Here is a 57,671-nt window from a genome sequence, read left to right on the forward strand (position 1 = left end):
TACGAGATCACCGCAATCGTGATATGAGTCGTTTTCGTTGCGGATCCGCCAAACGGGGCGGAAGGATGGTTTCATGCCGTCGCAACACGAAGGGCAAGCGCGGGATGCCGATACGGCTCACGCCGAGCACGCTGTGACAAGCGCAGTCGGCGCCGCCTCCGCGCGGCGGTTTCCGATCGTCGGGATCGGTGCGTCCGCCGGGGGTCTCGACGCCTTCAAGGCCTTTCTGGCGCCGCTGCCGGCCGATACCGGCATGGCTTTCATCCTCGTCCAGCATCTCGACCCGCTACATGCCAGCCTGATGGGCGACCTGCTCGCCAGCCATACCCGCATGCCGGTGACGCAGGCCACCGAGGGCACCGTGGTCGAGCCGGACCGCATCTATCTTATCCCGCCGGGCGTCTCGCTCGCCATCGAGGGCGGCAGGCTGCGGCTGACCGAGCCGACCGAACGCCACGGCGCGCGCATGGCCTTCGATTTCTTCCTGCGCTCGCTGGCCGCCGACTGCGGCGAACGCGCCATCGCCGTCGTGCTGTCCGGCACCGGCTCGGACGGCACCGAGGGCATCAAGGCGATCAAGGCCAAGGGCGGCTTCGCCATCGTCCAGGATCCGGCCGACGCCGCCTTCGACGGCATGCCCAAAAGCGCCATCAAGACGCGGCAGGTCGATCTGATCCTGCCGGTGGCGGAGATCCCGGCCGCGCTGGTGGTGCAGGCGGCGCGCGCCAACCTGCGCTCGACCAACGCCAAGACCGGGGAAAAGGCCAGCGGCGACAAGCAGTTCATGGAAATCCTCGAACTGGTGCGGGAGAAGACCGGCCAGGATTTCTCGCTCTACAAGACCGGCACGCTGACCCGGCGCATCGAGCGGCGCATGTCGCTCGCCAGCATCACCGACGCCGCCGCCTATGTCGAGATGCTGCGGGGCGATCCGGGCGAATTGGACAGCCTCGCTCAGGATCTGCTGATCAACGTCACGCAATTCTTCCGCGATGCGACCGCCTTCGAAGTGCTCGCCGCCAACATTATCCCCGAGATGATCGCCGCCCAGCCGCTCGACCGGCCCTTGCGCATCTGGGTGCCCGGCTGCTCGACCGGCGAGGAAGTCTATTCGCTGACCATCCTGTTCCTGGAGGCGATCGGCAAATCCAAGCGCAACGTCAAGCTCCAAGTCTTTGCCTCCGACGTCGATGCGCATTCCGTCGCCTTCGCGCGCGCCGGCGTCTATGGCCGCGAGACCGAGCAGCAGATCAGCCCGGAGCGGCTGGCGCGTTTCTTCTCGCGCGAGGGCGACGGCTTCCGCGCCGTGCGCGACCTGCGCGAGGCCGTGGTCTTCACCGTGCAGGACCTGCTCGCCGACCCGCCCTTCTCGCGGCTCGACATGATCTCCTGCCGCAATGTGCTCATCTACCTGCGCGCCGATGCGCAGGAGCAGATCCTGTCGCTGTTCCACTTCGCCTTGCGCGTCGACGGCGTGCTGTTCCTCGGCCGCTCCGAGACGGTCGGCAAGTTCTCCGACCGCTTCGAGGCGATCAGCAAGAAGCAGCGCATCTACCGCCACATCACCGACAGCCGCCCCGGCGAGGTCGAATTCCCGCCGAGCGGCCCAGCCAGGGAACGCCCAGGGCCGCCGGCCGCCCTCACCATCCGCAAGATGGTGCACCGGACCAATTTCGAGGATCTGGCCTCAAAGCTGCTGCTGAACGCCTTCGCGCCGCCCGCCGTGCTGGTCGACAAGAAATATGAGGCGCTGTTCTATTCCGGCGCCGTCGACCGCTTCCTGCATGTCGTGCCCGGCGAGGCCAATCGCAGCATTCTGGTGATGGCGCGCGACGGCCTCAGGCCAAAGCTGCGCGCCGCGCTCGAAGGCGCCCGCGAGACCAAGCAACTGACCTGGAAGCTGGGCGCGCAGGTGCGCCGCGACGGCGCTGCCTTCGGCGTGAAGATCGCCGTCCAGCCGGTTCCGGCGGAAGGCGTGTTTCTGGTCAGCTTCATCGAGGAGCCCGAGCGCGCGGCCCCGGCCTCCGACGTCCTGCAGGCGCCCGAGGACGCGACCCGCGTCATGCAGCTCGAGCAGGAGCTCGACGAGACCCGCAAGGAGCTCAACGCCGCCATCCGCGACCTGGAAATCTCCAACGAAGACCTGCGCGCCGCCAATGAGGAGGCGCTGTCGACCAATGAGGAGTTCCAGTCCACCAACGAGGAGCTGGAGACCTCCAAGGAGGAATTGCAGTCGCTGAACGAGGAGCTGACCGCCCTCAACGCGCAATTGCAGGAGACGCTGGAGCAGCAGCGCGCCACCGCCGCCGACATGCAGAACATCCTGAACTCGTCGGACGTGGCGACGCTGTTCCTGGATGCCGGCCTCAACATCCGCTTCTTCACGCCGGCGGCGCGCTCGCTGTTCGGCGTCATCAGCGCCGATATCGGCCGCCCGCTCGACGATCTCGCCCAGCGCTTCGACGACGACGCCCTCCTGGCCGACGCCCGCACCGTCTTCGCCAAGGCCGAGCCGATCCGGCGCGAAATCGAAAGCCATGACGGCAATTGGTATATCCGCTCGATCCTGCCCTACCGCATCAACGGCAATGAGGTCGAGGGCGTCGTCATCACCTTCGCCGGCATTTCCGAGATGAAGGCGGCCGAGCAGAAGATCGAGGCGGCCAAGGCCTATGCCGAGGCGATCATCGCCACCATCAAGCAGCCGCTCGTGGTGCTCGACGAGAATCTGCGCATCCTGTCCGCCAGCGCCTCCTTCTTCTCCGTGTTCGGCAATGCCGCGTCCAGCGTCGGCAAGCCATTGACGCTGGGCGGGCAACTGGACCCGGAGGTGCTGGCCGCCTTCGTCGCCCCGGTCAAGATCGGCCAGCACGCTGACGATTTGGAGCTGACGCTGCAACTGCCCAACCTCGGCACCCGCACCATGCGGCTCAGCGCGCGCGAGATCGTCACCAGCGTATCCGACCAGCGGCGTCTGCTGATCTCCATCGACGACGTCACCGACGACAAGGTCAAGGCCGAAGCCCTCGCCGCCGCCAGGGACGAAGCCGAGCGCGCCAATCTGGCCAAATCGCGCTTCCTCGCGGCGGCCAGCCACGATCTGCGCCAGCCCTTGCAGACCATGAACCTGCTGCAGGGGATGCTCGCCGACGGCGTCTCCGACCCGGTCACCTCGAAGCTGATCGACCGGCTCGACAACACCGTCGTGGCGATGTCGAGCCTGCTGGACAAGCTGCTGAACGTGAACCAGCTCGAAGCCGGCGTCGTGCAGCCGCGCTTCACCGATTTCGCCATCAACGACCTGCTCGGCCAGTTGCAGACCGAATTCGAGCTTCACACGCTAAGCCATGGCCTCGACCTGCGCGTCGTGCCGTGCAGCCTGACGGTGCACAGCGATCCGCGCCTGCTCGGCCAGATCCTGCGCAATTTGCTGTCAAACGCCACCAAATACACCAGCGAAGGCAGGGTGCTGATCGGCTGCCGCCGGCGCGGCGCCGATCTGAGCATCGAGGTCTGGGATACCGGCGTTGGCATTCCCGAGACCGAGCTGGGCGCGATCTTCAAGGAATTCCACCAGCTCGACAATCGCGTCGCCAAGCGCTCCAAGGGGCTCGGGCTCGGCCTGTCGATCGTGCAGCGCCTCGCCGATCTGCTCGATGCGCCGGTCAGCGTTCAATCACGCGTCGGACATGGCTCGGTGTTCCGGGTCAAGGTGCCAGTGGTGCCGGGTTCGGCGAGCGCCGGCATGGCGCCGCCGCTGCTCCTGGAACGGGCCAGCCCCGCCCCAGCCGAGCCGGCGCCGGCGCCGGCGGTGATTTCGGAGCGTGCCCATACCATCCTGGTCGTCGAGGACGATGCCGAGGTCCGCAATACGCTGAAACTGCTGCTCGACAGCCGGGGCTGCACCACCTATGCCGCCTATGACGGTGAGCAGGCGCTCGCCATCGCCGCCGAGCGCGGCATGAATCTCGACCTCATCGTCGCCGATTATAATCTGCCCGGCCCCAACGGCCTCGAAGTCGTCGCCCAGATCGAGGAGGCGGCGGGCCGCAAGATCCCCGCCATCCTGCTGACCGGCGACATTTCCGCCGCGACGCTCCTGGACATCGCCGGCAAGGGCCTCGTGCATCTCTACAAGCCGGCCGATGCGCGGACGCTGATCCGCCATATCAACGGCATGCTGGGCGGCCGCAAATCGATGGCGCCGACGATCTTCGTCGTCGACGACGACCGCCAGCTCTGCGAGAGCATCGGCGAGATGCTGGAGACGCATGGCTACCGCGCCGAGACCTACCCGGACGGCGCCGCCTTCCTGGCCTCCTATTCGCCCGACCAGGGCGGCTGCCTGATCGCCGACGTCAGGATGCCCGGCATCGGCGGCCTGCAATTGATCGAGCGGCTGGCCGGCATGAAGCCGGCTCTGCCCGTCATCATGATTACCGGCTATGGCGACGTGTCGATGGCGGTGACGGCGATGAAGGCGGGGGCTTTCGATTTCATCGAAAAGCCGATCCAGCAGAGCGAATTGCTCGCCAGCATCGAGCGGGCCCTGCGCTTCTCGCATGAGGGGTCGCGCGTCTCGACCGAGCGTGTCGTCGCCGCCTCCAAGATCGGCAGCCTGACCGCGCGGCAGCGGCAGATCCTCGACATGGTGCTCGCCGGCGCGCCGAGCAAGAAGATCGCCCAGCAGCTCAACATCAGCCAGCGCACGGTCGACAACCACCGCGCCGCGATCATGCGCAAGTTCGGCGCGCGCTCGGTGTTCGCCCTGTTCCGCGTGGCGCTGGCGGCGGGCGAAGTGGAATAATGGCTCGGCGCGCAATGCCAGCGGTACGATCCGGCCTCTCCTCCCCTCTACTGTCATCCCCCCGAAAGCGGGGATGACAGTGACGCCTACTCCGCCGCCGCCCTGAATGTCTGCGGCGTGTCCTTCAGCATCCGCTTGATCTCCGGCACGCAGGAGCCGCAATTGGTGCCCGCGCGCAGCACCAGCCCGACCGCCTCGGCGCTGTCGGCGCCTTGGGCGATGGCCGCCGCGATCCGCGCCGCGCGCACCTGGAAGCAGACGCAGACGATGCCGCCCTCCCGGTTGACCGCGCCGCTCGCCGGACGCCCGGCGAGGATGGCGCGGCGATCCTCCGGCGTCAGCCGCTGTTTCGACAGCAGCGAGGTCAGCCATTCGCCCGGCGGCTCAGCCGGCTCCGGCGCGACATGGATGGCGGCGATCAGCCGCCCGTCATCGAGGCGCGCCGCGCGGAAAATGCCGAGCCCCGCGTCCTCGAACTCCGCCAAGTCCCCCTGCCCCGCCAGCCCGCGCGCCCATGCGGCCAGTCCCTCCTCCGGCGCCTCCAGCGCGAAACCCGTCAAGAATCCCCCCGCGACCCGCGATGCCGACCAATAGGCGCAGCCATCGGGCCGCAGCATCTCCCGCGACAGGCAATAGCCCCAATGCGACGCCGCCAGCGGCCGGATGTGCGCCGGCGTCGCCTTGGATTCCGGCTGCCCCGACACCGGATCGGTGAGCGGCTGCACCAGCGCGCAGACCCTCGCCGCGCCGCTATTTTCCGCCGACCAATGCATCGGCGCGAACAACGATCCCGGCCGCTGCCCCTCAGCCAGCACCACCCGCAGCGCCACAGCGCCATAGGCCGTCTTCACTTCGGCAAGGCCGCCGCCCGCTAGCCCGAACCGCGCCGCATCCTCGGGATGGATCTCGACGAACGGCTCGGCAATGTGCTGCGACAGGCGCGCGGATTTGCCGGTGCGCGTCATGGTGTGCCACTGGTCGCGGATGCGGCCGGTGTTCAGCACCAGCGGCCAGTCCGCCGACACCGCCGCCGCCAGCCCCGCGCCGCCCGCCGCCACGAACTGCGCCTTGCCGTCCGGCGTGAAGAAGCGGCCATCGGCGAACAGCCGCCGCGTCGGCGCGCCGCCGCGTGGATGCGGCCACTGAAACGGGCGCATCTGCTCGCATTCGGCCTTGGTCATGCATTCGCGCGCGGAAATGTCGAAAGCGCGCTGGCCGTCATTCTCGAAACCCGACAGCGCCGCGTGCTCGCGGAAAATATCGGCCGGGCCGGCATAGGCGAAATCGCCGCCCCAGCCCAGATGCGCGGCGGCCTCGGCGAGGATGCGCCAGTCTGGCCGCGCCTCGCCGGGCAGCGGCAGGAAGGCGCGCTGGCGCGAAATCCGCCGCTCCGAATTGGTGACGGTGCCGTCCTTCTCGCCCCAGGCGGCGGCGGGCAGGCGGATATGGGCAAGCGCCGCCGTGTCGGTCGAGGCGACGTTTTCCGAGATCACGAACAGCTCGAGTTTTGTAAGCGCCGCCCGCGCGCCATCGGCGTCGGGCAGGCTGACGGCGGGATTGGTGCCCATCACCCAGAGCGCCTTGATCTGCCCACGCTGGATCGCCTCGAACATCTGCACCGCCTTCAGCCCCGGCCCGGCGACGAGGTTCGGGGCGTTCCAGAAGCGGCGCACGCGGCTCCGCTCGGCTTCGGAGAAGTCCATATGGGCGGCGAGCATGTTGGCCATGCCGCCCACCTCGCGGCCGCCCATCGCATTGGGCTGGCCGGTCAAGGAGAGCGGGCCGCAGCCGGTCTTGCCGATCCGGCCGGTCGCCAGATGGCAATTGAGGATGGCGTTGACCTTGTCCGTCCCTTGCGCCGACTGGTTGACGCCCTGGCTGTAGCAGGAGACGACGCGCGGCGTCTCCGCCCACCAGCGGTAGAAGCGCTCGATCTCGGCGGCGTCCAGGCCGGTCGCCGCGCTGACGTCACCCGACTGCGCGCGCGCCTCGGCCAGCGCGGTTTCGAACCCGTTCGTATGCGCCTCGATGAACTCCGCGTCGAGCGCACCGTGGTCCGCCAGCCAGACCAGCAGCCCGTTCCACAAGGCGATGTCGGAGCCGGGGGCGATGGAGAGCTGCAGATCCGAGCCCTCGGTGGTCGCCGTGGCGCGCGGGTCGATATTGACGACGCGGGCGCTACGCTCGCGCGCCTTCTGGATGCGCTGATAGAGGATGGGGTGGCACCAGGCGGCGTTCGATCCCGCCAGCACGATCAGATCGGCCACGTCCAAATCCTCATAGCATTGCGGCACCACATCCGCGCCGAAAGCCCGCTTGTGCCCCGCGACGGAGGACGCCATGCACAGCCGCGAATTGGTGTCGACATGCGGCGTGCCGATAAAGCCCTTGGCCAGCTTGTTGGCGACGTAATAGTCCTCGGTCAGCAACTGGCCGGAGAGGTAGAAGGCGATCGCTTCCGGCCCATGCTCCGCCGCGATGCGGCGGAAACCTGCCGCCAATTCCGCGAGCGCCGCGTCCCAGCCGACGCGCGCGCCGCCGATTTCCGGGTGGAGCAGCCGCCCCTCCAGATCGATGGTTTCGCCGAGGGCGGCGCCCTTGACGCAGAGCCGCCCGTAATTGGCCGGATGGGTGACGTCGCCCAGAATGACCGCATTGCCGAGCCCGTCGGGCTTGGCCATCACGCCGCAGCCGACGCCGCAATAGGGACAGGTCGTCTTCACCGGCTTTGTCTCATGGAGCCGCATCAATAGACATCCTGCTGATAGCGACCATCCGCCTTGAGCTTGCCGACAAAAGCCCTGGCCGCCGTCTCGCTCATGCCGCCATGCACGGCGACGGACTCGGCCAGCGCGTTTTCCACATCCTTGGCCATGCGCTTGGCATCGCCGCAGACATAGACATGCGCCCCCTCGCCGAGCCACGCCCAGAGTTTGGCGCCCGCTTCGCGCATCTTGTCCTGCACATAGACCTTGCGCTCGCCGTCGCGCGACCAGGCGGTCGACAGATGCGTCAGCACCCCGTCGACGGCGAATTGGTGGATTTCCTCGCGGTAGAAGAAGTCGCAATGCTCGCGCTGATGGCCGAAGAACAGCCAGTTCCTGCCCGGCGCGGCGGTCGCCTTGCGGTGCCAGAGGAAGGAGCGGAAGGGGGCGATGCCGGTGCCCGGCCCGACCATGATGATCGGCGTCGCGGGATCGGCGGGCAGGCCGAAGCCGTGCGCCTTCTGAATGTAGACTTTGACGCGTGCGCCGGGCGTCAGCCGGTCGGCCAGGAAGGTCGAGGCGACGCCGAGGCGGCCGCGCTCGCCGATGGCATAGCGGACGGCGTCGACAGTCAGCGCGAGCTTGCCGGGCGTCGCCGCCGGGGAAGACGAGATGGAATAGAGGCGCGGTTGAAGCGGCTCGAGGCTTTCCAGGAAGGCTTCCGGGTCGGGATGGACGGGCGCGAATTTCTCCAGCGCCGCCAGCACGTCGAGCGTCGCGGCATCGCCGTCCGGGTCGCCGCCTTGGGCCAGAAGCTTCGCCTTGCGCCTCCGCTCGCCGCCGGTGACGTAGCCCATCAGCTCGAACAGCATGTCGGGGGCGAGGCCGAGCGAATAATCCTCGATCAGCGCGGCGCGCAGCGTTTTGCCGCCGACCGGGAAATCGGCGGGCGCGCGCATGGCGGCGAGCACCGCGTCCGCGAGGGCGGGGTCGTTCTGGGCGAACAGGCCAAAGCTGTCGCCGGGCGCGTAGTCGAGGCCGCAGCCATCGAGGTCGAATTCGACGTGCCGCGCGTCCTTCTCGGAGGTCTCGCCGGTGAGCCGCCGGGCGCCGAGGAAGGTGGCCTCGACGGGGGCTTCACGCGAATAGCCCGGGATCGCGGCGGGTTTCGGCGTTTCCGCCACGACTGCCGCCGGAGCCACACCCCCTGCCTCGGCCAGCAGCGTTTTCAGCATCCGGCTGGTTTCCTTGCCGCCGGGGACGCAGAGATTCTGCCGGGCCTCCTCGCCCTTGAACAGCTTCTCCGCATAGCTCTCGCAGAGATAGCCGCATTGGCCGCAATCCTGCTGCGCCATCGCGGCGAAAAGCTTTCTCGGCAAGGGGCGGTTCTCCGCGAGGGTCATACGCTCGGGCAAAGGCATGGCGGGATCGTGCCAGGGCGCGCCGTCATCGGCCTCGGCTGGTGCGGGGGTAGTTTGCGGCGTCTCAAAGGACAGCAGCCCGGCGAAGAAGCCGTTCAGCCATGCCCGCTGCGCATCCGAAAAGGGCGCCGTCGGCGGGATCAGCGGGGCATCTTGCGGCGGCACGAAGGCTTGCGGCGCTTGGATGGTCATTCAGCGGCCTCCACCGCGTCGAAGAGGGCATTTAGTGCCTCCGGCTCGTGGCGGCGGGTGAAAGCCTGGAAGGATTCCCCGGCGCCCGCGCGTCCGGCCATATAGCCGCGCAGCATTTTTTCGACGAGGCGCGGGCAATCTTCTGCCTTCACATCGTGGAAGACCTCGCGGCCGATCATGGCATCCGGTCCGAAGCCGCCGCCGACCAGCACATGGAAGCCCTCGACGGTGTCGTCGCTGCCTTCCAGCGGCACGCGCGTGGCGAGCAGTCCGATGTCGCCGATATAATGCTGGGCGCAGGAATGGTGGCAGCCGGTCAGGTGGATGTTGACGGGCGCATCCATCGCGACGCGCGGCTCGACCCAATCCGCGATGGCCATTGCCGTGCCTTTGGTGTCGGAGGCGGCGAATTTGCAGCCCTTATTGCCGGTGCAGGCGATAAGCCCGGCGCGCACGCTGGTCGCCTTGGCGGTGAGGCCGATCTCGCGCAGCCGCGCTTCAACGGTCTCGGCATTCTCGGCGCGCACGCCCGAGATCAGCAAGTTTTGCCAGACCGTCAGCCGGATATCGCCGTCGCCGAGCGCGCGGGAAATTTCCGCGATGCCGCGCATCTGGGCCGACGTCATTTTGCCGACCGGCAGCACCACGCCGACCCAGACCAGTCCGTCCTGCGATTGCGGATGCACGCCGACATGCGCCTGCCTATCCTGGCGCGGCGGCGCGATCACCGCCTCATCCGGCAGCCGGGCGAGCTTGCGGCCGAGTTTCTCCTCGACGGCGGCGAGGAATTTCTCAAAGCCCCAGGCGTCGAGCAGATATTTCAGCCGCGCCTTGGTCCGGTTGGTGCGGTCGCCGTGGTCGATATAGACGCGCACGATGGCGTCGGCCACCCTGACGGCCTCGTCCGGCTTGACGTACGCGCCCGTCGGGCGGGCGAAATCCTGATGGCCGGTGATGCCGCCGAGGCCGAGCCGGAACCAGACGCCCGGCTCCGCGCCACCCGTCACCGTGACGGCGGTGAAGGCGATGTCGTTGGTGTCCTCCAGCACGGGGATGATGCCGCCGCCGTCGAAGCCGACATTGAATTTGCGCGGCAGGCCGTAAAGCGTGCGGTTGTTGAGGATGTGGTGATGCCACGCCCGCGCATAAGGGCGCGTGTCGATCAGCTCCTGCGGGTCGATGCCCGCCGTCGGCGCGCCGGTGACATTGCGGATATTGTCCGCGCCCGCGCCCTTGCAGGCAAGGCCGATCTCCGACAGGCGCTCGATCAGCGCGGGGCCCTGCGCCGCTGGGATCTCGCGGATCTGCAGATTGGCCCGGGTCGTCACATGCGCGAAGCCGCCGCCATGGCGCTCGGCGAGATCCGCGACACCGGCGAATTGCCAGTGCTTCAGGATGCCGTTCGGGATGCGCAGCCGGCACATGAAGAAATCTTCGTTCGGCGCGACGTAGAACAAGCCGTGGAAGCGCCAGCGGAAATTATCGACGCCCTTCGGGAATTGCCCGGCCTCCGCCTCCGATTTCAGCCGCGTATAGGCATCGAACGGGTGATCGTCGCGCTTGGCCTTCTCTTCATTGACGAGCTTCTTGCCATCGGCCTCGGTACGCGCCATGGCCTTCAGATGCGGCGCGTCGGGACCGGTCGGCTCAGCGGTGCCGGAGCCCAGCGCGCCGAGCGGCTTCAGCCCTTTCGCGACACGTCCCGCCTGCACGCCGGAGACGAAGCCTTCGAGATAGCGGCGCTGTTCCTCGGAAAAATCCTGTGCGCCCATCATGCGGCCTCCGCATAGGCCTGGCCGAAGGCCAGCATGGCGCGGCGCGCGCCGAGCGGCGCGCCCGAGCGGATCAGGTCGAGATACCAGAAGGAATCGTCGGTATCGCCGTAGAGGATGGCGCCCGCGAGCCGCCCGTCGCGGATGACGAGCTTGCGGTAGGCCGGGATGAGATCGTCGCGCAGGATGATGGCTTCCGCGCCGATGCCTTCGAAGTCGCCCGCCGAGAACACGGGCACGCCGGAGACCTTTAGGTTCGCCGCCGGCACGGACCCCGCATAGTCAACCGCTTCCCCGCAGAGATGCCCGGCAAGCGTCGCCGCCTGCTCATAGGCCGGCTCGACGAGGCCATAGCAGGCGCCGCGATGCTCCGCGCATTCGCCGATGGCGTAGATGCCGGGCCGCGAGGTCGCTAGGCGGTCATCGATCAGGATGCCACGATTGACGGCGAGCCCGGCGCTCTTGCCCAGCCCGGTGCGCGGCCGGACGCCCGCCGCCATGACGACGAGCCCGCATGGCAATTCGCGGCCATCCTTCAGCGTGACGCATGCCACGGCGCCTTGTCCTGAGATGGCGGCGGTCTGCGCCCCGAGCAGCAGTTCGATGCCTTTCGCGCGCAGGGCATCAGCCAGCAACGCCGCCGCTTCGGCGTCGAGCTGACGCTCCATCAGCCGGTCCATGAGGTGGATGAGCGTGACCTTGATGCCCAGCTTGGCCAGCCCGTAAGCCGCCTCGATGCCGAGCAAGCCGCCGCCGATCACCACCGCCGGCGCTCCGGCCCGCGCCGCCGCCAGCATGACCGCGACATCGGCCGCCGTGCGGAACGTCACCACGCCGGGCAGGTTCGCGCCAGGGACCGGCAGCCGGATCGGATCGGAACCGGTCGCCAGCACGCAGGCATCGAAATGGCGCACCAAGCCGCTGGCGCAGGTCACGCTCTTGCCCGCCGGATCGAGTGTCACGACCTCATCGCCCGTCACCAGCTCGATGCCGAGATCGGCATACCATTCGGCCGGGCGCAATTGCACGTCCGCCCAGGCGATCTCGCCCGCCAGCATGGGCGAGAGCAGGATGCGGTTATAGCCCGCCTCCGGCTCCGCCCCGATCACGGTCACCGCGAAGGCATCGACATCGCGCGCGAAAAATTCCTGCAGGAACCGCACGCTCGCCATGCCATTGCCGACGACGACGATGGATTTCGTCATATGCTGCTCACCCTGCCCTGTTCATTCCGCCATCGCCGCCGCGTCATAGGCCTCGGAAATCATGTAGCCGGAGAGGGTCGAATAGGCCCTCGCCCAGGCGGTGGCGGTATCCGGCGTCCACTGATCGCCGAGGCCCTTTTCCAGCGTCCACAGCAGCGCCTCGCCGACCGGGCCGTAATGGTCGGGCTGCACGCCATAGCCGACATGCTTCTTGGCGAGTGCGCTCGCCGCCGGCAGGATCGTCACGAGGTCGCTCAGGCCGCCGACGACATAGCCGAGCGTGCCCATCAGCTTGCGGCCCTGCTCGGTCATGTCGGACTGGAAGAGCGGTTTCACCTCGGGCGCGATCTCGAACAGCCGGCCGTAGAACAGCGCGGCCGCCTGATCGGAGATGGGCTTCACTTGGGCAAAGCTGGACTGGATCAATGCAACGTCATGCGCATTCATGCAGATCTCCTCCTCGGGTCAGGCGGCTTCGACGAAGCCATGGCGCTCATACAGAAATTCCAGCACGCGCTGGCGCGCGCGGATGTAGGCCGGGTCCGCGACCAGCTCGAGGCGCTTCCTCGGGCGCGGCAGATCGACGGTCAGGATCTCGCCGATCTTGGCGGCCGGGCCGTTGGTCATCATGACGATGCGGTCCGAGAGCAGCACGGCCTCGTCGACGTCGTGGGTGATCATGATGACGGTGTTCTGCAACCCGGCATGGATGGCCATGACCTGATCCTGGAGATGGGCGCGGGTCAGCGCGTCGAGCGCGCCGAAGGGCTCGTCCATCAGCAGCACCTTCGGCTCCATCGCCAGGGCGCGCGCGATGCCGACGCGCTGCTTCATGCCGCCGGAGATTTCGGACGGGCGCTTGTCCCTGGCGTGGGCCATCTGCACCAGTTCGAGCTTCTCCATGGTCCACAGATGCCGCTCGGCCCGCGATTTCGTGCGGAAGAACACCTTGTCGACGCCGATGCGGACATTGTCGTAGACGCTGAGCCAGGGCAGCAGGGAGTGGTTCTGAAACACCACGGCGCGGTCGGGGCCGGGCGCGTCGACCACCTTGTTCTCCAGGAACACCACGCCGCTGGTGACGCGGGTCAGCCCCGCGATGAGATTCAGCATCGTGGATTTGCCGCAGCCGGAATGGCCGATGATGGAGACGAATTCGCCCTTCTCGACGGCGAGGTCGACGCCCTTCAGCACGACCGAGCTCTGGCCGCCGCGCTCGAACGCCTTGTCGACCTGTTCCAGTTTCAGAAGCGGTTTTTGCGGGATCATGCTGGTCTCCTCAAACGCCAGGTGCGCCGCGCGCGGCAATCCGTCCGACGAGCGCGACAAGCCGGTCGAGCAGGAAGCCGACGACGCCGATATAGACGAGGGCGACGATGATGTCGGACAGCCGCGAGGAGTTCCACGCGTCCCAGATGAAGAAGCCGATGCCGACGCCGCCGGTCAGCATTTCCGCCGCCACGATGGCGAGCCACGACAGGCCGACGCCGATGCGCAGGCCGGTGAAGATGTAGGGCGCGGCCGACGGCAGCATGATGCGCCAGAAGAATTCGAGCTGGTTGAGGCGCAAGACGGCGGCAACGTTGCGGTAATCCTGCGGGATGTTGCGGATGCCGACGGCGGTGTTGATGATGATCGGCCAGATCGCGGTGATGAAGATGACGAAGATCGCCGAAGGGTTGGCGTCGCGGAAGGCGGCGAGCGAGAGCGGCAGCCAGGCGAGCGGCGGCACGGTGCGCAGCACCTGGAAGATCGGATCGAGCCCGCGCATCGCCCATTGGCTCTGGCCGACCAGCGCGCCGAGCGCGATGCCGGCGATGGCGGCGAGGCCGAAGCCATAGGCGACCCGCTCGAGGCTCACGAGCACGCGCCAGCCGAGGCCGAGGTCCTGCGGGCCGTAATTGAAGAAGGGCGAGACGATCAGATCCTTGCTGTCCGCCCAGATTTTCGTCGGCGACGGCAGGCTGGAATTGGGGGCTGATGTGGCGAGCTGCCAGAAGACCAGCATGAGGAACAGCACGATCAGCGGCGGCACGACGGCGGTCGCTACGGCCTTGGCCTGTTTCAGCGCAGCGCCGGCGAAATCATAGCGCGCGGGCGGCGCGGCCGGGGGGGCCGCGTCTGATGGGAGGGGCACGGAACCGGCGCGCGTCACCTTGACGGCGCCGCGGAGCGCTTCGGCATTGATCAGAGGTCGGGTCATGGCAAGCTCCGTGAAAGGCCGGCCCTCTCCGCCGCTTGGAGAGGGCCGGACGGCCAGGCATCAGACTTCGGCGCGTTTGATGGAGAGCGATTTCAGATAGGCCATGGGATCGGCCGGATCGAACACCTTGCCGTCGAAGAAGGTCTCGGCCCCGCGCGACGTGCCCTCCGGCGCGGCGACACCCAGATCCTTGGCGGCCGCCCGCCAGATGTCCTCGCGGTTGACCTTGTCGACGAGGGCATTGATGTCGGTCTTGGCCTCGAACTTGCCCCAGCGGATATCCTCGGCGACGAACCAGGCATCGTGGCTCTTATAGGGATAGGAGGCAAAGCCCTCCCAGAACTTCATATATTGCTTGGTGCCGGTCTCGACGCGGCCATTGCCGTAATCGTAATCGCCCTTGAGGCGGCCGACGATGTCGGCGACGGGCACGTTGAACCACTGCCGCTTGCCGACGATCTCGGCGAGTTCGGCGCGGTTCTCCATCTTGTCGCACCAGATCTGCGCTTCCATCACGGCGGTGAGGATGGCCTTGGCGGCGTTGGGGTTCTTGTCGACGAAATCGGCGCGCAGGGTCAGCGCCTTTTCCGGATGCTTGGACCAGATCTCGCCGGTGGCGCAGGCGGTGTAGCCGATGCCCTGGTTGACCAACTGGCCATTCCAGGGCTCGCCGACGCAGAAGGCATCCATATTGCCGACCTTCATGTTCGCCACCATCTGCGGCGGCGGCACGACGATGGTCTGCACGTCCTTGTCCGGGTCGATGCCGCCGGCGGCCAGCCAGTAGCGCATCCACAAATCATGCGTGCCGCCGGGGAAGGTGACGGCGACCTTGACCTCCTTGCCCTCGGCCTTCTTCTTGGCGAAAGCGGCCTTCAGCGAGGAGGCATCGACGCTCGCCTTGAGGTCCTGATATTCGTTGGAGACCGAGATCGCCTGCGCGTCGAGATTCAGCCGCGCCAGGATGTACATCGGCGTCGGCACGTTGTTCTGCGTAACCTTGCCGGTCGAGATCAGATAGGGCATGGGCGTCAGGATATGCGCGCCGTCGATGCCGTTCGCCGCGCCGCCGAGCACGAGATTGTCGCGCGTCGCGCCCCAGGAGGCCTGCTTGTTCACCTCGACATCGGGCATGCCGTATTTGGCGAAGAGCTTCTTCTCCTTCGCCACGACGAGCGGGCCCGCATCCATCAGCGCGATATAGCCGAGCACGGCTTTGGTCGTCTCGGGACCGGCCGCCCAGGCGACATGGGCGCCGAAGGGGAAGGCGGTTTTGGCGGCGGCCAGCACGGCGGCGGCGCCGGCGCCCTTCAGCACGGCGCGGCGCGAGGCATGTTTTTTGGTCAGAATGGTCTTCAGATCGCCTGTCACTTTGCTCATCCTTCTCGATCACCCCTGTGGTTGCGCCGGGCATTCCCCGCTGCCGTCGAACATCCCGCGTCCGGACGCTCGGGCTCCGGACAAACAAAAAGCGCCGCGTCGAAAGGCCGGCCTGGAACATGCCCAAGCTCTCCTTCGACTGGCGGCGCTGCCTCAGCGGCCCCTCATCGGGCCGTTATGTTCGATGGGTGCGCTCTCCGGGCCGTCATTGGCCACGCACCGACGGCAGGTTGTATACAAAAAACGTGCCAGTTTCGGTGCGGCTAAATAATATGCTGAAAGCAACGCGCTAGTGGAAGCCGTGCGATCTGACGGAATCGGGGTTGATGGAGTTTTGTGCAGTGCGGAAATTTTTTGCTTAGCAACACGCCATTGGCGATGGGTGGCTATTTTCCGGGCACGCCGAAAGGAAGCCCGCCGCCGAGCCGAATAGGGCCGAGACTGCCGGGTATATCCGATGGCCCTGCAAGGGTCTCGTCCTTGCTATCGGAAAGCGGCGCGGACAGGCCGAGCCGGGCGGCGGCCAGCCGGAAAATGTCGGGCCGGTAGACCTGCCGCGCCACTAAAGCGGGGTCCATATCCGGCTCGATCTGCCGCCAGCGCTCCATCTGCCGGACCATCCATTCCGCGTGCGAAAGCCAGGGGAAATTGGCGGCATAGCGCGAGAAGACGAGGAAATCCGGGTTGGGCCTTGCCGCCTCGCCCTTGGCGCGGACCAGATTGCCGGCCAGCGCGTCGTAAAGCATCGGCTCGGCGACGCCGATGTGGCGCGGCTCGGCCAGCAGATGCGCCGCCTCGACAAAATTGCCGCGATCCTCCAGCCACGCCGCCGCCTTCAGCAGCGCACAGACCAGCGCGATCAGCAAATCCGGTTTTTTCGCCGCCCAATCCTCGCGCACGCCGAGCACCTTTTCCGGGCTGTTCGGCCAGAGGTGGTTCTTCGCCGCGATGATGCGCCCCTGCCCTGCCTCGACCGAGATCCGCCCCCAGGGCGCGCCGACGCAGAAGCCGTCGATGCGGCCTTCGGCGAGACTGTCGGCGATCAAGGGCGGCGGAATGACGACGAGGTTGACGTCATTATCCGGGTCGATGCCGGCCGAGGCGAGCCAGCAGCGCATATCGTAATTATGACAGGAGAACGGATAGACCATGCCCAGCGTCAGCGGGATCGCACCCGCCGCCCGCCGGGCCGTGACGACGCGCGCCAGCGCCCAGGCAGCACGCATTCCGCCCGCATCCGTATCGGCCGGATCGGCGGCGTGCATTTCGGCAAATAGCTCCTCCGAGACCACGATGACATTGCCGTTCAGATTGAGCGCCATCGGCGCGATCACCGGCGTCGGCGGGCGCCCGAGCCCGAGCGTCGATGCGATTGCCATCGGGGCAAGCAGATGCGCGCAATCGAAAATGCCCATCTCGAGCTTGTCGCGGATATTGGCCCAGGACGCTTCCTTATGCAGCCGCAGCGAAAAACCCTGCTCGGTGTCAAAACCCTTCCGCGCCGCGACGACCAGCGGCGCGCAATCGACGAGCGGGATGAAGCCCGCATGGATGATGGGCAGGCCGCCGTCTTCCGTGTCGTCCGGCATGGCCTATTCCTTCAGCAATTCATAAGCGCTGATCAGGCTTTCCGCGACTTCGCCCATGCGCTTGTTCTGGTTCATCGCCGCCCGCCGCAGCAGCGCATAGGCGTCTTCCTCGCTGAGCCCCCTGCTCTTCATCAACAGCGCCTTGGCGCGGTCGATGATCTTGCGCTCCTTCAGCGCGACCTTGGCCGATTCCAACTCCGCCTTCAGCGCGTCGAAGGCGCGGAAACGGGCGATGGTCATGTCGAGGATCGGCTTGACGCGCTCCTTCTTCAGCCCGTCGACGATATAGGCGGAAACGCCCGCATCGATCGCAGCCTCGATGGTGGAACGGTCGCTCTGATCGACGAACATGGCGATCGGCCGCTTGACCGCGCGCGACATCTGGAACATCTGCTCCAGCACGTCGCGGCTCGGATTTTCGAGGTCGATGATGATGATTTCGGGGTCGATGGCGTAGACCTGCTCGATCAGCCCGGTGGTCTTGGTGACCAGCGTGACATTGGCAAAGCCCGCCTCGCGCAAGCCCGCTTCCAGGATCGCGCGCCTCGCCGGGTCCTCGTCGATGACGAGGATGCGCAGGGCCTGATCGGTTTGCAAGCTTTCGGCGGCCAAGGCTTCGCTCTCCATCTTGCCCAAGGGGTCGCGCAGATTGTCCGCCAAGCCGGTGACGGCACAAGCGATATTGTCCCGATGTGGCTGTAAGTCCAGGGCCAATCGGCGCGCGAGCGGGATTAGCCGTGCCGCGCGCGCTGAAAATGCGGCTCCCCCTCACCCGGCCGCCTGACGGCGTCCGCCCTCTCCCGCAAAGTGAGAGGGCCAAGCTTTTCCGGATATTTAGGACCTCTCCCTCCCGTCGTCCGGACACCGCGAAGCGGTGAGCCGGGACCCAATGGCCGGGCAGCCAGCACGGCGCCAGCCGAGAGGCGAGTAGGCCCCGGCTCTGCCGGCCGGGGCGACGGATGAGATTTTACAGCCCCGCGCTCAGCATCGAGACCAGCGCGCGTTCGGCCGTCTTCTGCGTGCGGTTCTTGTGGCGCACCAAGGCGAATTCGCGCTGCGGCAGGTCGATGGCGATGGGCCTCAACACACCCGCCGCGATGTCGCGCGCCACCACATGCTCCGAAATGATCGTCGCGCCCGCCCCCGCCTCGACGGCCTCGCGCACGGCCTCGTTGCTCGGAAGTTCCAGGAAAACCCGGAGCTGGTCGAGCGGGATGCCCTCGCGCCGGGCCAGCGCCTCGAGTACGCCGCGCGTGCCGGAGCCTTCCTCGCGGATCACCCAGGAGACGGCGCGCAGGTCGATGCCGCCGGAGGGCAGCATCGGCGGCGCCGGATAGTTCGATGAGACGACCAGCACCAGCCGGTCGAGATCGACGCGCTGGCGGGTGAGCGCCGGATGCGCCGTGCTGCCTTCCACCAGCCCCAGATCGGCGGCGGCCTCGGCGACCGCCATCTCGACGCCGCGCGTATTGCCGATGGTCACGCTCAGCCGGACGTCAGGATAGGCGGCATGGAAGCTCGCCAGACGGCGCGGCAGCCAGTAGGTGGCGATGGTCTGGCTGGCGGCGATGGCAAGGCTCCCGCGCGGCGTCGCCGAAAGGTCCTCGAGCACGGAGCGCGCGGTCGCGGCGCGGTCGAGCACGGCGCGAGCTTCCGGCAGGAAGCGGCGGCCGGTCTCGGTCAGCTCAATGCCGCGCCCCACCCGGTCGAACAGCTTTGCCCCGTAGCGGGTCTCCAGCGCGCCGATGGCGGCCGAGACCGCCGATTGGGTCATGCCAACGCTTTCGGCCGCCCGCGTCATGTGCCCGCGCTCGGCGACGGCGATAAAAATGCGGAGCTGATCGAGTGTCATGATCGGATTAAGAGATATTTCCGATTGGTCTGACAATATTAAATTGTTGGATCGATGAATCGAGTGCTGCCATTGTCGATAGAATCTGGTGCTCGTAATTTGCCGTTTTGGGGTGACGCGATGGCGTTCGTGCCGTCCGAGAGGGATTTGGTTTCCGCCGAGCGCGAGGACGCCCAGCGCCACAGCCTCGACCGCTCGCCCTACGTCTCCGACCGCATCGCCAAGACCACCTGCTATATGTGCGCCTGCCGCTGCGGCATCGACGTGCATCTGCGCGACGGCAAGGTCCGCTATATCGAGGGCAACCGCGACCATCCGATCAACCGGGGCGTCTTATGCGCCAAGGGGTCGGCGGGGATCATGCAGCATTACTCGCCCGCGCGGCTGCGCGCGCCGCTGCTGCGGACCGGCCCGCGAGGCTCCGGCGAATTCAAGGAGATTTCCTGGGACGAGGCGCTGGCGCTCGCCGTGTCGTGGTTGAAGCCGGTGCGCGAGACCAATCCGTGCAAGCTCGCCTTCTTCACCGGGCGCGACCAGAGCCAGTCGCTGACCTCCTGGTGGGCGCAGCAATTCGGCACGCCGAATTACGCCGCGCATGGCGGCTTCTGCTCGGTGAACATGGCGGCGGCGGGGATTTATACGCTCGGCGGCGCGTTCTGGGAGTTCGGCTCCCCGGACTGGGACAAGACGAAGTACTTTATGCTGTTCGGCATCGCGGAGGACCATGATTCCAATCCGCTGAAGCTGGGGCTGGCCAAGCTGAAGCGGCGCGGCGTGAAGACCGTCGCGGTCAATCCGGTGCGGACCGGGTATAACGCCGTGGCCGATGAATGGGTGGGCATAACCCCGGGGACGGACGGGCTGTTCGTCTTGGCGCTGGCGCATGAGCTGATGCGCAGCGGCGAGGTCGATGTCGATTTCCTCATCCGCTATTCGAACGCTCCCTGGCTGGTCGTCTGCGATGAGGGCAAGGACGGGCATGGCCTGTTCGCGCGGGACGCGGACGGCAAGGCGCTGATCTTGGACCGCGCCACAGGTGCTTTGCGCGCCTTCGATGCCTTGGATGCCAAGCCCGCGCTGAAAGGCGCCGTCACCTTGCCCGATGGCAGGACGGCGCGGCCCGTTTTCGAACTGCTTGCCGAGCATCTTTTGCTTGCCGAGCACAGCCCCGACGCGGTCGCCGAGCGCTGCGGCATCCCCGCCGCCACCATCCGCCGCATCGCCGCCGAGCTGGCCCATACCGCCTTCCGCGAGGAAATCATCGTCGAGCAGCCCTGGACCGATCTGCGCGGCGTCCGCCATGAGCGCTTCATCGGCCGCCCGGTCAGCTTCCATGCCATGCGCGGCATCTCGGCCCATTCCAACGGCTTTCAGACCTGCCGCGCCCTGCATGTGCTGCAATTGCTGCTCGGCAGCGTCGATTGCCCCGGCGGCTTCCGCTTCAAGCCGCCCTATCCGAAGGGCATCGACGCGCACGCCCGCCCGCATCACGCCTGGTCGCCCAATGCGCCCTTGAGCGGGCCGCATCTCGGGTTTCCGCGCGGCCCCGAGGATCTCGCCATCGATGCCGATGGCCAGCCGACGCGCATCGACAAGGCCTTCTCCTGGGACGCGCCGCTCGCCGCGCACGGCATGATGCACATGGTCATCTCCAACGCCCATGCGCGCGACCCTTACGGCATCGACGTGCTGTTCCTGTACATGGCCAACATGGCCTGGAACTCCTCAATGAACACGGCGGGCGTCATGGCCATGCTGGCCGACAAGGATGAGAGCGGCGACTACGTCATCCCCAAGATCATCTATTCGGACGCCTATTCCTCGGAGATGGTCGCCTATGCCGATCTGGTGCTGCCGGACACGACCTATCTGGAGCGGCACGACTGCATCTCGCTGCTCGACCGCCCGATCTCGGAGCCGGACGCGGCGGGCGATGCCATCCGCTGGCCGGTGATCGAGCCCGACCGTGAGGTGCGCGGCTTCCAATCGGTGCTGATCGACCTGGGCGCACGGCTGAAGCTGCCGGGCTTCACCGATGCCGACGGCAAGGCGGTCTACAAGGATTACGCCGACTACATCGTCAACCATCAGCGCCGCCCCGGCGTCGGTCCGCTCTCCGGATGGCGGGGCAATGGCTGCGAGACCGGGCGGGGCGCACCCAATCCGGGGCAGCTCGACCGCTATATCGCGAATGGCGGCTTCTCGACCACCCACGTCCCGGAAAGCGCGCGCTATTTCAAAGCCTTCAACGCCGACTATCAGCAATGGGCGATCGGCATGGGCTTCTTCGACGCGGTGGTGCCCTATGCCTACCAGCTCTATCTTGAGCCGCTGGCCAAGTTCCGCCTCACCGCGCAAGGCTTCGGCGAGCGCCAGCCGCCGGACCATCTGCGCGACCGCATCGCCAAGAGTTTCGATCCGCTGCCGGTCTGGTATCCGCCCTTCGAGGGCGAGCTGGACGGCGGCTTCCCCCTGCACGCGATCACCCAGCGCCCGGCCGCCATGTATCACGCCTGGGGCTCGCAGAATGCCTGGCTGCGGCAAATCCACGGCAAGAATCCGCTCTATGTCCCCGGCATCGTCTGCGACGAACACGATCTCCGCGACGGCGACTGGGTCTGGCTGACCTCGCGGCATGGCCGGATCAAGGTGCCGGTCGCGCGCATGGACGCCGTCAACGGCCGCACGGTCTGGACCTGGAACGCCATCGGCAAGCGCAAGGGCGCCTGGGCGCTGTCGCCGGACGCGCCTGAGGCGACGAAAGGCTTTTTGCTCAATCATCTCATCGGCGAGCTGATGCCCGAGCAGCCGGACGGTATGCGCTGGTCGAACTCCGATCCGATCACCGGGCAGGCCGCCTGGTACGACCTGCGCGTCCGGCTGGAAAAGGCCGCGCCCGAAGATGCCAGCGAGCCCGCCTTCCCCGAACTGGACTCGCCGGTCCCCGAAGGCCCGTACCAAGTCGCCTATGGCAAGGAGTGGACATGACCACCCTGCCCTCCGCGACGCGCAAAAAGCTCGGCCTCGTCATCGACCTCGACACCTGCGTCGGCTGCCATGCCTGCGTGGTCGCCTGCAAGGAGTGGAACACCGGCGGCTATGGCGCGCCGCTCTCCGACCAGGACGCCTATGGCGCCAGCCCCTCCGGCGCCTGGCTTAACCGTGTGCACAGCTTTGAGATTACGCCGGCCGCCACACGCTGTAAGGGAGGACAAGGACCGGCGCAATCTGCACAGATCGTGCATTTTCCCAAGTCCTGCCTCCATTGCGACGATGCACCCTGCGTCACCGTCTGCCCGACCGGCGCGAGCTATAAGCGCGCCGAAGACGGCATCGTGCTGGTTGACGAAAGCATGTGCATCGGCTGCGGCCTCTGCGCCTGGGCCTGCCCTTACGGCGCGCGCGAGATGGACGCGGCGGCGGGCGTGATGAAGAAATGCACCCTCTGTGTCGACCGCATCTACAACGACAACATTCCCGAGCCCGACCAGGTGCCCGCCTGCGTGCGCGCCTGCCCGGCGAGTGCCCGACATTTCGGCGATCTCGGCGATCCGGGCTCGGCGGTGAGCAAACTGGTGGCCGAACGGGGCGGCGTCGATCTGATGCCTGAGCAAGGGACGAGGCCGGTGAATAAATATCTGCCGCCGCGCGCCAAGGCGGACATCGACATCGACGGCAATTTCCGGCTGGCCGAACTCGCCATGCCCGAGGCGACGGGCTTTCTCGGCTGGCTCGACCGCGCATTGGAGAGGCTCGGCTGAGATGCATCCCGCCCCCTCCATCATCCTGTTCTCGACGCTTTCGGGCGCAGGCTTCGGCATGATGATCTGGCTCGGCGCGGGCTTTGGACCGTCCAGCCGTGGCTTCGCCTTCTTCGCCTGCGGCCTCGCTTTGGCGCTGGCGACCGCCGGGCTCTTTGCCTCCCTGTGGCATTTGGGCAATCCGCGACGCGCCTGGCGCGCTTTGTCGCAGTGGCGCTCCTCCTGGCTGTCCAGGGAAGGGATTTTTTCTATCGCCGCCCTCGCATGTTTTGGAATTTACGCCCTGCTTTGGGCGGCCGGTCAGGGTAGGTTCATCTTCCCAGGCGTATGCGGGGCTATGTTTGCCCTCGCGACCATCTACGCAACGTCGATGATCTATGCCGGCATCGAGGCGGTGCCGCGCTGGTCGAAATCGCCGACGCCCGCGCTTTTCGTGGCCTATGCCACGGCAGGCGGCGGGCTCGGCGTGACCGTGGCCGCGCTCCCCTTCACCGACCCGCCGCTGGCGACGCTCGCCGTGAGCGCCGCGCTGCTGATCGCCGCCGCCGCCGTCGCGCTGTGGTGGCGGATGCGCGCCGCCGCCATCGGCCTCGACGCCGACGGGTCGACGCCGGAGACCGCCATCGGCCTGCCGGCTCTCGGCCGGGCACGGCTGTTCGAATCCCCGCATTCCTCGCCGAATTACCTGTTCAAGGAAATGGTCTTCCGCATCGGGCGCAAACATGCGGACAAGCTGCGCCGCCTGGCATTTGGCGCTGCCTTCATCCTGCCGCTTCTGCTTCTCGGCATCGCCGCTGCGATGCCGTCCTGGTCGCCGGTCTTGTGGCTTGCATTACCGGTTCATCTGGCTGGCGTGGCTGCGTCGCGCTGGCTGTTTTTTGCCGAGGCCGAACATGTGGTCTCGCTCTACTACGGATACCGCTGAGAGGACCTCCGGAATCCAATGGGTCAGATTATGAACATGCTGAACGCGTTACTGTCGAAATTCTCCATCAAGGATGCCACCGAGCGTTACCGGCCGGAGCAGCATTACATGCGCGGGCCGGGACCGAAGGCGAAAGCCAAGGCGAACGGACGCCCCGACACGGACCATACCGACGCCGCCACCCTCCGCCAGCCGCAGCGAACGCAGACGCGGCGGGCCTAGCGGGACCGATTTCCGCCGGAGAGGCCGGGCGCGTTGCTCCCCTCTCCCGGTCGCTTCGCGCCCGCCCTCTCCCACCAGGGGAGAGGGCCATGCCGCGCCAGATGAGATCCACAATATCGCCGCCCTGCACACTTGCCCTCTCCCCTCGAGGAAGAGGGCTCCCGCCGAAGGCCGGTGGTGAGGGGGCCTTCTTTCCCGCTACCCCAGCCACCCCGTGCGGCGGAAACGTCGGTCGGGTAATGGCAGGCCGCCATTCCTCGCAAAGCGGATCAAATCCTCCAGCGAATCCGGCGGCAGCGAGGAGGTGCCTGAATCCACCACCGCGAAACGGCCACTCTCGTCCGGCGCCAGCAATTGCAGGCCCCAATAGCGGTAGCCCTCGACCAGCCCCGCATCCTGCTCGCCGAACCAGGCCAGCAACTCGCCCGGTCGCAATTGCAGATGATCCGAGAGCGCCTGCATGACCCGCGCCGGCATCGGCCCGCTGCCGAAATCGACGAGCGCCCGCGCGATCTCCGTGCTGACCCCGGCCCGCTCCAGATAGCTGACATGCATCGCCTCGAGCGCAACGCGCTGTCCCCGCTGCTCGCCCATCGCGACCAGCGTCAGCACGCCGCTGCCGACCTGCGTCACGGCATTGCCCCAGAAGACGAGGCGCGCGGCCGCAGCGCTCTCCAGGCATGGGATCGAGGCAGCCGTCTGCGGCGTCCCGGCGGCAAGCGAAGCGACGCCGCGCAGGAAGGCGTCATCCGCGAGCACATCGACGCCCGAGGCCAGGTTGAGCACGCCGAAGGCCCGCACATGCCAGCGCAAGGCGGTCATCATCAAGCCGCCGGGATGGCGCGCCCCGGGCGCCGACGGCCGCATGGCGGGCGATAGCGCGGTGATCTCGCTGCGCGTGAGCCCCGCCAGTCCATGGCGCCCGGCATGAATACCGGTCAGCGCCAGCGCGTCTCGCAGCCGGAGGCCCAGCGCGTCGAGCAGCGTCATGCCTTGCGGCGTGCAATCCTCCAGGCCGCGCGACAGCCCGGTGCCGAGCCCGCATCCCGAGCCGATATCGGCGGCGGTGAAGCCATGGAAGGCACGCGGCGCGCTGCGGCTGCAATTGGCGAGCATACGGGCAAAGAAGCGGCCCGGGCCGACCAGCGCATAGGGATCCGCCGCACTGCCGCTCTCCTGCCCGCGCAGGGTCTCGCTGCGCAGCGCCTCGAAGAACGCCGCCTGCGAGCCGAGCACCAGTTCGATCTCATCGTCGCGGCCCTCGCCGGGCAAGCCGCCGGCCGCCAAAAGACTGGGAAAGCCGATGAGGTCCTGCGCATTCTCGCCCAGCGCCAGCATCACGCGCATGAGCTGGCGCCCGTCATCGTCGAGACGCTCGATATCCTCACTCAGCTCACGGCGCAGGCTGACCCCATACGGCCCGACGACCTCGAGCGTTCGCCGCAACGCCACCTGCGGCTGCGCGATCAACCCGCCCCAGGCGGCGGCGGGGCCGGCGGCGGGATAGGCGGTCTCGGCGAATTCGCGCACGCTGGCGCGGACGCGCTCCTTCAGCGCGTCGATGGCGACGGTGATGGTGGCGGCGAGCGCCGGGTCCTGGCCGAGGCAGAGCATGGCAAGCGGCAGGGCGATGCCGTCGCCGTCGATGATCGAGCGCGAGACATGGTGAAAACCCTGATCGTTCACCTGCCGCGCGATGGCGGCGACCGGCGCGGCGCCCATTGGCCCTCGGCTGGCATTGTCGGCGACGGCGGCGAGATCGCCGAACACCGCCTCCTTCATGCTGGGATCGATGTAGAAAGCGGGCGTGCCGGCAGGATTGCCGGTCCAGCTATGCCACGCGCCAAATCCGAGATGGGTGACGATATGCGAAACCGTCGGCTCGGCGGCGATGAGAATGCGCGCGGCGGTGAGCGGATCGGCCGGGCCGTACGCGGCGAGATCGGCCAGCAATTGCGCGGCGGCGGCGGGTCCGTGCTCGGCATAGGCGATGGCGAGTTGGGCGGCGGCATATTGTGGATGACCGGTGCGGAAATCGGCCTCCGCCATGTCCAAGGCGTCGAAGAAAAGCTGGTCCTGCGGGCCGTAGACGAACAGCATCCGGTATTGGCCGTCGATCGCCTGGGGGGTGGGCGTGGCGTCGGCGACGGCGATGAAGATCGCCAGGATCTCCGCTTCCAGCGCGTCGCTGTCGCCCGTATCGGTCAGATCGTGAAGCCGGTCGATGATCTCGTGCGTCCGGCCCTGGCTGCGCCAAAGCTGGACCGCCGCCGCGCCGCGGCTGTCGACGATGGCGGCGAATGCCTCCTCGCCCTCGGGCCGGCGGGCCAGCAGATCGGCCTGCAGGGCGGGCAGCAGATCCTCCGGCGTCGAGGCGAGGCTGGTCGCGTAGAGGATTTCGTCCAGCACCAGCGTTTCCAGCCGGGCCGGATCGGCGGCCGAGGCCATTTCGCGCGCGAGCGCAAGGCGGGTCTCGTCGAGGAAGGCCAGCACCGTCCCGGCCGCGAGGGGCGTGTCCTCACGCAAATTCGGGTTGGCAATCAATGCGTCAGCGACGCTCTGCCCGTGCTCCCCGGCGATCTGGGCCAGCCGGTCGCCGGACACCGTGACATATTCCGTCTTGCCGAAAGTGCCGTCGGCGGCCGGGCGCTTCGTGCCGCCGTCGCCATGGGCGCTCTCGCTGAAAACCGTGAGCAGGAAACCGCCGGCGCCATTCGCCGCCATGCCATCCGGCGTGTCGTCGCCGTCGCCGGAATGCCGTTCCCGCTTCTCCTGCTCGATCTGGATGGCGTCGGAAAATTGCGCGGCGGCTCCGCTCTTGCCGCCCGCATCCGTGCTGTCCGGTTCGCCCGGGATGGCGGGGCTGCCCCCGATGCTATCGGCCGAATGCATGTCCGCTTCCTCCAAACGTCAAGCCACCCCTTTGGGGGAACAGAATTGGGAGCTCCACCAAATGGCGAGCCCCAGGACAGCCCTAGGTCAGCCGCGGCCTGGCATAATAGTGGAAGTTTAAACAAACGGCCATCGGCATTACACCGATGGCCATAAGTAAAGATGCGCCTTACTGTTGATAAATCGCAGCTTCACTCCTCTTCGGGGGAGGATGCTGCGATTTGATCTCAAGCTGATCGGGACGGGCGCGGATTAATCGCCGTAGGCAACGCCGGCATCCCGCAGGAAGTTGGCGATCGCGTAGCGGTCGCCGCCATCCCGGCCGTAGCGCGTCGGATAGGAGCCGCTGCCCTTGATCTGCGGACGGTAGTCCAGCCCCTTGCCGGTCGCCTCGCGATAATGCTCGAGCAGGCCGGTGAGCACTTCGCCGACGATGGCCGCGCCGACCGGGCCGAGGCGGTGGCCGCCATCATAGCCGTTGTCCTCGTCGTCATAGCGGCGCGGACCGCCATAGGGGCCTTGCGCCGAGGTCCGCCGGAAGCCGCCATCGCGGTGCCGGAAGTCGCCGCTGACCCGCTCGCCGTCCCCATCCTGCAGGCGGTGCAGATGGGTGCGGCTGCCGAAGACGCTGGCTTCCTGCAGCACATAGTACCAGAGCGGCGTCTCGCCATCGCCGAGGAAATGCTGGACGCGCTCGTCCGGCCGCAGCAGATAGGCGCGCCACGGCTCGCCGCGATAGGGCGCGCCCCGGCCGAGCAACCCGCGCGAGGCGAGCGCCGGCAGCATCTCCTCCGCGACGCGCTGGCCCGAAGGCAGGCGCAGGGTCACGCCGCGAATGAGGTTGCGGGCCGCCAGCGAGCCGAGATCGTCTTCGCCGACGACATTGCTGCGGCCGAGCCTGTGCAGGCTGCGCACCAGTTCGGGATCGATGCGGCGCGCCCAGTTGAAGCCGTAGGGCGTCTCGCGGTCGAGATGGAAGAAATAGCGCCAGTCGACCAGATGGCGCGGGGCCACCGGCTCGAAGGCGCGCGGGGCGCCGTCGCGGCCATCGGAGAGCAGATAGGTCTCGACGCCCTCGCGCAGCACATAGCGGTCGCGCACCTGGCTGTGGCCGAAGCGGAAGGCGGCGGCGGAGAATTCCACCGGGATATAGGCGTCGCGCACGCGGCCGTCATGATCGCGGAAGCCGCCGGGGAAGTAGAAGTCGCGGCCCTTCTTGAACAGGCTGGCGGTGTGCTGCGGACCGATCACCCAGGGCAGATAATCCTCGGCGATCATCCGGTGGTAGAAATGGATGACGTGGTCCTTGGCGATGGCGAAGATCTTGGCCTTGGCGTTGTCGGGCAGCGCCTCGGCCAGCTCCTGCGTGTCGCAGGAGCGCTCGCCCCGGCAGAATTCGCGCCGCTCGTCGCCGAAATCGCGCTCGACCAGAATATCGACCGTGCGGTTGTGGAAGGCGACGAACGCCGCATGGAGCTGGGACAGCACGACATTCTCGTCGTCGCGCGGATCGCCGAGCAGGGCGACGGCATCGCCGCCGGCCGGGCCGTCATAATGGCCGGCGCGGGTGCGGAACAGGTCGTAGCGCGGCGCCTCGCCTTCGGTCAGCAGCCGCCCGACGCGGATATAGGGCAGCCGGTAGAGATGCGGCGTGCGCTCGGGGCCGCCGCCATAGACGCTGTCGAGGTCGAGATCGGGCGTGCGGGAATTCTCCAGGTCGTCATCGCCCCGGATCTCGCGGCCGAGCTGGCTCCGCGCGTCGAAGGTGACGTCATGATTGATGAATTGGCCGAAAAACGTGTAGCCCGCCGGAGTCTCGCTGTCGCCGGCCGGATCGCCCGGCTCGCCATCCTCGACCATCGAGCGGCCGAGCGCCTTCAGCGCGCCGATCGAGGGCGCGTGCTCGCCGGCTTCGGGGAAGAGGCGGCCAAAGCCCCGGGCCTGTTTCTCGGCATAGCTGCGGAACGGGGCGTGATCCTCGTCGCGGTCAAAGTCCCGGTCGTCGCGCTCGCGGTCGCGCTCTTCCTCGCGCTCCTCATAGCGGCGCTCTTCGGCGAAGAAGCGCTTATGCGTGGGATATGGCACGGAGCGCGTGATATAGGGCGCGCCCTCGTCGCCGGGGCCGCTTTCGACGAAATCGGGGCGGCCGTAATAGGTCTTGCGCTCGGGCAGCGGCGGCCAGCCGACGCGCGGGGCGTAGAGCGGCTCATAGGGCTGCCCCTCGCCGGGGGTGTTGAACATGCCGCTGTCGTTTTGCGGACCGGCATAAGCGGGATGACCGGCGGCCAGCCATCCGCAGAAGGCCGCGGCGATCACCGCGCTGCCGGATGCGGGGACAGATCGGTTGAACGCGCGGGAAAGCGCGGACCGGAACGCGGGAAAACTCATGACCAGACTCCTTACCTAAGCCGGAGTTTCCCGCGCGGGAATTAAAGAAAAGTGAAATATTCTCAATTTGAATAAAAAGCTTCAGTCCACTGAGGTGCGGACTGGCGATCAGATCTCCTGAACGCAAAGGGCCGGCCGGACATTGCTGCCCGACCGGCCCGAAGGCGAATGCGGTTCCTGCGAAATCTAAACGCGGCCGACCAAGGCGAGGACCAAGAGCACCACGAGCACCAGCCCGAGAATGCCCGAGGGTCCATAACCCCAGGCGCGGCTATAGGGCCACGCCGGGAATACGCCGACCAGCAACAAAATCAGAATGACGAGCAGTAAAGTCGAAGACGTCATGATTACCCCTTCTTTGCTGAAAGACCGAGGCAGCCTGGCTTAGCGCCAGGTGCCGTCGTCCCGGTGTCTGCCGCCGGACGTGCCGCCCCACCAGGCGGCAAGACCTGCTGCGAACATGATGAAAACGATCCAGAAGCCGGCGAAGGAGGTCGCCTTGCGCGCATTGTCGGCGACTTCGAGCGCCTTGGCCTTGGCGTTGTCATAGGCCTGCCGGACGCGGGCCTCGGCTTCTTCCGGCGTCAGACCGGTGCGATCGTGCAGGAGCTGGGCGAGATATTGCCGGTCCTGATCGGGAAGCGAGCCCTGCGCCAGGCCATTGGCCAGGATGCGGCCGATCTCGCGGCGCGTTGCCTCGGTGGTCTCGGGCTGCTGCTGGGTGCCGGTATTGGGCTGAGCGCCGCTCGGGCGCAGCAGGGTATCGACGATATAGGCCGGGTCGGCCTCGCGGGCGCCGGTCGCGGCGGTCTGGCCGACGAACTGGGCGGCCTGTCCGGCGACCTGCGCGCCGGTGCGGGCGGCGCTGCTGGCGGCCATGCCGGCGATGGCGAGGCCGGCGACGATCGCCAGAGCCCAGACCGCGATGCCGGTGACGCCGTCGCGGAAGGCGACTTCATCGGGCATGGCGTCGGGGGTGCGGGGGCGCAGGCGGGCGGCGATATAGGCGCCCATGCCGATCGAATAGATCTGCACCAGCGCGAACCAGACGGCGGCGGCGATGGTCAGCTTGACGGCGGAGTCCGAGTTGAACTCATAGGGCGAAACCGAGATCAGCCCGATGGCGGAGCCGAAGGTCAGAAGCAGCCACGACAGGGCGGTGGCGGTGATGGCGCCGACAATGATGCCGGACCAATCGATATAGGAGGTCGGCTCGACCGTAATGACCTCGGCAGGGACGGCCTGCATGGCTGGAGACATGGCATTTCCTCGGATGAATTGAGAGTGCTGACGCGGGCTGCGCGGACACGAGTACCGTTCGGTCAGGCTAATGCCGGGGGTCGGATGAAAGTTCCGCCGCAGACCGCCCGGCGGGCCGCCGCTCCAGGCGCCTTGGGGGCATCGCGATTCCCGGCGCGCGCGATGTCCGGCCACGGAACGCCGGAGGTCTGCGCGGGGTTAATCCAGCTCGCAGCAGTCAAACGCCATCGGAGGCCACTAAAATGGCAGAAGCACCCACGAATTTGAACGAGCTCTTCATGCACACGCTGAAGGATGTCTATTACGCCGAAAACCAGATCACCAAGGCGCTGCCGAAAATGGCGGCCAAGGCGACATCGGCCGAATTGCGCAAGGGTTTCGAGACCCATCTCACCGAGACCAAGCAGCAGATCAAGCGGCTGGAACAGGTCTTCAAGCTGTGCGGGGAGAAGCCGAGCGGCGAGAAATGCCCGGCCATCGAGGGCATTCTGGAGGAAGGCGCCGAGCTGATGAGCGAGATCAAGCCGGGCGAAACCCTCGACGCGGCGATGATTGCCGCCGCCCAGGCCGTCGAGCATTATGAGATCGCCCGCTATGGCGCGCTGGTGGCCTGGGCCAAGGAGCTCGGCATGACCGACGCCCGCAACCTGCTGCGCGATACGCTCGGCGAGGAGAAGGACACCGACAGCAAGCTGAACCGGCTCGCCGAGGATAAGCTCAACAAGAAGGCGGCTTGAGGGTCAGGACTTGGCATCAAGGAGGGCGGCGCGGTGCGCCGCTCTTCCCCGTAAGCACAGGAGCGGCAGCGTGGTTCAGGATACGGACGTCAAGGCGCCGGCGCGCAGCGAAGTGGCGGGCGTGCGGCTGTCGAGCCCCGACAAGGTTTTGTTTCCCAAGCAGGGACTGACGAAGGCGGACCTCGCCGCCTATTACGAGATCGCCGGCGAGCGGATGCTGGCTCAGAGCGCCGGTCGGCCGCTCAGCCTCGTGCGCTGTCCGCAAGGGCGCTCCAGCAAATGCTTTTTCCAGAAGCACGACCAGGGCGGCTTCCCCGACGCGATCAAATCGATCGAGATCACCGAAGGCTCCGGCACGCTCGCGAGCTATTATTATCTCGACAATCTCGCCTCGATCATCGCCGGGGTGCAGATGGGCGTCTTGGAATTCCACATCTGGGGCTGCCACATCGACCGGCTCGAGCAGCCCGACCGGCTGGTCTTCGACCTCGACCCGGACGAGACGCTGCAATTCGCCGACGTGCAGCAGGCGGCGGCCGACGTCCGCGACCGGCTCGCCGCGCTCGGCCTGAAAAGCTGGCCGCTTCTGACCGGCGGCAAGGGCATCCACGTCGTCGCCCCGCTCGCCCGGCGCGGCGGCTGGGACGATCTGAAGATTTTCGCGCGCGGCTTTGCCCGGACGCTGGTCGATGCGGAGCCGGAGCGCTTCCTTGCCAAAGCCAGCAAGGCCAGCCGCAAGGGCCGCATCTTCATCGACTGGCTTCGTAATGACCGCGGCTCAACCGCCATCTCCCCCTACTCTACCCGCGCCCGCGAAGGCGCGCCCATCGCCATGCCGGTCACCTGGGACGAGCTTCCCAGCATCGCAAGCGCTCACATCTTCACGCTCGGCAATGCCGCCGCGCGGCTGCGCGAGCCCGACCCCTGGGCGGATATGGGCAAGGCCAGCCAATCGCTGACCAAGGCGATGGTGGCGAAGATGGAAGCCGCCGCCGGCGGGCCGTCCCGTTAATCCGCGCGAAACGATATTTGCCGGTTTGATCGGCGGCTTTAGGCAGCGGTCAACCCGAATGCTGTAATCCGGTCGCCGCGGGTCAGAGGCCGCGCGGATGTTCGAATTCTACGGCAGCATCGGCCGCCGGCGGTTTTTCTGGGCCGCCACGGTCAGGATCGGCCTCTTCGTCGCGAGCGTCGCCGGCTTCCCCTTCCTGCTGAAGGCGCTCGCAATCGTCACCAAGTGCCAGAGCGTCGGTGGCGCCTGCGGGGCGCTCGGCCTCGTCGCCTCCGTTGCCTTCAAGCCGCTGGCCTTCGCGCTGCTGGTGTTCTCCTTCATCGGCATATCCGTCCGCCGCGCCCGCGATGCCGGGCTGCCCGGCTGGGCCGGCCTGTTCGTGCCGCTGCTGCTTGCCGCCGATCAAGGCTTCCTGGTGCTGACCGGCGCGCCCTGGTCCCTCGCCTTCATCTCTGGCGCGATGGGTCCGCAGGTGCCGCGCTTCCTCCTGCTCGGCCTCGCCTGCATCGCCTTCCTGTGCGCATTGCCGGCGCGGGAGACGGCGTCCGGCAATTCGTTCGGCGCGCCGGGCTGGATCGCCTTCGGCCTTGCGCTGTTCATAGCCGCCCATGCGACGCTGGTCATTCTCGCCAGCATCCCGGCGGCATTCCCGGCCGTCATCGCGCTCGGGAAGGTGCTCGCGCCGACCCTGCCGCTGCTGCCGATGGCGATGATCGCGCTCGTCATCCTGCTGGCCTGGATGGCATGGCGGGCGCGCGGCACCGGCAGATCCGGACCCGCCCACCCGCGCGCTACGGGCCCCAGGCTGCCCGTCCGGACTTTGCTGGCGCTGGCGCTGCTCGTCACCGTCGGCGTCTTCATTGCGGTGCACGGCCCGGCATGGCCGATAGCTCTGCTGACGCAATCGACGACGGCGGTCGCCCCGACGCTGTTGCTCTATGGCTTGCTGGTGGCGGCCGTCTTCCTCGCCGTGACGCGCCCCCGGCCCGCCAGCTTCGCGCTGCTCGCCCTTGCCTTGCTGCCCTTCGCCCAATGGGCCTATGCACATTGGGCGGCGACGAAAGCGCATGAGAAGGAGCGCGCCGCCATCGCCGCCATCGCGACCACCCGCCTCACGCGCATTCCCGCGACGCTGGTGGTCGAGTCGCCGCATGTCGCGGGCTTGCGCGAGGCCTGGGCGATCCCCGGCATCGAGCGCGTCATATCGAAAGGCGCCTACGGCTCGGGCCTCATGCAGTTCGACCGGCCGCCGGCCCGCGGCTCCGCGCCCCCGGCCCAGCCGGTCGCCGCGCTGCCAGGCGAATATCTCCTGTTGAGGATCGGCCGCGCCAGCCGCTTCGCCGTCGCGCGCCAGGCCTATGCGGCGGCGGGCGGCCCGCTGGAGCTGAGGCGGATCGATCCGGGGCGCGACGACCTCGTCGCCATCTGGTACCGCACTTACGACCCGCCGCCGGCCCGTCTGCCGCTGCTGACGACGAGCGGCTGGTATCGCGGCACCAACAGCGCCGTCTCCGGGGACATCGACGCCAGCATCCGCAGCTTTCTCAGCCGGGCGCTGGCAGCCGCCGGGTGAGCCGCGCGGCGTTGCGCATCGGACGCAAAAAAAGCCACCGGGCAGCAAGCGGATGGCCTGCTGCCCGGTGACTTGATCCAACTAGCGGAGACTGCGCGCGAACGCGCCAGCCGTTACGCTGCCTTCTGGTTGACGGAGCCTTCAGCCATGGAGCTCAGCTTCTTGTCGGTGGCGACTTCCTCGCCGAGATTCTGCTGAAGCAGGGCGACGACGTCATTGCGGCCGAGCTGCTTGGCCCAGGCGATCAACGTGCCGTAGCGCGCGATCTCATAATGTTCGACGGCCTGAGCGGAGGCGATCAGCGCGGCGTCGAGCACCTTGTCATCGACATCGCCCGCGACGTCCTCGCCCTCTTCGAGAATGCCGTCGATGGCCGGGCAGGTGACCTCTTTCGGGGTCTGGCCGAGCATTTCGAAGATTTTCTCAAGCCGTGCGATCTGGCCTTCGGTCTCGGTCAGATGGGTTTGGAAACCCTGCTTGAGCTGCGGGTCGGTTGCCTTGTCCATCATGTCGGGCAGAGCGTCGGTGATCTGGTGTTCGGCGTAGTAAATGTCCTGCAAATTGTGCAGGAACAAGTCATCGAGTGTGTGAATGTCGTTTGAAAACAGTCCCATAGCGCGTTTATCCTTGGTTTGGGTGTGATTTCATCCCCAGCGAACGCGTTCCGCGCGCAAGGTGTGACTGTCAACGCAGGCACAGTCGGAAAGGTTGCGGGGTGTTTTTGGTGGTGAGGCCGGCACGGGGCGCCGATGCAGTTAGAGCGGCATCGGCTTGGACCGGATTTAATGCGCCCCTCAGCCGAAATCCCCGCGAAGGCGGGGATCCAGTACGCCGCAGCGTAAGTGGTTAGGCAGAAAGCCAATTTCGAGTTTGTGAATACTGGATCCCCGCCTTCGCGGGGATTTCGAAAAGTGCGGGCGTTGAACTGATCCCGCGCTGAGACCCTGCCCCCGAGGCAGTCCCTCAGGCCGGGATTGCCGTCGTGGCCGCGAGCGCCTGGCGCATGGTCTCGCCGACCACGCTGGCATTGGGGGCGATGCGCACTCCGGCCGCCTTCAGCGCCGCGATCTTGCTCTCGACATTGCCCGCGCTGCCCGCCATGAAGGCCCCGGCATGGCCCATCCGGCGCTCGCGCGGCGCGTCGCGCCCGACGACCAGCGCGACGATCGGCTTGCGCGGCTTGAGGCGTGCGGTGAGCGCCGCCGCCTCCTCTTCCTCGGTGCCGCCGATCTCGCCGATCAGCACGACGCCGCGCGTATCCGGGTCATCGAGGAACAGCGCGAGGCAACTCTTCAGGTCGATGCCGTGGACGGGATCGCCACCGACGCCGACCGTGGTCGACTGGCCGAGGCCCGCCGCCGTCAATTGCGCCACCACCTCGCTGGTCAGCGAGGCCGAGCGGGAGGCGATGCCGATGCCGCCGCTCCTGGCGTTCACCGTCGACATCACGCCGAGCTGGGCAACGCCCGGCGCCAGCACGCCTTGCGAATTCGGCCCAACGAGGCGCGTCTTGGAGCCCTCGAGGGCCTGCCTGACGCGGATCATGTCGAGCACCGGCACCCGCTCGGTGACGCAGACCACCAGCCCGAGTTCCGCCTCGATGGCCTCGATCATGGCGGCGGCGGCAGTGGCCGGCGGCACGAAGATGATGCTGGCATTGGCCTCGGTCGCCGCCTTGGCGTCGCGGACGGTGTTGAACACCGGCAGATCGAGCGCGGTCTGGCCGCCCTTCCCCGGCGTCACCCCGGCGACGATCCTGGTGCCATAGGCGATCATGCGCTGTGTGTGGTAGCTGCCGGCATGGCCGGTCATGCCCTGGCAGATGACGCGGGTATCCGGCCCGACAAGGATCGCCATCACACCACCTCTTTCGAAACCATCGCGGCGGCACGGCGGGCGGCATCGCCGATGCTCGTGCCCTCGACGAATTTGATGCCGAAACTTTTCAGCCGGTCGCGGGCGAAATCGGCATTGTTGCCGGCAAGCCGCGCAACGACCGGCAGCGAGCGGTTGCCGCGCCGCATGGCGATGGCCATGCCCTCGACGATGGTATCGCAGCGCTGCATGCCGCCGCCATGCACATTCAGGAGCACGGCGCGCACGGCCTTATTGGCCAGGACCAGATTGAAGGCATAGGCGATGTCGAGGCTGGTGGCGGTGGTGCGCACATCCATGAAATTGGCAGGCCGCCCGCCGGCTTCGACCAGCGCGTCGAGCGTCGCCAGCGCCAGCCCCGCGCCATTGACGACGACGCCGATATTGCCGTCGAGGGCGACATAGTTGATGTGGCGGCGGTCGGCCTGGAGCTCGGTCGGGTCGCCGTCGACATTGGCGTCGACCTGGCGCAGCGAGGCGAGATCGCGGTGGCGGAACAGCGCATTGTCGTCGACCGTCATCTTGGCGTCGACGGCGATGAAGCCGCCGCCCGGCGCGACGGCGAGCGGGTTGATCTCGATCAGGATGGCGTCGAATTCGATCAGCATGTTGGCGAGCCGCTCGATCAGCGCGGCGAGTTCGGCGGCGGAGACGGTGGCCGGGGCGATGCGGGCGGCGAGCCCGGCGAAATCGGCGACCGCCTTGTCGTCCTCGATGCGGATGGCGGTGCGCTGCAACTGGCCGCGATCCATCACCGCGCCGACCCTGCCGTCATCGACCGGCACGTTCGCGCCGAGCGCGACGATCTCGCCGGCGGCGCGGTCGACGGCGATGGCGATATAAAGATTGGTGATGGCGGTGACGGCTTCCTCGACATAGACCCAGCGCACCATCTCGCCGGCCAGGCCGGTCTGGCGCGTCACCAGCGGCTTGCCGAGCATGGCGGCGGCGGCGATGCGTGCGTCGCCCGCATTGTCGGCGAAGCGGATGCCGCCATTGGCGAAGCGGTCGCCGGCATGGATCTGCGCCTTGACGACATAGCGTCCGGGCGTCATAGACTGGACGACTTTCTGCGCGTCCTCCGCAGTCGCCGCGACGCGGCCCGCCGGGATGGCTACGCCGCGCCGGGAGAGCAGCTCCTTGGCCAGGAATTCGTGCATATGCATGGCTGCAGGGCCTTCTATGAGGCAAGCAGTCTTCCTAAAAGGCGAAGCGCGTATTTGACCTTACGCGCTCCGCTGGGTATTGGGCATGCCAAATACCAGGGCTGTTTAATAGCCGATCAGCGCTTCAAGCGGCCCTTTGGGCAGCGGCACCAGAAACCAGACTTCGAACATCAGAAACAGCGCAACCGAGGTGCCGATGCCAACCAGAACCGCCTGCTGAATATGGGCACGCGAGGCGATCATGAACGCTGTTATGAAGATCGCGGAAGAAACATATATGCCCAGATACTGGATCGCCAGCACATAGATGAGCGTCGGCCCCAAAAGGAACAGCACGCGCTTGAAGGAATCCCTGCCGACAAAGCTTTCCTCGCCGCCGGGCTCGGCATGGACGAAGGCCCGCTGCAGGTTGACGAGGCTCGCCAGCGCCATGAACAGCGAGATGTAAAAGGGGAAAAACCCCGAGGCCGGGCCCGAGCCCTCGATCCAGCCGATGCCAATGCGCCAGCTATCCACCATGAACACGCTGCCGAGCGCGATGAACAGCAGCGACACCACCATGTCCATGGTGCGGTTGGTGGCGAGCGTCGGACCCGGATCAGCCTCTTCATTCAAATTCGACATTCAATTCCTCCCTTGCGGCGCATCTCCGGCGCTTTTGAAAGCCCGTGGGGGGACGGCGGCTCAGCCGCCCCCACGGATCCGATCAATCAGTTCGCGGCGGCGGCCAGGAAGCCGGCTTCCTTCATCAGCGCAAGGTGGCGCTTCTCGGCAGCTTCCAGCCAGGTGGTGAATTCGGGGCCGCTCATGAAGGTCTGGTTGAAGGCGCCGTCGGACATGAACTTCTTCCAGTCCTCGGTCTCGGCGACCTTCTTGAACAGATCGACATAATAGGCGACCTGCTCAGGCGTGGCGCCGGGCGAGGTGAAGATGCCGCGCAGCATCTGATATTCGGTATCGACGCCCGCTTCCTTGCAGGTCGGGATGTCGGACCAGGCCATATCCGCGGTCACCTTTTCCGTATAGGTGCTGCGCTTGCTGTCGAAGATGCACAGCGGACGGAGATTGCCGCCCTTCCACTGCGACACGGCCTCGATGGGATTGTTGACCGTGGAGTCGACGTGATTGCCGACGAGCTGGGTGGCGACTTCGCCGCCGCCCTTATAGGGCACATAGGTGAACTTCTTAGGCGTGGTATTGGCTTCGAGCGCCACCGTGATGATCTGGTCTTCCTGCTTGGAGCCGGTGCCGCCCATCTTGAACTTCTTGTCGTCGCCCGCCTTCACGGCCGCAACATATTCGGCGGCGGTCTTGTAGGGCGCCTGCGCGTTGACCCAGAGAATGAACTGGTCGAGCGACAGCATCGCAACCGGCGTCATGTCCTTCCAGTTGAAGGGGACGCCCGTCGCCAGCGGCGTGGTGAACAGGTTGGACAGCGTGATGATGATCTTATGCGGATCGCCCTTGCTGCCCTTGACGTCGAGGAAGCCTTCAGCGCCCGCGCCGCCGCCCTTATTGACGACGACGATCGGCTGCTTGGTCAGATTATGCTTGGTGACGATGCCCTGGATGAAGCGGGCCATCAGATCGGCGCCGCCGCCGGTGCCGGCCGGGATAATGAAGGTGATGGGCTTTGCCGGTTCCCACGCCGCCGCTGCCACCGGGCCGGCCGTCGCACCGGCCGCCAATGCAATTGCGGTCATCACGCCTAATGGACGTTTACGCATAGTTGCTTCTCCCTAGTTAAGTCTGCGGCTCGCTTCGAGCCTTTATTCACCGGCTCATTCGATTGAGCCCTTTGCTTGCGGCTAGTCGATGGCGGCGGCGGGATGGCCGCCGAGGCCAGTCCGGATTTTGGAGATCGCCCAGGTGATCAGCGGCGAGAACAGCAAGAGCAGTCCCAGCGTCATGATCGAGCCGACCAGCCAGTTCGACCAGAACACCGTGAGGCTGCCCTGGCTGCCGAGCAGCGCCTGCCGGAACCCTTCCTCCGCCTTGTCGCCGAGCACGATGGCAAGCACCAGCGGCGCCAGCGGATAGTCGAGCTTCTGTAGAACATAGCCCATGATGCCAAAGCCGAGCATCAGCCAAATGTCGAACATGTTGTTGTTGACGGTATAGGCACCGACCGCGCAGATCACCAGGATGACCGGCACGATGATCGAGAACGGCACCCGGAGGATCGCGGCGAACAGCGGCACGCAGGTCAGGACGATGATCAGGCCGACGACATTGCCGAGATACATCGAGGCGATCAGGCCCCAGACGAATTCCTTCTGCTCGATGAACAGCATCGGTCCGGGCTGCAGGCCCCAGATCATCAGGCCGCCGAGCAGCACCGCCGCCGTCGGCGAGCCGGGAATGCCGAGCGTCAGCATGGGCAGGAGCGCGCTGGTGCCGGCGGCATGGGCGGCGGTCTCGGGCGCGACGACGCCTTCGATTTCGCCCTTGCCGAAATTGTTGCCGTTCTTGGAGAAGCGCTTGGCGAGCGCATAGCTCATGAACGAGGCGGGCGTCGCGCCGCCCGGGGTGACGCCCATCCAGCAGCCGATGATGCAGCTCCGGATCGAGGTCGCCCAGTAGCGTAGCAGGCTCTTCCAGGTGTGGAGCACGACGCTCAGGCGGATGGTGGCGTGCTTGCCGCGGAATTGCAGGCCGCTTTCGACCGAGGACATCATTTCGGCGATGCCGAACAGGCCGATGACCGCGATCAGGAAGTCGAAGCCGGCGAGCAGTTCCTGGCTGCCGAAGGTCAGGCGCAGCGAGCCGGTCATCTGGTCGAGGCCGACCGCGCCGAGCGCAAAGCCGAGGCACATCGAGGCGACCGCCTTGAACGGCGAGCCCCGGCTGGTGCCGATGAAGCTTGCAAATGTCAGGAAGAAGACCGCGAAGAACTCAGCCGGTCCAAATCGCAACGCGAATTTGGCGATCAGCGGCGCGAGGAAGGTGATCATGATCACCGCGACCAGTGCGCCGACGAAGGACGAAGTGAAGGCCGCTGTCAGCGCCTGGTCCGCCCTGCCCTGCTGGGCCATGGGATGGCCGTCGAAGGTTGTCGCCACAGACCAGGGTTCTCCTGGTATATTAAAAAGAATGGAGGTGATCGCACCGCCGAACAACGCGCCCCAATAGATACAGGAGAGCATGATGATGGCCGAAGTCGGCGACATCGAGAATGTGAGGGGTAGTAGGATCGCCACGCCGTTGGCGCCGCCAAGTCCAGGCAGCACGCCGATAATCACGCCGAGCACGATGCCGATGACCATCAGTACTATGTTATAAGGCGTCAGCGCGATCGAAAAACCATGTAGAAGGGAAACGACGTCTTCCACGGGGCAGCTCTCCTTATTGCCGGCTTCCTCCGACCGTGAGCTGGATCGCTTCCGCACCAGTGCCCTTCAAGAGGGTTTATCTCTTCACGATCTGGTATGCAGCATACCGTTTTTTTGTCCGTCGCCAATATAATAAATCTGAAGTTTATGCAAAAATATCAGGCAAAGAGCGTTTCGGAGCCGACGCGGCCGTTCTGTAAAGTGTTGATACGCTTAACTTTATCGCCGCATTTTGAGGAGTTCCCGCGATTTGTAAATTTTCATTACAACTCTTGACGGTCCTCCTTGCAGGATAGTGCGTCTTGGCATATGGTATGCCTGATGCCACGAACATGGCGCGCGACCGCCTTGCTGGCGGTATAAAGCAGACGAGGGATGAGTGATCAGCAGCTTAGCGGGTGTGGGCGCAATCGGTCTAATGCGGATAATGTGCCGAACAACCGAATCGAGGATCGGCCGTGACCAACCATCTTAAGATTGCCCCTATCCAGCAAAACCCGAGCCTCAAGGCGCGGGCCTATGAAGCGTTGAAGCTGGCCATCACGGACATGAACATCTACGCGCCCGACGCCCAGCTCCGGCTGGACGAGCGCGACCTGTCGCAGCGTTTCGGCGTCAGCCGCACACCCTTGCGCGAGGCGCTGGCGCAGCTCGAATCGGAGGGGCTCGTCCGCATCGTCATGCGGCGCGGCATCTATATCAACCGCCGCACCAAGGCGGAAATCCTCGACATGATCACCGTCTGGGCCGCGCTCGAGAGCATGGCGGCGCGGCTCGCCACCAAGGAAGCGACCGACGCCGAACTGGCCGGCCTGCATGCGCTGGTCGATGTCTTCAACGTCGATGAAGTCTCCCAGCGCATGGGAGAGTATTCCGACGCCAATATCCGCTTCCATCAGGCCATCATCGCGCTCGGCGGCTGCAAGCTGATCGAGGAGATCACCAACGGCCTGTTCTTCCATGTCCGCGCCATCCGGCAGCGAACGATTTTCGAGAATGAACGCGTCAAGCGGTCGATCGTCGACCACAAGGAGATCATCGCGGCGCTCGAGGCGCGCGACACGGAGCGGGCCGAGCGGCTCGTGCGGGAGCATACGCTCAAGCTGCGCGAGCACGTCGATCGCAATGTGAATCTCGACTGATCTGGGTCGAGGGCACAAAAGCGGATCTAGGGAGAAATGCAATGTCGACTGCAATGGCAATAGCCACAGCCGATGCCAGCAGGGACGAAGCCGACCCGGCGCGCGCGCCGGAGCATCGCCTTCTCGCCGCCGGCCAAATGCTTGAACGCAATCGCTTAAAAATGATTTGCGGCCTGCCCGGCATCAATGCCGCGCATGATGACCGCCCGGCGCGGGCACACGGCCTGCGCCCGATCTCGCCCCGGCGTGAACGGACCGCCGCCGGCGCCGCCGCCAATGGCGGCCGGATCGGGGCGGCTTCCCGGACTTAATCCCGTTTCATGCAATGAATTTCCTCAAATGCGAGAGGACGCAATGAAAGCTCTAGACGGCGTCAAGATCCTCGACTTCACCCATGTGCAGTCCGGGCCGACCTGCACCCAGCTCCTGGCATGGCTGGGCGCGGACGTCATCAAGGTCGAGCGCCCCGGCGTCGGCGACGCCACCCGCAAGCAACTCGTGGATGTGCCGGGCGCGGACAGCCTCTATTTCACCATGCTCAACCACAATAAGCGCTCGATCACGCTGGACACCAAGAACCCGGCCGGCAAGGAGGTGCTGACCCGCCTCATCGAGGAATGCGACGTGCTGGTCGAGAATTTCGCCCCCGGCGCCATGGAGCGGATGGGCTTTGGCTGGGAGCAGGTGCAGAAAATCAACCCGCGCATGATCATGGCCTCGGTGAAGGGCTTCGGGCCGGGCAAATACGAGGACTGCAAGGTCTATGAGAATGTCGCCCAATGCGCGGGCGGCTCGGCCTCGACGACCGGTTTCCGCGACGGCCCGCCGCTGGTGACGGGCGCGCAGATCGGCGACAGCGGCACCGGCCTGCATCTGGCGCTCGGCATCGTCGCGGCGCTCTATCAGCGGCACGCCTCCGGGCGCGGCCAGAAAGTGCTCGTCGCCATGCAGGACGGCGTGCTGAACCTTGCCCGCGTCAAGCTGCGCGACCAGCAGCGCCTGGCGGCCGGCCCCCTGACCGAATATTCGCAATATGGCGAGGGCATCCCCTTCGGCGACGCGGTACCGCGCGCCGGCAATGATTCCGGCGGCGGCCAGCCAGGGCGGATCCTGCGCTGCAAGGGCTGGGAGACCGACCCCAACGCCTATACCTATTTCATCACCCAAGCGCCGGTCTGGGAGAAGGTCTGCGACGTCATCGGCAAGCCGGAATGGAAGACCGACCCCGATTACAAGACGCCCGCCGCCCGCCTGACCCGCCTCAACCACATTTTCGAGACCATCGAGCAATGGACGATGACCAAGACCAAGTTCGAGGTCATGGACATCTGCAATCCGCTCGACATCCCCGTCGGCCCGATCCTGTCGATGAAGGAAATCGCCGAGGATGAGGGCTTGCGCAAGACCGGCACCGTGGTCGAGGTCGATCATCCCACGCGCGGCAAATATCTCAGCGTCGGCTGCCCGATCAAGATGTCGGACAGCCCGGTCGAGGTGACGCGCTCGCCGCTGCTGGGCGAGCATACGGACGAAATCCTAACGGCGGTGCTGGGCTATTCGGAGGAGCAGGTCGCCGCGATCAAGGCGGCCGGCGCAACCGAGGAGGCACAACGCGCCGCCGCGGCGGAGTAGCGTCCCCCGCGCAATTTTTCCATCAAGCATGGGGCCCGTCGCGAGACGGGCCTTCACCAATCACGAACACCGAATTTGGCGCGCAAACCGGCGCAGCTTAGGGAGGAACCGAATGAGCGACAAGAAAACCGTCCGCCGCGTACTCGATGCCGTCAAGGCGTCAGGCCGAACCGCTCTGACCGCGCCCGAAGCCAAGCAGGTTTGCGACGCCTACGACATCCCGGTGCCGCAGGAAGGCATCGCCACCACGGCCGGGGCCGCCGCCGAACTCGCCGAGGGCATGGGATTCCCGGTGGTGATGAAGATCGTCTCGCCGGACATCCTGCATAAGACCGATGCCGGCGGCGTGGTGGTCGGCGTCGCCTCCGCCGAGCAGGCCCGCGCCACGTTCCAGACCATCCTCGACAATGCCAAGCGCTACAAGGCCGACGCCAGGATCGACGGCGTCCAGGTGCAGCAGATGCTGCCGTCCGGCGCCACCGAAGTCATCGTCGGCGCCATCACCGATCCCTCCTTCGGCAAGCTGGTCGCCTTCGGCCTCGGCGGCATCCTGGTCGAAGTGCTCAAGGACATCACCTTCCGCCTCGCTCCCGCCAGCACGTCCGACGCCGAAGCCATGCTCGACGGGCTGAAGGCGTCGGAAATCCTGCACGGCGTGCGCGGCCAGCCGGGCGTGAAGCGCGAGGCGCTGACGGACATCATCGAAAAGGTCTCCGCCCTCGTCACCGATTTCCCCGAGATCGCCGAAGTCGACCTCAACCCGATCTTCGCCACCCCCAAGGGCGCGACCGCCGTCGATGCCCGCATCGTGTGCGATTTCGAAGCCAAGACCGCGCGCTACCGTCCCGACGAGACCGAAATCCTGCGCGCCATGAACCGCATCTTCCATCCCAAGGCGGTGGCCGTCATCGGCGCCTCGGCCGAGACCGGCAAGATCGGCAATTCGGTCATGCGCAACCTCATCAATGGCGGCTATAAGGGCACCATCGTCCCGGTGCATCCCAAGGCCGGCGAGATCCTCGGCGTGCAGGCCTACAAGTCGATCCTGGATTATCCGGGCGAGATCGATGTCGCCGTCTTCGCCGTGCCCGCCCATCTCTGCGTCGCCGCCATGGACGAGGTCGGGCGCAAGCAGGTGCCCGGCGCGGTAATGATCCCCTCGGGCTTCGCCGAGACCAACAACCAGGAGCTTCAGGACGAGCTGCTGGCCACGGCCCGCAAGCATGATGTGCGCGTGATGGGGCCGAACATCTACGGCTTCTACTACACGCCGGAAAATCTCTGCGCGACCTTCTGCACCGCCTTCGACGTCAAGGGCAAGGCGGCGCTGTCCTCGCAATCGGGCGGCGTCGGCATGTCGATCATCGGCTTTGCCCGCTCGACCAAGATGGGCGTCTCGGCCATCGTCGGCCTCGGCAACAAGTCGGACCTGGACGAGGACGATCTGCTTACCTTCTTCGAGCAGGACCCGAACACCCAGGCCATCGCCATGCATTGCGAGGACCTGAAGGACGGCCGCGCCTTCGCCGAAGTCGCCGCCCGCGTCTCGAAGAAGAAGCCGGTCATCATGCTGAAGGCGGGGCGCACCTCCTACGGCTCGAAGGCCGCCGCCAGCCATACCGGGGCGCTGGCCGGCAACGACAAGATCTATGACGACGTGCTGCGCCAGGCCGGCGTCATCCGCGCGCCCTCGCTGCGCTCGATGCTGGAATTCGCGCGCGGCCTGCAGGTGCTGCCGACGCCGAAGGGCGAGAACGTGCTCATCATCACCGGCGCTGGCGGCTCGGGCGTGCTGCTGTCCGACGCCTGTTTCGACAACGGCCTCACCCTGATGAAGATGCCGGACGACCTCGACGCCGCCTTCCGCAAGTTCATCCCGCCTTTCGGCGCGGCGGGCAATCCGGTCGACATCACCGGCGGCGAGCCACCGCTGACCTATCAGAACACGGTGCGGCTCGGCCTCGAGGACGAGCGCATCCATGCGCTGATCCTGGGCTATTGGCACACCATCGTAACGCCGCCGCTGGTCTTTGCCGACAAGATGATCGAGGTCGTCACCGAGGCGCGGGCCAAGGGCATCGACAAGCCGATCGTCGCCTCGCTGGTGGGTGACGTCGAGGTCGAGGACGCCTGCCAAAAACTCTACGACCATGGCATCGTCGCCTATCCCTACACGACGGAGGTGCCGGTCGAGGTGCTCGGCGCGAAATATAAATGGGCGCGGGCGGCCGGCCTGCTTTAGCGGACCGACCGGCGCGCCGGCGCTACGAACCGAAGCCCGTCCCGGTGAGGCCGGGACGGCGGCCGCATCGCGAAAGGCTTATCGACCGGCGCTGAGCCTGCTAATTTGCGGCCCGTGCCACAAATTTGGTCAGGAACCATCGCCGATGCCCGCCCGCAGTCCATTCACGCCGCTCGTGCAATCCCTTCCCGCGACCGTGCCTTTCGTCGGCCCCGAGACGCAGGAGCGGCGGATGGGGCGCCGTTTCGCCGCCCGCATCGGCGCCAATGAGAGCGTCTTCGGTCCCTCGCCCGCCACCATCGCGGCGATGCGCGAGGCGGTGCCGGAGGTGTGGAAATACGCGGATCCGGAGAATTTCGAGCTGCGCACGGCCCTCGCCAAGCATCACGGCGTCGGGCCGGACAATATCGCCGTCGGCGAGGGCATCGACGGGCTGCTCGGCTATCTCGCCCATATGATCGTGCGCGAGGGCACGCCGGTCGTCACCTCGCAAGGCGCCTATCCGACCTTCAACTACCACATCGCCTGCTATGGCGGCCGCTTCGAATTCGTGCCCTATCGCGGGGACCGGGAAGACCCCGAGGCGCTGATCGCCCGCGCCATCGAGACATCGGCGCCGCTGATCTATTTCGCCAATCCCGACAATCCGATGGGCAGTTGGAGCGACGCCGAGGCGGTCCAGGGCATGATCGACGCGGTGCCGGACGGGGCGGTCCTCTGTCTCGACGAGGCCTATATCGAATTCGCGCCCGATGGCGTCGCGCCGCCGATCGACGTGGCCAATCCGAGGGTGATCCGCTTCCGCACCTTCTCCAAGGCCTATGGCATGGCGGGGGCGCGGGTCGGCTACGGCATCGCGCATGAGGACATCGCGCTGGCCTTCAACAAGGTGCGCAACCATTTCGGCATCAACCGCGTGGCGCAGATCGGCGCGATGGCGGCGCTCGGCGATCAGGAATGGCTCTCCAAGGTGCGCGGCTGGGTCGGCGAGGCGCGGAACCGGATCGGCGAGATCGCGGCGGCGAGCGGTCTTTCGGCGCTGCCGAGCGCGACCAATTTCGTCACCGTGGATTGCGGCCGGGACGGCGTTTACGCCAAGCGGGTGGTGGAGGAGCTCGGCAAGCGCGGCATCTTCGTGCGCATGCCTTTCGCCGCGCCGCAAAACCGCTGCATCCGCATCTCCGCCGGCAAGCCTGCCGATCTTGACGCGCTGGCGGAGGCGCTTCCCGACGCGCTGCGGGCGATCTAGCGCCCCATATACGCCGAGAAAGACAGATAGAACCGGACTCTCAGGCCCGTATGTCCGCCGGTCGAGGTGGCGGACATCGCGGCGAATCCGATCCGCTGGCCGACGGGAAACCGCAAGCCGCATCTCGAAAGGCCATCCCATGCAGAACAGTCCGCCGCTCCCCGACAAGGCCGGTGGCGCAAGCCGAAAATGGCGCTGCCTCACCATGTTGAGCGTGCTCGTCATCGCCTCATGGATGGCCGCCCCTCTCGCCTGCGCCGAAAGGCCATGGCTCTCGCCCAATTACCGGGACCATCCCCTCGCCGGCACCGTCTGGACCGCCGATTTCAAGCCCGTCACCGCGCAGCAGCTCGAGACCGCGGCGGCGCAGGCCAATTTCGTCCTGCTCGGCGAAATCCATAATAATGCCGACCATCACCGGCTGCAGGCGCAGATGATCGAGGCGCTGGTCCGCGCCGGACGGCGTCCGGCGGTGGTGTTCGAAATGATCCCCGCGAGCCTGCAGGCCGGATTGGATCGTCACCTGCAAAGCAGCCCGGCCGACGCCGCCGGGCTCGGCAAGTTCCTGAACTGGGAGGAGCGGGGCTGGCCGGACTGGGCCATCTATCAGCCGGTCGCCGAGGCGGCGCTTGCGGCAAAGCTGCCGCTCCGGGGCGGCGCGCTCGATCGCGACACCAGCCGGGCCATCGGCAAATCCGACCCGTCGCAGGCAAAACTGATCCTGGATCTCGGGCTCGACCAGCCCGTGAGGCCCGAGGCCGTGGCGGGGCTTGCCAGGGAAATCGAAGACGGCCATTGCAACATGCTGCCCAAATCCGCCGTGAAGCCGATGATCATGGTGCAGCGGGCCGTGGACGCCCAATTGGCGAAAATCCTCCTCGGCGCCACGCCGAAAGACGGCGCGGTGCTGATCGCCGGCTCCGGCCACGCGCGAAAGGACTGGGCGGTGCCGACCTTTATCAAGCAGAAATTGCCGGATGCCTCAGTGATATCGATCGCGTTTTTCGAGGTCGATCCCGAGCGCCCCGCCGCCGCCGATTATGTCGACCCCATCGCCGGCCTCGGCGCGCCCTATGATTTCATCTATTTCACGCCAAAGGCCGATCTCGTCGACCGGTGCGCGGAAATGGCCGAGCAAATGGGCAAGATCAGGCCGAAGCCATGATGCCGGTCCCTGCGCTCCGCGCTCGAATGCGCCGCAGCCCAGCCCACTCCCAGTAGAATTAACTCCGTCGCCCCGGCCGTTAGAGCCGGGGCCTACTCGCCGCTCCACGAGCATGGTGCCAGCGGTCCTGCCAATGGGTCCCGGTCCGGCCTTACGGCCGCCCGGGACGACGAGAGAGGATAGGCAGGAGCGCCCGAATTAACGCGGGCCTCACTGCCCCACGGACGTGACGTTCTGGTCGCCGCCGGTCACGCGCCAGACGGTGTTGCCGACGTCGTCGGCGACGAGCAGCGCGCCGCTCTTGTCGATGGCGACGCCGACCGGACGGCCGCGCGCCTCGCCATCGGCATTCAGGAACCCGGTGACCACGTCCTCCGCCATGCCGTTCGGGCGCCCGCCGCTGAACGGCACGTAGACGACCTTGTAGCCGTTGAACTGGTCACGGTCCCAACTGCCATGCTCGCCGACGAAGGCACCGCCCCGGTATTTCTGCGGCAGGGTCTCAGCCGTGTTGAAGGCGAGTCCGAGCGGCGCGACATGCGAGCTCAGCGCATAATCGGGAACGATCGCCTTCTCGACGAGGTCCGGGCGCTGCGGCATGACTCGCGGGTCGATGTTCTTGCCGAAATAGCTGTAGGGCCAGCCGTAGAAGCCGCCATCCTTCACCGAGGTCATGTAGTCCGGCACGAGATTGGGGCCAAGCTCGTCACGTTCGTTGACGACGGTCCACAGCGCGCCGCTTTCCGGCTCGAAGGTCAGGCCGTTGGGATTGCGCAGCCCGCTCGCGAAAATGCGCCAGCGGCCGGTCGCGCGGTCCACCTCCCAGATGGCGGCGCGGTTCAACTCCGCCCCGATGCCGTTCTCGGTGATGTTGCTGTTCGAGCCGACGCCGACATAGAGCAGCGACCCGTCGGGGCTCGCCACCAGGCTCTTGGTCCAGTGATGGTCGATGGGGCCGCCGGGAAGCGGCGTCAGCACGGTGCCCGGGGCGGTGATCTTGGTGTCGCCCGTCGTGTAGGGATAGCGGACGATGGCATCGGTGTTGGCGACATAGAAATCGTTGCCGACCAGCGCCACGCCGAAGGGCGAGGTGAGGTGATCGAGGAAGACGCTCTGCGTCTCCGGCTTGCCGTCGCCGCCGGGGCGGAGCAGCGTGATGCGGTTGCTCGGGCCGGTATCGCCGCCCGAGGTGACCCAGGACTCGATCCAGCCCATGACAATGTCCTTGGGCCGGTGGATCGGGTTGGGCCAGGGCGCCTTCGATTCGACCACCAGGATGTCGCCATTGGGGAGCGTGTAGAGCGAGCGAGGATGCTGCAGGCCGGTTGCCAGCGCCTCGATCTTCAGCCCCTCCGCGACCACCGGTTTCTCGCCGGCCTTCCAGCCGACCACCGGCGCCAGATGCATCGGCGGGAAGAGATATTGCTGCGGCGCGGGCAGTTTCGGGTTCGGCCCGATCTGGCTGGCGGTGTCGAACGGCTCCTCCTTGCAGGCGGCAAGGCTGAGAGCGGCCGTTGCGGCGAGGGCGAGGCCGAGGCGCCTGCCGGTCAAAAATTTAGTCATGAGCCATGACTCCCTCGCTGTGGCGGTAGACCATGGACCGGCCCATCCAACCCGTGAAGACAAGGATGAGGACGACAGCGGCGGAGAGCACGAGCCCCCAGGGAACCACCGACGTCCAGGCGTCGCGCGTGTGCACCAGCAGATTGAGCGTCGCCAGCAGCAGCGCGATGATATTGCCGAGGGCATGGGGCCATGCGGGCGCCTGCTCGCGGATCAGCCGGTCGCCCATGAAATCGAACAGTCCGGCCAGCGCGGCGAGCCAGCCCAGGACGACGCCGGCGGCGAGCAGCCAGGCGGAAAAGTCCGCCCACATCATATCGGCGGTCCGCCAATAGGCCAGATCGGTCAGCAAAGCTCCGACGAAACAGACGATCGGGAAGGGAACGAGGATGGGATGGATCGGCAGCTTGGCGACCCGCGCCGTCGCCCGGGGGGTATCAAGCGCCATGGGAGACCCTCCATGCCGGCGGGAGGCACGGGGCGCGCTCCGGTCTGGCGCGCCTGCGATTGCGGCATGGAATCGTCATGGGACCTCTCCTCCGTCACGGCCGGACCGCGATGCCGGCTCCAGGCAGATGGGAAGATCCCCGCCGCGGCTTTTGCTGGCGCTTGCTGCGGTTTGATTGCCGTTGCCCATTTGCGCGGCGTTTCGAGGCTTTCGCTCAACGATGCGCGCGCTCCCGCGTTAGCCTTGCACCACGCGACGGCCCGCGCGCGCCCGACCGGCGCGAGCGGCGGAGCGTTGGCCGCGGCGGCCACAGCGCAAATGGGAGCTTAAGATGGACGATCAAAACCTGCGGGCGGCCCTGGAGCGTCACTGGGCGGCGTCCGACGCGGGCGATTTCGAGGCCGAGCACGACATCTACCGCGAGGACGCGGTGCTGGATTACCCGCAATCGGGCGAACGGATTCGCGGCCGCAGCAATATTCAGGAAAGCCGGATGGTGCAACCGGATGACAAGCGCTTTACCGTCAAGCGCATCATCGGCAGCGGTGCGCTCTGGGTCACCGAATTCATCCTGACCTATGACGGTATCCCCTCTTACGCGGTCAGCATCATGCAGTTCCGCGAGGGGCTGGTCGCCAGCGAGACGCAATATTTCGCCGACCGCTTCGACCCTGCCCCCTCGCGCGCGCATCTTGTCGAGCCAGCGGGCGAGACGGACCGGCGGTGATGGGGGTGAGAAGCCTGGCGCCCGCCCTCACCCCGCGAAGGCGATGAACATCGCCGAGGTCCAGACCTTGGCGTCGTCGATCTGGCGGGCCTGGAAATAGACCGGCCTAAAGCCGTGCGGCCCATTTGCCGGCGCGATCTCGATGGTGCCGGACACATCGCGCGGCGCCGGCCTTTCGCTCATGCGCTCCAGAGCCAGGAACATCTCGACGCCCGGCAGCGCTTTCCGCATCCGCGAGGCGGCGATCAGCTCCCCGCCCGATACCTCCCAGGCAAAGCTGGGGCAATGGGCGAACGGATTGCCCTTGGCCGGGTCGCCGACCTTCACATAGCCGTCGATGGTGCCCTCGACCGAAATCCGGGCGCCCCCCAGGCCCGACACGTCCAGCTCGATGGCGTCAGCGTCGCCGAAGGTGTCGCTGCGGAAGGCGAGCACGCTGGTGCCCTCGCGCCAGCAGCTCTCCTCCAGATGCTCGAAGCCGAGGGCCTGGAACGCGTTGATGACGCCGTTATGGACCGTGATCCTGCCCTTCCACGCCGCCGAACGGTAGCGGTCCTTGATCCGCGCGCCGCCCCAGCGCAGGCGGATTTTGCGCTCGGAATAGCCGAGTTCCTGCTGCAAATCGCGGTGCCAGAACGGCCCGTCATGGTCCGACGCGATGATCTCGTCCCAGCCGGCATCGCCGAGGAAGCGATAGGCGATGATGGCGGGGCCGGTATGGGCGAAGGCGTCGCCCATCTTGTGCCTGCCGCAGCGGGTGAGGCCGAATGTCCGCTCGCCGGTTGCCGCGAATGTGTGCCGGGCCCGCAGGGCGCGGGCGATGGCGGCGCGGGTCAGGGCCGGGGCGATCACGCCGGTGATGCCGCCCTTGGTACCGAACACCGCGGTGCCGGGCACCCCGCCACCGCACCGGCCGCGATGCTCGTCGCCCGCCATCGAGGCGCCGAGCTGATAGCCGCGCTGCATCGCCTCCTGGTAGAGCCAGCCGAAATGCCCCCAGGACGAGCCGATCTCGGCGAGCCGCTCCAGCCCGGGATGGTGCCAGTCGAGATTGCAGCGCCGCCCGCCGACATGCGGGATCAGCAAATGCCCCTCCGGGTCGCCTGCGTAAGCCGCCCAGAGTTCCTCGACCGGCCAGGCGCCCGGCACCGCCGCGCCGCCCTTCATGTCCTCGTTCCATTCGACCGAGCGCACATGCTCGCCGGTCTTCAGATAGGGAAATTCCGGCGTGCCGTCATGCAGGAAGACCACATTGCGGTCGCCGCCGGCGCAGGAGCTGCCCGACCATTCGACGCCGGGATAAGCGACGAAGCGGCCGTCCTGGTTGATCTCGGAGATCAGTTCGACGGTCTTCTCCCAGCGCGGCGTGGTGATGTTGAAATCATTATGGGCAAAGGCCAGCACGTCCAGCCCGGCGACGTCGCGGCCATAGGTCAGGTTGTAGGTGGTGGAATTGGTGCCGATGGTGTCCTCGCTATGAACGTGCAGATCGGCGTAGAAGACGCGCGGCGCCTCGAAATTCTCCTCGATGGCGACATAGAAGGATTTTGCCGCGACGCGCGGGCGGCCTGGCAGGCGGGCCGTGACGACGAGTTCGCCGGCGCGGTTTGTCGGCATGTCCTCCAAAAGCGTGACGCACCAGCCCTTGCCCGGATGGGTGATCTTGCGGGCGTAGAAGGACTCGCCGTCGAGCGCGGCGGTGACCTCGAAATCCTCGCGCAGCGCCCAGCAGGTGTTGCCCCAGGCATCCTCCGCGCGCAGGCGCAGCGGCAGCCGCTCGCCCGCCTTGACGATGCGCGAGCCGGTCCACTGGATCTGCGCCGGCGGCCCCGGCTCGACCTGCAGCACGATGTCCGACGCCACGGCGGCAAAGCGCGAGGTGCCGAGCGGATCGACATAGCAGCGGATGCGGAAATCCTGCTCGACGAAGGTCTGCACGCGGGTGCCGGGACCGCCGAGGCGGCGGTCGCCGAGCCGGATGAGGATATGGTCGCCGGCCTTCAGATAGCCGTCCACGACATCGACGATGATCGCCTTCTGATAGGGCCGCTCATGCCCCTTCTGGTCGAAGCGGAGTTTTAGCGCCTGCACCGTCGCGGGCGACTGGCCCTCGACCAGCCGTCCCGCCTGATATTCGGCGCTGATATAGTTGGCTCCCGCCGGCTCGCTGGTCTGGAACAGCGCCCAGTCGGAATAGAACTTCATGGTCGCCTTGAACCATGAGCCGTCGGCCATGCCGGCCGCGCCGACTTCGTAGTCGATGACGATCTCCTGCCAGGAGCCCGCCTCCATCCGGTCCAGATTGCAGCTCACCCGGCCAAGGAACGGCATGTCCTTGGTGATCTCGTAGAGCCCGGCCGGCGCGGTATGCGGGCCGAGCGCCGCATCCAGTTCCTCGCGCGTACGCTTCCTCATGGCGCGCCCCTCAGAACGGCCAGGGCGCGGATGGGTCCCACAAGGGCACGCCGAGATAGGCGTACCAGGGCGTCATCACGACGATGCCGTAGGCGATGCCGATCAGCACCGACACCCAGCCCGCCCGCGCGTAGTCCGCCGTCGAGAAATGCCCTGCGCCATAGGCGATGACGGCGGCGGTGATCTGGGTCGGCAGGATGTAGGCGAAGCTGTCGGTGTCGGCGACCAGCATGGTGAAGGCGACCGGATGCAGGCCGACTTTCGGCGCCATGGCGAACAGGATCGGCGCCAGCAGCGCCACCGCCGCCACGTTGGAGAGCATGCCGATGCGGATGATATGCGTGCCGACCATCATGATGAGCAGGATCATCCACCAACTGTGCCCGACCACCGCCGTCTGGATGCCCGAGGCCAGCCAGTCGGCGAGGCCCGATTTCGACATGGCGCCGGTCATGGTCAGCGCGCCGCCGAGCAGCAGGAAGGTGCCCCAGATGGTGCGGTCCTGCACCTCCTTCCAGGTGAAGGGGAAGAGGCCCGGAATGAACAGGATCATGATGCCGATCAGGCCGATGATACCGAGCGGATATTGGTGGAGCTGGTAGATCGGGCTGCCCTTGCCGAGCGCGAACATCAGCGCGCCGCCGATCAGCAGGATGAGCAGCAGCCACTCCGCCCGGCTCATCGGCCCCATCTCCTGGTGCATCTTGTGCACCTGCTCATAGCCGCCTGAAATGGCGACCTTGCTGGCGCGGAAATGATAGCGCAGCCAAAGCTGGGTCAGCACGAACATGCCCAGATACGGCACCTGCATGACGAACCAGTCGACATAGCCGAGCTTGAAATTGGCTTTGCCGAAGATGTCGACCAGGATCAGGTTCGGCAGATGCGCGGTCATGATGACCATGCCGCAGATCATGGCGCCGTAGACCAGCGACTGGATCACGATCATCTTTCTGGCGGCGCGCTCCTCCTCGGTGTCGCCGAACAGCCTGGCGACGCCGTCGACGATGCTGAGCAGCGTTGCCGAGCGGGCGTTGGCGGCGGGCACGAACAGCGCCAGCACCAGGTTGACGCCGAAGAAGCCCCAGACCACGCGGCCGGCATTGGTCGCCTTGACCTTGTCGAGGATGGCGAGGGCGATGCGCCGGTCGAGTTTTAGGAGCTGCAGGAAGGCGCCCGCCATGAAGGCGAACAGGCACAGCCACACGACTTCGTTGGTGAAGCCGGCGAAGGCCGTCGCCATGGGCGGATTGTTGTCGGTCCAGGCAAGGCCCTTGGTCAGGACCAGCAGCAGCGGAATGGAAATGCCGGTGACGCCCACCGGCATCGCCTCCGACACCCACATGATGCTGGCCCAGACCACCACGGCCAGCACCGCCTTGCCTTCCCAGGAGAGCCCGGCCGGCAGCGGCATGACCGCAAGGATCAGCACGAAGCCGAGCCAGGCGCAGGCAAAGCCGGCGACGACGCTGGAGGGCTGGCGGCCGGAGGCGCGGATATTATCGGAGACATACCGCCAGCCGTCTTCGAAGAGGCCGCCCGGCGCTGCGTAGTGACTCTGCGCGATATTGTCGGCCATGCCCTGCCACCTTCTCTCAAGCATCGCGATTTGCGTTACTAAGAGTGCGGCCCTGTAACCCACTTGGTCAATAAATCGAAGGTTGTGCGAAACACATCTTCAAACAAATCCTAAGCTTAGGAATTTGAATGCGAAATACTTTTTCGTAACATCCCCATAAGCAGAACTACGTATCGGATTTTTATTTGAGATTTGCCGTTTCTTCGTGGCATTTGAAGATCACATTTGCTCCAGCAAAGATAGAACTTCCAATCGATCATATCAGTATTTCTCCAGATGCAAGAGAGTACAGCATTCGCACAAAATATTGAAAATTCTCAAGGAAACATCGTCGCCTGAATAGATCGTAACCTTGACCGGAAGCGGCAGGGCAAGCGCTTTTATTCACTGGGGCGAATAGGTTAGGGCGATTCCATGATAAAAGCACTGTCCAGCAGGCCTTGGCTCCGATTGCACCGGAAGGACGCCAGGGGGAGGATCGGCCTTGCCGGGCTTTTCATGCTGTGCCTGCCGCTCGTCCAGCCGGCGGCGGCGCAGGCGCCGGAGACCCCGCTCGTCTTCGCGCAGGCCCAGCCGGGCCGCGCCCCGCAAGGCGGAGCGTTGGCGGGCAAGGGCAGCGAGGTGGAAAACGACCTGCGCCTGCGCACCAACAATTGGTCGGTGTCGATTCTGGGCGGCTACATGACCGGCGTGCTCATCCGCATGGCCGTCGACCTGCAAACCGCCTTCGAGGATGGCGATGAGCTGCGCATCCTGCCCATCGTCAGCCACGGCGCCAAGCAGAACGTGCTGGACCTGCTCTATCTCAAGGGCGCCGATATCGCCATCACCCATGCCGACGTCTTCGAGGAGCTGAAAAAGGAAGGGCAGATCAAAAATATCGACAAGCGGGTGCAATATATTTCGCAGCTTCACATTTCCGGCGTGCATGTGCTGGTGCGGCCGGAGATCAAGACCCTCAAGGATCTGGAAGGCAAGAAGGTCGGCTTTCACGGCGTCGGCTCGGGCGTCGATGCCACCGCCTCGATCCTGTTTCCAAGGCTCGGCGTCAAGCCGGTGAAGGTCAATGTGCCGAACTCGGTCGGGCTGGAAAAGCTCAAGAACGGCGAGATCTCGGGACTGGTGCATTTGCTGACGCGGAGCGACGTCTTCCTGACCAAGATCCCGGCGGAGCTGGGCCTGCACCTGCTGAACATCGAATATGACGACAAATTCGCCGACTATTACACGCCCTATACGATCGAGCAGGCCGAATATCCCAACCTCATCCCGCCGGGGCAGAAGGTCGAAACGCTTGGCCTTCCCGCCGTGCTCGCGGTCTATAACTGGCCGCGCGAAACCGACCGCTACCGGCGCGTGGAACGCTTCATCCAATATTACTTCACCAATTTCGACAAGCTGAAGCAGCCGCCCTATCAGCCCGACTGGAAAGGCGTCAATCTCGGCGCCAAGGTGCCGGGCTGGACCCGCTATCCGGTGGCGGAGGAGGCGCTGGCAAAACTCGCCCGGCATGAGCTGATCACCGGAACCAACCCGCCCGCCGGGGTCGAGACGGCGTCGGAGCTGATGGACCCGAGACAGCGCCAGCTCTTCAACGAATTCCTGGAGTGGAAGAAGCAGCAGGGCAAGCGATAGCGCGGTTTGAGATGACACGCACGGCAAGAGTGCTGTTCGGGATGCGCGCCGTTCGCCTTGGCTGGGCCGGATGGCCGCGCCCCGGCCTGACGGCCGTCGCGGCGCTGCTTTGCGGCCTCGGCGCCGCCCCGCACGGCGCGCTGGCGAAAGGCCCTGAGATCGTGACGATTCCGGAGGTCTGGGTGGCGCCCGAGAGCGAGCTGCCGCTGGTGATTCTCGTCCGCTCGGGCGAGCCGCTGCCCTCCAAGGCGATGCTGCTGGTGCGCAATCTGCCGGCCGATGTCACGCTGAGCGAGGGCCGTGAATTCGGACCGGGGGTCTGGGTGGTGCCGCTGAACGCCCTGCCCCGGCTCCGGCTGCGCGCCCCCGCCAGGATGAGCCAGAACCCGGTCACGCTGAGTCTGGTGACGATCGAGGGCAAGCCGCTCGCCCAGGCCAGCGTGATGCTGTTCGTCGCGCCGCCGCCGGGCAAGGACGATCAACTGCCGACCGCCGCCCTGCCGGTCCCGCAACTCTTTCCCGCCGACCGGGCTTTGGGGAGCAAACTGATGGAGAAGGGCAATGAATTTATCGGTGCCGGCAATGTCGCCGCCGCCCGCCAATTCTACCAGCGCGCCGCCGACCGCGGCTTGCCGGAAGCCGCCTTCGCGCTCGCCGCGACCTATGACCCGCGCGAGCTGGCGCGGCTGAAGATCATCAGCGTTCAGCCCGATCCGGTGCTGGCGAAGAAATGGTACGAGCGGGCGCGCGAACTCGGCGCGCCGGGTGTCGAGGCGCGGTTGCAGGCCCTGCCCTAAAACCGGGTCGGTTGGGTTGACATCAGTGCTGTCATTCCCGCCTTCGCGGGAATGACAAAGCGGATGGGGTCAGGCCGCGAGTCGCCGATAGCGCGCGGCGCGCTCCGCCTGCCCGCCCGCTTTCGCGGATGCGTCCCCGCCAATGCTGCACTGCAGCGCATAGCTGCTAGGCGGGCGCTGCATGGTCAATCCGCCAACGTCTTGTTTCCGGCCACTTTTCCCTGTAGCACTCTGTGCAGACGGTTGTTTGTCCCCGAAAATCGGCACTGGGCATATTGTATACCACGCCAATTCATCATATCTCTGGGTCAATGCTGCAACGCACAAGACGGAGAATGATCATGAGCACCCATCACAGCAATGTCGCCTCTGGCCTTTTCGACAATGTCGATACGGGTGACTGGGGAAAGCGCACGCTCGACGCCGTCCGCACGGTTTTCGAGGCCATGGCCACCGGCCGCAAGGCCGCGCACGACTACCGCCGTCTCTCCGCGCATCATCAGCCGCAGGAGGCGATCCAGACGGTCTTCAAGACCCATTTCAGCAAGCGCTAGACGCGGCCCCCGCGCCTTCGGGCGCGCCATATGAAGACGCAGCCTCGTTCCGAGCGATCGGCGCGGGGCTTTTTGTTGGGGCGCGGAAAAAGCCCCCTCACCCGGCCGCTTCGCGTCCGCCCTCTCCTTCGAGGGGAGAGCGGCTCCCGCCGCAAGACGGGTGGGTGAGGGGGCTTTTTCCGCCCCGCAACACCTTCCACCACCCCTCTTCAACCGCCCCCGTCGATAGGCTTTTGCTATCGCACAACGGGAGA

General features: G+C 66.4%; 42 protein-coding genes. 17 read left to right on the forward strand and 25 right to left on the reverse strand.

Annotation, left to right across the window (positions count from 1 at the left end; genetic code table 11):
- Positions 1-73: 73 nt before the first annotated feature.
- A complete protein-coding gene (locus tag BLEFHOIH_RS18630) occupies positions 74-4,807 on the forward strand; it encodes a chemotaxis protein CheB (RefSeq protein WP_088360689.1) in 4,734 nt (1,577 codons plus the stop codon).
- An 86-nt stretch (positions 4,808-4,893) separates the two neighbouring features.
- On the opposite strand, the gene BLEFHOIH_RS18635 is transcribed toward BLEFHOIH_RS18630, so the two are convergent.
- From BLEFHOIH_RS18635 to BLEFHOIH_RS18685, 11 genes are all read right to left on the reverse strand, one after another.
- A complete protein-coding gene (locus tag BLEFHOIH_RS18635) occupies positions 4,894-7,554 on the reverse strand; it encodes a nitrate reductase (protein ID WP_088347540.1) in 2,661 nt (886 codons plus the stop codon).
- Positions 7,554-9,125, reverse strand: a complete 1,572-nt coding sequence (locus BLEFHOIH_RS18640) for a sulfite reductase subunit alpha (protein ID WP_088347541.1) — start codon at positions 9,123-9,125, stop codon at positions 7,554-7,556. The genes BLEFHOIH_RS18635 and BLEFHOIH_RS18640 overlap by 1 nt, the downstream gene beginning before the upstream one ends.
- Positions 9,122-10,897: a NirA family protein gene (locus tag BLEFHOIH_RS18645; protein ID WP_088347542.1), complete on the reverse strand. Its 1,776-nt coding sequence runs from the start codon at positions 10,895-10,897 to the stop codon at positions 9,122-9,124. The genes BLEFHOIH_RS18640 and BLEFHOIH_RS18645 overlap by 4 nt, the downstream gene beginning before the upstream one ends.
- On the reverse strand, positions 10,897-12,102 hold the full coding sequence (locus BLEFHOIH_RS18650) for an FAD-dependent oxidoreductase (protein ID WP_088347543.1): 1,206 nt from the start codon (positions 12,100-12,102) through the stop codon (positions 10,897-10,899). Before BLEFHOIH_RS18650 ends, BLEFHOIH_RS18645 begins: the two co-directional genes overlap by 1 nt.
- A 21-nt stretch (positions 12,103-12,123) precedes the next feature.
- Positions 12,124-12,549, reverse strand: a complete 426-nt coding sequence (locus tag BLEFHOIH_RS18655; RefSeq protein WP_088347544.1) for a globin family protein — start codon at positions 12,547-12,549, stop codon at positions 12,124-12,126.
- 18 nt (positions 12,550-12,567) lie between these two features.
- Positions 12,568-13,371 (reverse strand): ABC transporter ATP-binding protein, encoded by an 804-nt coding sequence (locus BLEFHOIH_RS18660; protein ID WP_088347696.1) that lies wholly within the window; start codon positions 13,369-13,371, stop codon positions 12,568-12,570.
- Between the two features lie 10 nt (positions 13,372-13,381).
- Positions 13,382-14,305 (reverse strand): nitrate ABC transporter permease, encoded by a 924-nt coding sequence (gene ntrB / locus BLEFHOIH_RS18665; protein WP_088347545.1) that lies wholly within the window; start codon positions 14,303-14,305, stop codon positions 13,382-13,384.
- A 60-nt stretch (positions 14,306-14,365) separates the two neighbouring features.
- On the reverse strand, positions 14,366-15,685 hold the full coding sequence (locus BLEFHOIH_RS18670) for a CmpA/NrtA family ABC transporter substrate-binding protein (protein WP_170937257.1): 1,320 nt from the start codon (positions 15,683-15,685) through the stop codon (positions 14,366-14,368).
- Between the two features lie 386 nt (positions 15,686-16,071).
- A complete protein-coding gene (locus BLEFHOIH_RS18675; RefSeq protein ID WP_088347546.1) occupies positions 16,072-17,274 on the reverse strand; it encodes a CmpA/NrtA family ABC transporter substrate-binding protein in 1,203 nt (400 codons plus the stop codon).
- A 3-nt stretch (positions 17,275-17,277) separates the two neighbouring features.
- Positions 17,278-17,871, reverse strand: coding sequence for an ANTAR domain-containing protein (locus BLEFHOIH_RS18680; RefSeq protein WP_088347698.1), 594 nt, complete (start codon positions 17,869-17,871; stop codon positions 17,278-17,280).
- Positions 17,872-18,241: 370 nt separating this feature from the next.
- Entirely contained in the window at positions 18,242-19,126 is an 885-nt protein-coding gene (locus BLEFHOIH_RS18685) for a LysR substrate-binding domain-containing protein (protein WP_088347547.1), read from the reverse strand.
- Positions 19,127-19,246: 120 nt separating this feature from the next.
- Here BLEFHOIH_RS18685 and BLEFHOIH_RS18690 point away from each other — a divergent pair, with 120 nt between their 5' ends.
- Genes BLEFHOIH_RS18690 through BLEFHOIH_RS18705 form a run of 4 tightly spaced genes read left to right on the forward strand, consistent with a single transcriptional unit; the run spans position 19,247 to position 24,034 of the window.
- Positions 19,247-22,114, forward strand: a complete 2,868-nt coding sequence (locus BLEFHOIH_RS18690; RefSeq protein WP_088347548.1) for a molybdopterin oxidoreductase family protein — start codon at positions 19,247-19,249, stop codon at positions 22,112-22,114.
- Positions 22,111-22,887, forward strand: a complete 777-nt coding sequence (locus BLEFHOIH_RS18695) for a 4Fe-4S dicluster domain-containing protein (RefSeq protein ID WP_088347549.1) — start codon at positions 22,111-22,113, stop codon at positions 22,885-22,887. The genes BLEFHOIH_RS18690 and BLEFHOIH_RS18695 overlap by 4 nt, the downstream gene beginning before the upstream one ends.
- Before the next feature lies 1 nt (position 22,888).
- Positions 22,889-23,812, forward strand: a complete 924-nt coding sequence (locus tag BLEFHOIH_RS18700; protein ID WP_088347550.1) for a DmsC/YnfH family molybdoenzyme membrane anchor subunit — start codon at positions 22,889-22,891, stop codon at positions 23,810-23,812.
- Between the two features lie 36 nt (positions 23,813-23,848).
- On the forward strand, positions 23,849-24,034 hold the full coding sequence (locus BLEFHOIH_RS18705; protein ID WP_170937256.1) for a hypothetical protein: 186 nt from the start codon (positions 23,849-23,851) through the stop codon (positions 24,032-24,034).
- Positions 24,035-24,232: 198 nt separating this feature from the next.
- On the opposite strand, the gene BLEFHOIH_RS18710 is transcribed toward BLEFHOIH_RS18705, so the two are convergent.
- The 4 genes from BLEFHOIH_RS18710 to BLEFHOIH_RS18725 form a co-directional block, all read right to left on the reverse strand.
- Positions 24,233-26,926: a hypothetical protein gene (locus BLEFHOIH_RS18710; protein WP_125461792.1), complete on the reverse strand. Its 2,694-nt coding sequence runs from the start codon at positions 26,924-26,926 to the stop codon at positions 24,233-24,235.
- Positions 26,927-27,178: 252 nt separating this feature from the next.
- Positions 27,179-29,314, reverse strand: coding sequence for a peroxidase family protein (locus BLEFHOIH_RS18715; RefSeq protein ID WP_088347553.1), 2,136 nt, complete (start codon positions 29,312-29,314; stop codon positions 27,179-27,181).
- A 186-nt stretch (positions 29,315-29,500) separates the two neighbouring features.
- Complete coding sequence (locus BLEFHOIH_RS18720) at positions 29,501-29,659, reverse strand: DUF3309 family protein (protein WP_088347554.1); 159 nt, start codon at positions 29,657-29,659, stop codon at positions 29,501-29,503.
- A 39-nt stretch (positions 29,660-29,698) separates the two neighbouring features.
- Positions 29,699-30,574 carry a hypothetical protein gene (locus tag BLEFHOIH_RS18725; RefSeq protein WP_125461793.1) on the reverse strand — a complete coding sequence of 292 codons (876 nt, stop codon included), beginning with the start codon at positions 30,572-30,574 and terminating at the stop codon, positions 29,699-29,701.
- Between the two features lie 242 nt (positions 30,575-30,816).
- On the opposite strand from BLEFHOIH_RS18725, the gene BLEFHOIH_RS18730 reads away from it, so the two are divergent.
- From BLEFHOIH_RS18730 to BLEFHOIH_RS18740, 3 genes are all read left to right on the forward strand, one after another.
- Positions 30,817-31,311 (forward strand): ferritin-like domain-containing protein, encoded by a 495-nt coding sequence (locus tag BLEFHOIH_RS18730; protein WP_088347556.1) that lies wholly within the window; start codon positions 30,817-30,819, stop codon positions 31,309-31,311.
- 70 nt (positions 31,312-31,381) lie between these two features.
- On the forward strand, positions 31,382-32,323 hold the full coding sequence (gene ligD, locus BLEFHOIH_RS18735; RefSeq protein ID WP_088347557.1) for a non-homologous end-joining DNA ligase: 942 nt from the start codon (positions 31,382-31,384) through the stop codon (positions 32,321-32,323).
- 97 nt (positions 32,324-32,420) lie between these two features.
- The gene (locus tag BLEFHOIH_RS18740; protein WP_088347558.1) at positions 32,421-33,896 is read left to right on the forward strand and encodes a DUF805 domain-containing protein; all 1,476 of its coding nucleotides are present in this window, start codon (positions 32,421-32,423) and stop codon (positions 33,894-33,896) included.
- A 113-nt stretch (positions 33,897-34,009) separates the two neighbouring features.
- Here the strand turns inward: BLEFHOIH_RS18740 and BLEFHOIH_RS18745 are convergent, their stop codons facing one another.
- From BLEFHOIH_RS18745 to BLEFHOIH_RS18770, 6 genes are all read right to left on the reverse strand, one after another.
- Positions 34,010-34,510 carry a ferritin-like domain-containing protein gene (locus BLEFHOIH_RS18745; RefSeq protein WP_088347559.1) on the reverse strand — a complete coding sequence of 167 codons (501 nt, stop codon included), beginning with the start codon at positions 34,508-34,510 and terminating at the stop codon, positions 34,010-34,012.
- 349 nt (positions 34,511-34,859) lie between these two features.
- The gene (sucD, locus tag BLEFHOIH_RS18750; RefSeq protein WP_088347560.1) at positions 34,860-35,753 is read right to left on the reverse strand and encodes a succinate--CoA ligase subunit alpha; all 894 of its coding nucleotides are present in this window, start codon (positions 35,751-35,753) and stop codon (positions 34,860-34,862) included.
- Positions 35,753-36,937 (reverse strand): ATP-grasp domain-containing protein, encoded by a 1,185-nt coding sequence (locus BLEFHOIH_RS18755; RefSeq protein WP_088347561.1) that lies wholly within the window; start codon positions 36,935-36,937, stop codon positions 35,753-35,755. The genes sucD and BLEFHOIH_RS18755 overlap by 1 nt, the downstream gene beginning before the upstream one ends.
- A gap of 105 nt (positions 36,938-37,042) precedes the next feature.
- The gene (locus BLEFHOIH_RS18760; RefSeq protein WP_088347562.1) at positions 37,043-37,561 is read right to left on the reverse strand and encodes a tripartite tricarboxylate transporter TctB family protein; all 519 of its coding nucleotides are present in this window, start codon (positions 37,559-37,561) and stop codon (positions 37,043-37,045) included.
- Between the two features lie 86 nt (positions 37,562-37,647).
- Complete coding sequence (locus BLEFHOIH_RS18765) at positions 37,648-38,640, reverse strand: tripartite tricarboxylate transporter substrate-binding protein (RefSeq protein ID WP_245297097.1); 993 nt, start codon at positions 38,638-38,640, stop codon at positions 37,648-37,650.
- A 105-nt stretch (positions 38,641-38,745) separates the two neighbouring features.
- Entirely contained in the window at positions 38,746-40,269 is a 1,524-nt protein-coding gene (locus BLEFHOIH_RS18770) for a tripartite tricarboxylate transporter permease (protein ID WP_088347564.1), read from the reverse strand.
- Positions 40,270-40,727: 458 nt separating this feature from the next.
- Between BLEFHOIH_RS18770 and BLEFHOIH_RS18775 the strand changes: the two genes are divergently transcribed.
- The 5 genes from BLEFHOIH_RS18775 (at position 40,728) to BLEFHOIH_RS18800 (ending at position 47,699) form a co-directional block, all read left to right on the forward strand.
- A complete protein-coding gene (locus BLEFHOIH_RS18775; RefSeq protein WP_088347565.1) occupies positions 40,728-41,411 on the forward strand; it encodes a GntR family transcriptional regulator in 684 nt (227 codons plus the stop codon).
- A gap of 354 nt (positions 41,412-41,765) precedes the next feature.
- On the forward strand, positions 41,766-43,043 hold the full coding sequence (gene frc, locus BLEFHOIH_RS18785; RefSeq protein WP_088347567.1) for a formyl-CoA transferase: 1,278 nt from the start codon (positions 41,766-41,768) through the stop codon (positions 43,041-43,043).
- A 112-nt stretch (positions 43,044-43,155) separates the two neighbouring features.
- Complete coding sequence (locus tag BLEFHOIH_RS18790; RefSeq protein WP_088347568.1) at positions 43,156-45,285, forward strand: acetate--CoA ligase family protein; 2,130 nt, start codon at positions 43,156-43,158, stop codon at positions 45,283-45,285.
- Positions 45,286-45,430: 145 nt separating this feature from the next.
- Complete coding sequence (locus BLEFHOIH_RS18795) at positions 45,431-46,534, forward strand: pyridoxal phosphate-dependent aminotransferase (protein WP_088347569.1); 1,104 nt, start codon at positions 45,431-45,433, stop codon at positions 46,532-46,534.
- A 139-nt stretch (positions 46,535-46,673) separates the two neighbouring features.
- Positions 46,674-47,699, forward strand: a complete 1,026-nt coding sequence (locus BLEFHOIH_RS18800) for a ChaN family lipoprotein (protein ID WP_088347570.1) — start codon at positions 46,674-46,676, stop codon at positions 47,697-47,699.
- 210 nt (positions 47,700-47,909) lie between these two features.
- On the opposite strand, the gene BLEFHOIH_RS18805 is transcribed toward BLEFHOIH_RS18800, so the two are convergent.
- Complete coding sequence (locus BLEFHOIH_RS18805; RefSeq protein ID WP_088347571.1) at positions 47,910-49,262, reverse strand: sorbosone dehydrogenase family protein; 1,353 nt, start codon at positions 49,260-49,262, stop codon at positions 47,910-47,912.
- Positions 49,255-49,710 carry a DUF2231 domain-containing protein gene (locus BLEFHOIH_RS18810; RefSeq protein WP_088347572.1) on the reverse strand — a complete coding sequence of 152 codons (456 nt, stop codon included), beginning with the start codon at positions 49,708-49,710 and terminating at the stop codon, positions 49,255-49,257. The genes BLEFHOIH_RS18805 and BLEFHOIH_RS18810 overlap by 8 nt, the downstream gene beginning before the upstream one ends.
- A gap of 331 nt (positions 49,711-50,041) precedes the next feature.
- Here BLEFHOIH_RS18810 and BLEFHOIH_RS18820 point away from each other — a divergent pair, with 331 nt between their 5' ends.
- Positions 50,042-50,437 (forward strand): nuclear transport factor 2 family protein, encoded by a 396-nt coding sequence (locus tag BLEFHOIH_RS18820; RefSeq protein ID WP_088347574.1) that lies wholly within the window; start codon positions 50,042-50,044, stop codon positions 50,435-50,437.
- 27 nt (positions 50,438-50,464) lie between these two features.
- On the opposite strand, the gene BLEFHOIH_RS18825 is transcribed toward BLEFHOIH_RS18820, so the two are convergent.
- A complete protein-coding gene (locus tag BLEFHOIH_RS18825; RefSeq protein ID WP_088347575.1) occupies positions 50,465-52,852 on the reverse strand; it encodes a hypothetical protein in 2,388 nt (795 codons plus the stop codon).
- 10 nt (positions 52,853-52,862) lie between these two features.
- Positions 52,863-54,431, reverse strand: coding sequence for a DASS family sodium-coupled anion symporter (locus BLEFHOIH_RS18830; RefSeq protein WP_088347576.1), 1,569 nt, complete (start codon positions 54,429-54,431; stop codon positions 52,863-52,865).
- A 414-nt stretch (positions 54,432-54,845) separates the two neighbouring features.
- Here BLEFHOIH_RS18830 and BLEFHOIH_RS18835 point away from each other — a divergent pair, with 414 nt between their 5' ends.
- The 3 genes from BLEFHOIH_RS18835 (at position 54,846) to BLEFHOIH_RS18845 (ending at position 57,417) form a co-directional block, all read left to right on the forward strand.
- The gene (locus tag BLEFHOIH_RS18835) at positions 54,846-56,066 is read left to right on the forward strand and encodes a TAXI family TRAP transporter solute-binding subunit (protein WP_088347577.1); all 1,221 of its coding nucleotides are present in this window, start codon (positions 54,846-54,848) and stop codon (positions 56,064-56,066) included.
- 11 nt (positions 56,067-56,077) lie between these two features.
- A complete protein-coding gene (locus BLEFHOIH_RS18840; protein WP_125461794.1) occupies positions 56,078-56,863 on the forward strand; it encodes a sel1 repeat family protein in 786 nt (261 codons plus the stop codon).
- Positions 56,864-57,204: 341 nt separating this feature from the next.
- Positions 57,205-57,417: a hypothetical protein gene (locus tag BLEFHOIH_RS18845; protein ID WP_125461795.1), complete on the forward strand. Its 213-nt coding sequence runs from the start codon at positions 57,205-57,207 to the stop codon at positions 57,415-57,417.
- Positions 57,418-57,671 lie beyond the last annotated feature (254 nt).

The sequence above is a fragment of the Rhodomicrobium sp. R_RK_3 genome (assembly GCF_002198715.1).
In the GTDB taxonomy this organism is placed as follows: Bacteria; Pseudomonadota; Alphaproteobacteria; order Rhizobiales; family Rhodomicrobiaceae; genus R-RK-3.

Coding starts and splice junctions, on each gene's coding strand:
- BLEFHOIH_RS18630 (WP_088360689.1), top strand. CDS start 74: ATGCCGTCGCAACACGAAGGGCAAGCGCGGGATGCCGATACGGCTCAC.
- BLEFHOIH_RS18635 (WP_088347540.1), bottom strand. CDS start 7,554: ATGCGGCTCCATGAGACAAAGCCGGTGAAGACGACCTGTCCCTATTGC.
- BLEFHOIH_RS18640 (WP_088347541.1), bottom strand. CDS start 9,125: ATGACCATCCAAGCGCCGCAAGCCTTCGTGCCGCCGCAAGATGCCCCG.
- BLEFHOIH_RS18645 (WP_088347542.1), bottom strand. CDS start 10,897: ATGGGCGCACAGGATTTTTCCGAGGAACAGCGCCGCTATCTCGAAGGC.
- BLEFHOIH_RS18650 (WP_088347543.1), bottom strand. CDS start 12,102: ATGACGAAATCCATCGTCGTCGTCGGCAATGGCATGGCGAGCGTGCGG.
- BLEFHOIH_RS18655 (WP_088347544.1), bottom strand. CDS start 12,549: ATGAATGCGCATGACGTTGCATTGATCCAGTCCAGCTTTGCCCAAGTG.
- BLEFHOIH_RS18660 (WP_088347696.1), bottom strand. CDS start 13,371: ATGATCCCGCAAAAACCGCTTCTGAAACTGGAACAGGTCGACAAGGCG.
- ntrB (WP_088347545.1), bottom strand. CDS start 14,305: ATGACCCGACCTCTGATCAATGCCGAAGCGCTCCGCGGCGCCGTCAAG.
- BLEFHOIH_RS18670 (WP_170937257.1), bottom strand. CDS start 15,685: ATGAGCAAAGTGACAGGCGATCTGAAGACCATTCTGACCAAAAAACAT.
- BLEFHOIH_RS18675 (WP_088347546.1), bottom strand. CDS start 17,274: ATGCCGGACGACACGGAAGACGGCGGCCTGCCCATCATCCATGCGGGC.
- BLEFHOIH_RS18685 (WP_088347547.1), bottom strand. CDS start 19,126: ATGACACTCGATCAGCTCCGCATTTTTATCGCCGTCGCCGAGCGCGGG.
- BLEFHOIH_RS18690 (WP_088347548.1), top strand. CDS start 19,247: ATGGCGTTCGTGCCGTCCGAGAGGGATTTGGTTTCCGCCGAGCGCGAG.
- BLEFHOIH_RS18695 (WP_088347549.1), top strand. CDS start 22,111: ATGACCACCCTGCCCTCCGCGACGCGCAAAAAGCTCGGCCTCGTCATC.
- BLEFHOIH_RS18700 (WP_088347550.1), top strand. CDS start 22,889: ATGCATCCCGCCCCCTCCATCATCCTGTTCTCGACGCTTTCGGGCGCA.
- BLEFHOIH_RS18705 (WP_170937256.1), top strand. CDS start 23,849: ATGCTGAACGCGTTACTGTCGAAATTCTCCATCAAGGATGCCACCGAG.
- BLEFHOIH_RS18710 (WP_125461792.1), bottom strand. CDS start 26,926: ATGCATTCGGCCGATAGCATCGGGGGCAGCCCCGCCATCCCGGGCGAA.
- BLEFHOIH_RS18715 (WP_088347553.1), bottom strand. CDS start 29,314: ATGAGTTTTCCCGCGTTCCGGTCCGCGCTTTCCCGCGCGTTCAACCGA.
- BLEFHOIH_RS18720 (WP_088347554.1), bottom strand. CDS start 29,659: ATGACGTCTTCGACTTTACTGCTCGTCATTCTGATTTTGTTGCTGGTC.
- BLEFHOIH_RS18725 (WP_125461793.1), bottom strand. CDS start 30,574: ATGTCTCCAGCCATGCAGGCCGTCCCTGCCGAGGTCATTACGGTCGAG.
- BLEFHOIH_RS18730 (WP_088347556.1), top strand. CDS start 30,817: ATGGCAGAAGCACCCACGAATTTGAACGAGCTCTTCATGCACACGCTG.
- BLEFHOIH_RS18740 (WP_088347558.1), top strand. CDS start 32,421: ATGTTCGAATTCTACGGCAGCATCGGCCGCCGGCGGTTTTTCTGGGCC.
- BLEFHOIH_RS18745 (WP_088347559.1), bottom strand. CDS start 34,510: ATGGGACTGTTTTCAAACGACATTCACACACTCGATGACTTGTTCCTG.
- sucD (WP_088347560.1), bottom strand. CDS start 35,753: ATGGCGATCCTTGTCGGGCCGGATACCCGCGTCATCTGCCAGGGCATG.
- BLEFHOIH_RS18755 (WP_088347561.1), bottom strand. CDS start 36,937: ATGCATATGCACGAATTCCTGGCCAAGGAGCTGCTCTCCCGGCGCGGC.
- BLEFHOIH_RS18760 (WP_088347562.1), bottom strand. CDS start 37,561: ATGTCGAATTTGAATGAAGAGGCTGATCCGGGTCCGACGCTCGCCACC.
- BLEFHOIH_RS18765 (WP_245297097.1), bottom strand. CDS start 38,640: ATGACCGCAATTGCATTGGCGGCCGGTGCGACGGCCGGCCCGGTGGCA.
- frc (WP_088347567.1), top strand. CDS start 41,766: ATGAAAGCTCTAGACGGCGTCAAGATCCTCGACTTCACCCATGTGCAG.
- BLEFHOIH_RS18790 (WP_088347568.1), top strand. CDS start 43,156: ATGAGCGACAAGAAAACCGTCCGCCGCGTACTCGATGCCGTCAAGGCG.
- BLEFHOIH_RS18795 (WP_088347569.1), top strand. CDS start 45,431: ATGCCCGCCCGCAGTCCATTCACGCCGCTCGTGCAATCCCTTCCCGCG.
- BLEFHOIH_RS18800 (WP_088347570.1), top strand. CDS start 46,674: ATGCAGAACAGTCCGCCGCTCCCCGACAAGGCCGGTGGCGCAAGCCGA.
- BLEFHOIH_RS18805 (WP_088347571.1), bottom strand. CDS start 49,262: ATGACTAAATTTTTGACCGGCAGGCGCCTCGGCCTCGCCCTCGCCGCA.
- BLEFHOIH_RS18810 (WP_088347572.1), bottom strand. CDS start 49,710: ATGGCGCTTGATACCCCCCGGGCGACGGCGCGGGTCGCCAAGCTGCCG.
- BLEFHOIH_RS18820 (WP_088347574.1), top strand. CDS start 50,042: ATGGACGATCAAAACCTGCGGGCGGCCCTGGAGCGTCACTGGGCGGCG.
- BLEFHOIH_RS18825 (WP_088347575.1), bottom strand. CDS start 52,852: ATGAGGAAGCGTACGCGCGAGGAACTGGATGCGGCGCTCGGCCCGCAT.
- BLEFHOIH_RS18830 (WP_088347576.1), bottom strand. CDS start 54,431: ATGGCCGACAATATCGCGCAGAGTCACTACGCAGCGCCGGGCGGCCTC.
- BLEFHOIH_RS18835 (WP_088347577.1), top strand. CDS start 54,846: ATGATAAAAGCACTGTCCAGCAGGCCTTGGCTCCGATTGCACCGGAAG.
- BLEFHOIH_RS18840 (WP_125461794.1), top strand. CDS start 56,078: ATGACACGCACGGCAAGAGTGCTGTTCGGGATGCGCGCCGTTCGCCTT.
- BLEFHOIH_RS18845 (WP_125461795.1), top strand. CDS start 57,205: ATGAGCACCCATCACAGCAATGTCGCCTCTGGCCTTTTCGACAATGTC.